Below are 57671 nucleotides of genomic sequence, written 5' to 3' on the forward strand. Positions count from 1 at the left end.
AACACTTATAGTTGAATTGAACGTTCATCATCACTAAACAGATCATCTAAACTGCTTAGTGTACCGTCTTCCTCCACTTGGTGTGTAGATATTTTGCCTTTTGACAGCGTCAGTTCAATAAAACAGCCCCAGCAATAATATTGATTGACCCCAATTTTTCCGATGTCTTTACATTTGCAATTTGGGCAAATGAGCATAATCAGCACCTCTTTACGTTCGGTTTAGAACAAGTGCTTCCTTTTGAACGTTCATCAAGGTTCCGGCAGCATGCAGCTGTTTTCGAATCCCTGATAGCTCTGTAAAGAAGCCGTCCGAGAGTTCATATGCTACGATTGTGCCCGAATTTGCGCAAAAGTATACATCTTCCAAAATACCTAAATTTTCACCATCAGCTGATTGCATCATTTTCTTTTTCAATTTCGAAAATAATAAGGATGGGGCAGAGGAATCCATTCCGACTCCCTCCTGGCAGCTCACATATAGACCTTTGTCTGTCAGCTTATCGCCAGCTGAGAATGGAATGAGTGCACAGTCTTTCTTTTTCCCCTCTAACACATATCCCCCGCAGCTGCCGCCGGCTAATAAGCAAATATCTTTGATGGCACCAAGTGAATGAGACTGCTCACCTGTATAGATCGACATTCCTTCAAGCTCTCGACATGTTCTCAAAATGTGCTCAACCACCTTTTGCGGAACAGTCTTATCGTGTGCGTTTGCTTCATGACTCATACGAAGAAATGGCTTCCATGAAGGAAGCCATTCAGATTGTGAACAAAAAGCTAAAATGATCTTTTTTAGCTTTTGTCTTCTTTTCAGCGTGATATGAAAACCCTTGAAGTCTAGGAAGTCCGAGTACTGGAGCGGAGCGAATTTGATATTCGTGAGCACCAGCACGCAGAACTGACAACGAATGCGAGGGTTTGTCTTCACGCTAAATGGCTTCCATGAAGGAAGCCATTTACTCTTGCATAAAATCAAACGGGGTGATTCCCTCCATGCCAATATTTGCGTCATGTACGCTAAACGGCAGCTCTTTCTGGAGCGCTGCAAGCTCCGCATCCATGACCTCTTCGGTTTGAACAAGGCGCATCGTTAAGGACGTTTGTCTAAGGGAATCCTCATTATTTTTCACGCCCCACTCCAGTGCTGATTCTTCGCCACACAGAATCAAAAACTTTTTGCTTCGTGTAATCGCTGTGTACAGCAGATTTCGCCGAAGCATTCGGTAATAGCTTCTTACGACTGGCAGGACAACGATGGGAAATTCACTGCCTTGTGATTTGTGAATGGAGCAGCAATAGGCATGGGTAAATTGATGAAAATCTTTTTTCGTAAAGGTGATTTCGTTCCCATCAAAGGAGATCACGGCCATGTCTTCTTTTTCTGTGTTTTCTTTCGCATAAAAAATCGAGACAATTTCGCCAATATCACCGTTAAAAATGTTGTTCTCCGGCTGATTCACAAGCTGAAGCACCTTATCTCCCGTCCGGTACACCACATCACCGAACGGGATTTCTCTGCCTTTTGGTTTTTTAGGATTCAAAATGTGCTGAAGCATTTTATTCAGTTCATTGATACCTGCTTTCCCTTTATACATGGGTGCCAGCACTTGAATATCTTTTGCTGAATAGCCTTTTTGAGCAGCGTTGCTGACAACTTTCTCAATGACTTCTTTCATTTGATCAGCTGAACATTGAATAAAGGACCGATCCTTTGAGCGTGCGGTAATATCTTTTGGCAGCACGCCATTTTTCATATCATGTGCAAGTTCAACAATGGTTGAGCCGTCTGCCTGCCGGTAAATATCTGTTAGGGTAACAGCTGGCACGGCCTGTGAGGCAAGTAAATCTCTTAACACTTGACCCGGTCCGACAGATGGAAGCTGATGTTCATCTCCTACCATAATGACTTGAATGTGATCAGGGATCGCTTTAAACAAATGATTCGCAAGCCAAATATCTAGCATACTCGATTCATCAATGATGACAAGCTTTCCTTCAATCGGCTGTTCATCATCATGTGAGAAGCCCTCTGATCCATTCCAGCCTAATAGGCGGTGAATTGTCACAGCTGGAAGCCCCGTTGATTCTGTCATCCGTTTAGCCGCCCGTCCAGTTGGCGCCGCAAGCACAAATGGAAAAGATTCATCTTTTTTATAATCACTCGGATCAAGAGATACACCGTGAAGATCGCTATAGAGCTCGACAATTCCTTTAATGACGGTTGTTTTCCCTGTCCCAGGCCCGCCTGTTAAGAGCAGCATCGGGGACATGAGTGCCTTTTGAATCGCTTCCTTTTGTGTCGGAGCATACTGCACACCTAGCCGTTCCTCTAGCTCACCAAGTGCAAGAAGGAATTCTGATTCGGGAAATTGATCTGCATATTCCGTTTGGGAGACGATTTTTTGAATACGTTTGGCGACACTTTGCTCCGCATAAAATAAGGACGGGTGATAGCAGCGGTCATCTTCAATGATCATCTCTTTTCCTTCGCCAAGTGCCATTACCTGATTGGCAACGTCCATTTCAGTCACTTTGTAATCATTGCTTGTTTGATTGAGCAGCTTACGGGTTTCAACGATCAGATCTTTCGTTTGTATGTACGTATGACCGTCCTGAAGGCTCGCTGACTCAACTGTATAAAGCAAGGCTGCCCGGATTCGCTCTGGGTCACTTCCTGATATCCCTGTTCTAGCACCGAGCTCATCTGCTTTAATAAATCCGATTCCCTCTACATCTTTGACGAGCTGATAGGGATTTTCCTCGATCTTCTGCAAGGTTTCACTCTCGTACACTTGATAAATCTTCATACTGAGCTGCGGACCAAAGCCATATTGATTCAGGCTGATCATAATTTGTTCCAGCCCTTGATGCTCCTGAAGCGCTGCAGCCAGCTTATCTGCTTTCTTTTTTGACAGGCGCGGAACATCATACAAAACAGACGGGTCACGCATAATTTTATGAAGCGTCTGATTGCCGAGCTGCCCCACTATTTCTTCTGCCGTCTTTTTCCCTATCCCTTCAAATAAATCACTTGAGAGATAATGAATGATTCCTTGCTTCGTTGTCGGCACTTCCTTTTGAAAATGAGTCGCCTGAAACTGTTCACCAAATTTCGGATGACTTGTGACTTTGCCATAAAAGGTGTAGGTTTCCTCTTCATGAAGTGCTGGGAAGTAGCCTGTGACAGATGCTGTTTTTTCCTCTAAGTTTTCAGATGTTTCAATGACTTTTACCTTTAACACCGAGTATAAATTACTTTCATTATGGAAAATAACAGCTTGAACCGTCCCTTTTAAAAACGGCTCGTCCTCAAGCTTCATTTGATCTGGATGTTCCTGCACAGGTCTTCCCTCCTTCCATCTATTCTGCCTCTTGAATCAGCTTTTGCGCATGTAGTGCAAGCATATGGTCAGGCTGCACGTCAATGGCTTTTCCTAGCATCTCAAGCGCTTCGTCCTTTTTCTCTAAATACGCATACGCAACCCCCAAATTATAAAAGGCATCTGCATGCTGCGGATCTCGCGTGACCACTTCGGTAAAGGTCGTTACCGCTTCTTCCAGCATGTGTTCATTGGCTAAACACATGCCAAATTGAAATCTTGCTTCATTATCTTCTTCATTTAGTTCAACCGCACGCTGTAGGTAAGGCATCGCAAGCTTGGGCTGCTCTAATTTGATGAGCGTCTGTCCTAACATATAAAACAAATCACTATTTTGCATTCCAGCTTTTAGTGCTTGTTCAAAATAGTCTTTCGCTTTCATAAAGTCTTCTTTTAATGTGTACACATTTCCTGCTCCATAATAGGCCGCAGCTGCCATGCTATCAAGTTCAATCGCTTTTTGAAAGAAGTTTAAAGCGCGGTCAAATTCATTGATACTTGAAAGTAAGTTCGCAAAGTTAATATATGGAACTGGGTCCTTTGGGCTTTCTTCGATGGCTTTTGTAAAAGCTTCAGCTGCCTTTTCGATGTTCCCTTGATTTAAGGCTTCTATGCCGATCTCGTTAAGGTTCATTTGCTCTCATCATCCTTTCATTAAAAAACCCCAACAGCGATCGTTGAGGTTGTTTAAAACATGTTACACATACGACAGCTTTTGACCGTCTTTAAAGACATCGTCAATTGTACCGCCGCCAAGACATTCGTCGCCATCATAAAAGACAACCGCTTGTCCTGGGGTGACAGCACGAACGGGTTCTTCAAAGATGACCATCGCTTCTTGCTCACCTGTCATTTTGACTTTCACATGATGATCTTCTTGACGGTATCTGAATTTTGCTGTACATGTTAATTCACCGTTTTCGCCGACAATATGAGGACGAGTCCAGCTAATATTAACGGCTGAAATACTTTCAGAATATAAAAGAGGGTTGTGGAAACCTTGTTCAACAAACAATACATTTTGCTCCAAGTCCTTCCCAACAACAAACCAAGGATCACCGCTTCCGCCAATGCCAAGTCCTTGGCGCTGACCGATCGTGTAATACATCAGTCCATCATGTTCACCTTTTACTTCTCCGTCCATCGTCTGCATCACGCCAGGCTGTGCAGGCAAATATTGGCTCAGGAACGTTTTGAAGTTTCTTTCCCCAATAAAGCAAATGCCCGTTGAATCTTTTTTCGTTGCTGTTGCGAGCTCTGCTTCTTTCGCTAGTTCACGAACCCTTTTTTTCTCTAAATCACCAATTGGGAACATCACTTTATCAAGTTGTTCTTGAGTCAGCTGATTTAAGAAATAGGTTTGATCTTTGTTTGCATCAAGACCTCTTAGCATTTTGACTTCCTCGCCAGTTCTGTCGACACGGGCATAGTGGCCTGTTGCCAAATAATCCGCACCTAGTGACAATGCATGCTCAAGAAAGGCTTTGAACTTAATTTCTTTGTTACACATGACATCTGGGTTTGGCGTTCTGCCCGCTTTATATTCATCAAGGAAATATTGAAACACTTTGTCCCAATATTGCTTCTCGAAATTCACTGCATAATAAGGGATTCCAATTTGGTTACAAACGCGAATGACATCCTCATAGTCCTCCGTTGCTGTACATACACCATTTTCATCTGTGTCATCCCAGTTTTTCATAAATATGCCGATTACATCATAGCCTTGCTCCTTTAACATAAGAGCAGCAACTGATGAATCGACTCCTCCGGACATACCGACCACAACTCTTGTGTCTTCTGGTCTTTTTGTCATCTTCATCAACTCCAATTTCAATGAAACAACGTACGCGTTTCGTTCTTCAGATGCCTGGCTGTTTCATTTTTCACACACGAACAAAAGGGGAGCATTTATTTGGCTAGACGTTTGACAACAGCCGCTATTTTGAGCGCCGCCTGCTTCACATGATCCTCTTCATTTCCAAGACCGAAGCTTATTCTGACTGAGGACGTCAGTTCTTTTGCTTCTTCACCATACATGGCGCTTAAAACGTGCGAAGGAAGGACAGATCCAGCCGTACATGCAGATCCGCTTGAAACAGCAATTCCTTCCATATCTAAATTCACAAGTAACGATTCAATGGAGACGCCTCGGAAATGAACATTTAAAATGTGCGGCAATGTCTCTTTCGAATGTCCATTGATAGAGAAATCTAGTGATTCCTCTTCGAATACTTGCAGCATGGCTTCTTTGAGCTTACCATAATGCATGGCTTTTTCTCTTCTATTTTGCTTTGTTAATTGAACAGCTTCTGCGAGGCCCACGATTCCCGCCACATTTTCAGTGCCAGCACGGCGTTTTCTTTCTTGTTCTCCTCCAAATAACTGCGGAGAAAGTTTCACGCGTTCATGGACATATAAAAAGCCTGTTCCCATCGGACCATTTAGCTTATGGCCAGAAGCAGATAAAAGGTCAATATGAAAATCTGTTACATCAATTGACATTGTGCCAAACGCCTGCACCGCATCAGTATGAAAATAAGCTGTATGATCATGCAAAAGTTCGCCAATGTCTTTGATCGGCTGAATGACACCTGTTTCGTTATTGCCGTACATGATGGTGACAAGAATCGTATCATCTCTGAGTGTTTGTTTTAATTGATCAAGATGAATCAATCCAGTTTCATCGACATCTAGATAAGTCACTTCAAATCCAAGCTTCTCTAAGCGTTCACATGTATGCAGCACCGCATGATGCTCTGTTTTCGCTGTGATGATATGTTTTCCTTCATGCTGCCTTGCCATTGCAACGCCAGTGATAGCTAAGTTGTCCGCTTCTGTTCCTCCACTTGTGAGGATGATCTCCTGCGGTTTACAGTGTAATTCTCCTGCAATGACTTCTCTTGCTTCATCGAGCCACTTTCTTGCCTCGCGCCCATATGAATGAATACTAGAGGGATTGCCAAATATCTCTGTAAAGTAAGGCATCATCTTGTCCACAATACGCTGATCCATAGGCGTTGTGGCCGCATGATCTAAATAGATTCGTTCCATTTCCGGTACACCTCTGATCTAAATATAGAACATATACGCCTCTTGATCCTCGTCATCTGTATAGCTTGCCAAGTCTTCAAGAGTTGTATTATCCAGTACGTCTTTTACTGCATCACGAATACGAATCCAAAGTGCACGCTTTGCTGGTTCTTCGTTTTCAATGACTTCGACAGGGCTAATAGGTCCTTCTAATACACGAATAATATCACCGGCTGTGATCTCGTTAGGTTCATGGGCAAGAACATAGCCCCCATATGCCCCGCGGATACTTTTCACAAGACGGGCATTGCGAAGCGGTGATACAAGCTGCTCTAAATAATGCTCAGACAAATTATTGTTTTGAGCGATTGATTTTAATGAAGTAGGGCCTTCGCCATGTTTTTTGGCTAATTCGATCATGATCGTCAGACCATATCTGCCTTTAGTTGAAATTTTCAAGTTAAACACCTCTGCGTTTTCTATTCTATGTCATCAATTATTTTTCTGATTTCATATACGCGATATATAGACCAAAAGCAATTATATCATACTTTCAGCCAACTTTCATTTGCGGGTTATGAGCGCTCGGGGAGGACGCATCCCTTTTCTATTTGAAGAAATTTCGGTACTCTATACAAACAAGACATTGCTTTAGGAGAGATAATCATGAAACCTTTAGCGTATCGGATGCGCCCAAGTCATATTGAAGACATTATTGGGCAGGAGCATCTCGTTGGAGAAGGTCAAATTATTAGAAGAATGGTCGAGGCGAAACATTTATCCTCAATGATATTATACGGACCGCCGGGCATCGGCAAAACATCGATTGCGACTGCGATAGCTGGAAGTACAAGCATTGCTTTTCGGACATTGAATGCGGTCATTCATAACAAAAAAGATATGGAAGCTGTCGCCGCTGAAGCAAAAATGAGCGGCCAGGTGATCCTCATTTTAGACGAAGTCCACAGGCTGGATAAAGGAAAGCAGGATTTCCTTCTTCCTTATTTAGAAAATGGCATGATTATTTTAATTGGCGCCACCACGGCCAACCCCTATCATGCGATCAATCCAGCTATCCGAAGCAGAACACAAATATTTGAGCTGAAGCCGCTTGAAACAGAGCAAATCAAAGCCGCATTAACAAGGGCATTACAGGATGAACATCGCGGGCTTGGCAGCTATTCGGTGACAGTCGATGATGAGGCGATGAATCATTTTGCTAGTGGATGCGGAGGAGATGTACGCTCTGCTTTAAACGCACTAGAACTCGCCGTCTTATCGACAAAAGCAGATGAAACTGGACACATCTTCATCACCCTTGCCGCAGCAGAAGAATGTTTACAAAAAAAGAGCTTCTCGCATGATAAAAACGGTGATGCTCATTATGATGTCCTGTCAGCTTTTCAAAAATCCATCAGAGGATCTGACGCAGATGCGGCACTGCATTACCTTGCCAGACTGATTGAAGCAGGAGACCTTGAAAGCATTTCAAGAAGATTACTCGTGATGGCTTACGAGGATATTGGCTTAGCCAGTCCACAGGCAGGTCCCCGCGTGTTAAGTGCTGTCCAAACAGCAGAGAGGATCGGTTTCCCGGAAGCGCGTATTCCGCTGGCCAATGCCGTCATCGAGCTATGCCTCTCTCCAAAATCAAACTCGGCTTATAAAGCGATTGATGCGGCGCTGCATGACATTCGTACAGGGAAAATCGGTGAAATCCCTGTTCATTTAAAAGATGCTCACTATAAAGGGGCAACAGCACTTGGGAGAGGCGTCGATTATTTATATCCACACGATTATGACAACGGCTGGGTGAAGCAGCAATATTTACCTAACCCGCTTAAAAACAAGCAATATTATGAACCGAAGCAAACTGGGAAATTTGAAGGTGCACTGAAGCAGGTCTATGAGAATTTAAAACGACAAAAATAAAAAAAGCCCCTGCAATAAGCAGGAGGCTTTTTATTTATCCTTTACACGTGTAATCGGAATATCTTTTAAAAGCTTCATAATGACATGCCCACCCATGATCAGCCCGGCAACAGACGGGACGAACGCATTGGATGATGGCGGCATTTGCGCCTTACGAATCTTCGCTTCATCATTTCCAACTTCTTTTCTGACATCTTCACGAATGACAATTGGACTTTCGTCAGAGAAAATGACTTCAATTCCTTTACGAATTCCTTCCTTGCGCAGACGTGTTCTAACAACTTTTGCAATAGGATCTGTATGTGTTTTTGAAATATCATCAATTTTGAAGCGTGTCGGATCTGTTTTGTTTGCAGCACCCATACTAGAAATGATGTTCACATTGCGTTTTAGACATTCTTTCATCAAATGAATTTTATAATGAATCGTGTCTGACGCATCGATGACATAATCAAGTGGATACTCAAAAAATTGCTCGTATGTTTCCTCTGTATAAAACATCTTTAAGGCAACAACTTCACATTCTGGGTTAATATCAGCGATTCTCGCCTGCATTAAGTCAACCTTTGGCTGACCAACCGTTGATAGCAATGCCGGAAGCTGACGATTCACATTTGTAATATCAATATCATCTTTATCAACAAGAACAATACGGCCAACGCCTGAACGAGCGAGTGCCTCTACTGCAAATGAACCAACGCCGCCCACTCCAAGCACTGCAACTGTACTGTTTTTTAATATATCTAAGCCTTCCTTGCCAATGGCAAGCTCGTTTCTTGAAAACTGATGTAACAAGTGCCTCACTCCACCTTTATTTAAAATGAATCGAAAGAATCATATCATATTCAGACTTCTCCGTCATCCTTCTCCAAAAGAAAAAAACACAAAAAAGTCCCGATAACGCCGCCAGCTTTTCCTTCGTTTTGAACCCCGCACCAAGCAGGTGGGTGCTTTCTTCCTCTCTTTATAAGTCCTCTAATGAGGCATTTATGCAGAAAGGAAAGGCAAGCTCCCGTATAAAAAAATGTTCGGTCAAAACTAGGTAACCACCGTACGTATCAGGACTTTATTTATTGATTGATGAAAGCATATCATAGGCATGTTCCTTTTTCAAGCGTTTACATGCCTATAAACATGCGCCTATTTTACTGTTTTACTTTTGTTTTAATGGCTAAACTCAGCTCATCAAGCTGCGCTTCGCTTACACGACCAGGAGCATCTGTGAGAACGCAGCTGGCACTTGCCGTTTTCGGGAACGCAATGGTATCTCTTAGGTTAGAGCGGCCGGCAAGCAGCATCACTAAGCGGTCAAGACCAAGCGCGATTCCGCCATGCGGAGGAACACCATGCTCAAACGCATCTAGAAGGAAGCCGAACTGATCATAAGCTTCTTCTTTCGAAAAGCCAAGTAAACCAAACATTTTTTCTTGAATGTCCTTTTCGAAAATACGAATAGAACCTCCGCCAAGCTCATAGCCATTGAGCACAAGATCGTAAGCCTGCGCCTTCATGTCTTCTGGGCTTGTTTCAATGAGTTCAAGGTCATCACGTACTGGCATTGTGAAAGGATGGTGGGCAGCATAGAAGCGGCCTTCTTCTTCATCTTTTTCAAGCAGCGGCCAGTCAACCACCCATAAGAAATTGAATAGAGACTCATCAATGAGTCCAAGCTCTTTCCCAAGTTTCAGGCGAAGTGCTCCAAGCGCATCATGAACAACAGATGTCTTATCCGCAACAAAGAGTAAAAGGTCGCCTTCTTCCACTTGCAGCTGATCCTTTAATTCTGCTTGCTTTGCTTCATCAAAGAATTTAGCAATCGGCCCTTTTAATTCTGTCCCTTCAGCTTTTAGCCAAGCTAGACCTTTTGCACCGTAGTTCGCTGCAAATGCACCAAGTGCATCAATGTCTTTTCTTGAGTAGTTCGCTGCAGCACCTTTTACATTAATGGCTTTAACAGCTCCGCCATTTTTCACAGCGCCACTGAAGACTTTGAATTCTGAGTCTTTTACCGTGTCTGAAATGTTCACAAGCTTCATTTCAAAACGCGTATCTGGCTTATCAGATCCATAAGAATTCATTGCTTCATCGTACGTCATACGTGGTAATGGCAATGTAAGCTCTACGCCTTTGACATCTTTCATAACCTTTGCCATCATCTCTTCAGCAAGCGTCATGATGTCCTCTTGACTCATAAAGGACATTTCAATATCGACTTGTGTGAATTCCGGCTGACGGTCAGCACGCAAGTCTTCATCTCTAAAGCAGCGAGCAATTTGATAATAACGATCCATCCCTGAGACCATCAGCAATTGTTTAAATAATTGCGGAGACTGAGGCAATGCATAGAACTCTCCTTCGTGTACACGGCTTGGAACAAGATAGTCACGTGCACCCTCTGGCGTACTCTTCGTTAAAATGGGTGTTTCAATATCTAGAAAGCCGTTGTCATCTAAGAAATGGCGGAATGCTTTTGTTACTTCATGTCGCATTTTCATCGTTTCAAACATTGCAGGACGGCGAAGATCTAGGTAACGGTATTTTAACCGCACATCTTCTGATACTTCGTCTGCTTGATCTGAAATAACAAATGGAGGGGTCTTCGCTTCGTTTAAAACTGTGACTGTGTCGACTTGAATTTCAATTTTACCAGTTTTTAAATTCGGGTTGATTGTTGCTTCCTCTCTTGCGACAACCGTTCCTTTAATATCAAGGACATATTCATTACGAATCGATTCTGCTGTCTCAAGCGCCTCTTTTGATAGGTCTGGATTGAAGACAACTTGTACAATGCCTGTACGGTCACGCAGATCAATAAAGATTAATCCGCCAAGGTCACGTCGTTTTTGGACCCATCCTTTTAATACAACGGTTTGACCGATTTGGTCTTCTGTTACTTCTCCACAATAAAAAGTTCTACCAAACACAAACATTCCACTCCTTCTTTACGCTTTCTGGTGGGCTTTCATCATTTGAATCAGCTCATCAAGCTTCACTTCAATTTGTTCACCCGTTGTCGTATCTTTCACATTCACAATTTGCTGCGCCAGTTCATCTTCACCAAGAACTGCAATAAATTTGGCTTTTAATCGATCAGCCGCTTTAAATTGTGCTTTTAGTTTCTTCCCGGTATAATCCATTTCACTTGAAATGCCTTCTTTTCTCAGGCGGTTCAATAATGAAACTGAATAATCTTTCGCTTGATCTCCTAGTGCAGCAATGTATAGATCAATGCCGTCTTGTAACGGCAGCTCAATATTTTCTGCATCAATGGCGGATAGGAAACGCTCAATACTCATCGCAAAACCAATACCTGGGGATTCAGGACCGCCAATTCCTTCAACAAGTCCATCATAACGGCCGCCGCCGGCTAATGTTGTAATCGCGCCAAAGCCTTCTGCATTACTCATGATCTCAAATGCTGTGTGATTGTAATAATCAAGACCGCGCACTAAGTTCGGATCGACGACATAGTCAATGCCTACATCTGTTAAGTATTGTTTAACTTTTTCAAAATAAGTCCGTGATTCTTCGTTTAAGTAATCTTGAATGGATGGTGCCGTTGCCATCAGCTCATGATCACGATCCTTTTTACAATCAAGAATACGCAATGGATTTTGATGTAAACGAATTTGGCAGTCATGACAGAATTCATCAATTCTTGGCTCAAAGTGCTCGACAAGTGCTTTGCGGTAATCTGCTCGGCTCTCTTTGTCACCAAGGCTGTTAATAACAAGCTTTAAGTTAGAAAGACCTGCTTTCTCATAGACACTCATTGCAAGTGAAATGACTTCTGCATCAATGGCAGGATCCTTTGAACCGATCGCTTCAATCCCAAATTGATAAAATTGACGATATCTTCCCGTTTGCGGCCGCTCATAGCGGAACATTGGTCCAATGTAATACAGCTTTGTTGGCTGCGCCGGCTGTGCAAATAGTTTATTTTCAACATAAGAACGTACTGTTGAAGCCGTTCCCTCTGGACGAAGTGTGATGCTGCGTCCTTTTTTGTCTTCAAATGTGTACATCTCTTTTTGAACGATATCGGTTGATTCGCCTACTCCTCTTGCAAACAGCTCCGTATGCTCAAAAATCGGTGTGCGAATTTCTTTGTATTGAAAGGCTGCACATGTATCTCTCGCAATTTGTTCAACGTACTGCCAGCGTTCTGACTCTCCAGGTAAAATATCCTGTGTGCCTCTTGGAATATTAAAACTCATTTTTCGTCCTCCTACGACCATCATTCATTTTTTATATGGACATATAAAAAACCCCCGCCTCTACTATGTGTATAGTAGGGACGAGAGTTATACCCGTGGTGCCACCCTAGTTGGAACATGATCTAGCCATGTTCCCGCTCAAATCCTTAACGCAGATTCACGTTCTCCGCCTAATGACTCATTTTTAGAGCGTTCAGCAGGAAACCTACAGAGTGTTCTTTCGTGATAAATGCCATGCGGATTCGCTTTCAGCCTAAGGCGATTCCTCTCTGCTCACGCAATTTATCCTACTATTCTCTATCATCAGTTCCACATTTTAAATTTTCAAGTGTGTTGATTTATATTATAATAAGGTCGGTGCTGCCACTCTGTCAACCCTTGCCGTGCCTCTTTTTCTTTTCCAGCTCTTCTTTTGACGTACATCCGTATTCAGATGCGGTCTCTTCAAGGAAGCCTGGTTGATCCATTTCGTCGTGCTGCCAGCGATCAATATCACGATGTCCATTATATTGCACTCGTCCTAATTTTCTGCTTAATCTCATGTTTGTACATCCTTTTATCACATTTTTATCTAGTATAAACAGATTGATTCATTTTTATTAGGGAAACTGCAAGGAATTAGTCCATTACATAACGAATTAACATTCATCGGTTTTACAAGGGAGGGGAAAACACCGTTTTGAATCTGAAAAAACACAATCAAATGATGATACTGCTCACTTGTTTTGTTCTCATCGCCAGTACTTGGCCTATCACACATGCTACTGCTCAAACAGATCAAGCTGTGGTTGCAACAGATGAAATCAATGTGAGGTCGGGTCCTGGTTTAAGCTATGGGATCGCAGCTGTTGTGAAACGCGGAGAAAGCTATCCCATTCTCACTGAACAAGGAGAATGGGTGCAGATCGGGCTGTCGAACGGACAAAAAGGCTGGGTCGTTTCATGGCTGATCACCACTTCATCTGACAAGCAAAAGACCGCTAAGCCAAAAACACAAGCTCAAAGCGCTGAAGGAAGCAGTTCGATCACATCGACAGCCTCCGATCTTCGTATCCGGACAGGCCCTGGTACTTCCTATCAAGTCATTGGGACTTTCCCGCAAGGTGCTTCCGCTAAAAGGTTAGAGACAAGCGGCGCATGGACAAAAATTTCGTATAAACAAGCGAAAGGCTGGGTCCACTCTGATTATATTTCCGGCGGACAAAAAGCCGCTCAATCAAGCTCAGGCGAGTCCTCTCGCTCTAAACAGACAGGCACAGTTGGCGTATCGAGCTTGAATGTAAGGCAATCGGCGGCACCAAATGCACAAGTCGTCGCTTCACTTGCTCGCAACACACAGATCACCATTTTGCGCGAGCAGAACGGCTGGTATGAAATTGAGGCAAAAGGCGTGAAAGGCTGGGCAGCAAGCTATTACATCGTCACAAGCAATGGAGCGAGTTCGGCTGGTGAAAAGAATCCATCTTCTTCGGCTTCCCAAAAGAAAGCGTATATTGTCTATGATGGCACCAACATTAGAAAAAGCGCCTCAACCTCTGCTGCAATTGCAGAAAGAGCAACAAAAGGAGCTGCTTATCAAATTGTTCGAACGCAAGGTGACTGGTATGAAGTGACACTATCAAATGGTGGAACAGGATATGTAGCGAGCTGGGTCGTTCAAACGAAGAAAAATAGCAGCGAAGCGCCAAGACCTCAGCAGGATTCATCGTCTGGAACTGGGTCGTTAAGAGGAAAAACAATAGTTCTTGATCCTGGTCATGGCGGAAAAGACAGCGGCACGATTGGCGCAGATGGTGCCTTTGAAAAGAATATCACCATTAAAACCGCCAATTTACTGGCAGGCAAACTAAGGGCTTCTGGTGCAAATGTCTATTTAACAAGAAGTGATGATACCTTTATCAGCCTTCAATCGAGGGTTGCAACATCTCATTACCGCAATGCAGATGCTTTCATTAGTCTTCATTATGATAGTTTTATGGATCCAAGTGTCAGAGGAAGTACAGCGTATTATTATCAAGCATCGAAGGATCAAAATCTGGCGACAAGCGTTCATACTGAAGTCGCAAAGCGATCACAAATTCCAGATAAGGGTGTCAAATTCGGAGATTATTTTGTTTTAAGAGAAAATAAACGCCCTTCCCTTTTATATGAACTCGGCTATTTAAGCAATCCTCAGGAGGAAGCGATCATTTATAGCGCCTCTTACCAAGAACGAGTCACAGAAGGAATGACAGAAGGATTAAAACAATATTTCCGTTAGTAAAAAAGAGGCCTCTGTGCCTCTTTTTTATGCCAAAAGAAAAAGACTCTAAACAAACTCACGCATGAGTTTATCTACAGTCTAGGGCAAGTCTATTCTTTGCTATCCATCCAGATGGTGACAGGCCCTGAATTGGTCAATGACACGTCCATCATCGCCCCAAAACGGCCAGTTTCTACATGGATGCCTTTTTCTCTAAGGGTTTCATTGAAGCATTCGTAAAGTGAGTTTGCCACGTCCGGCTTGGCGGCTTTCATAAAATTCGGCCGTCTTCCCTTTCTCGTATCACCATAAAGGGTAAATTGAGACACAGACAGAACGCTTCCTTTTACATCCAATAATGAACGATTCATTTTCCCGTTTTCATCTTCAAAAATACGTAAATGTGCAAGCTTTTCAGCTAAGTACAGCACATCTTCTTCTGTATCTTCATGTGTGACACCAACGAGCACCATATATCCTTCATTGATGGCACCTGTGATCTCATCTTCTACCTTCACAGATGCGCTCGTCACACGCTGCACAACAAGCCTCATAGACGATATACTTCCTTTCTAATTCATAAATCGGCGAACAGAGTAAATGTCTTTGATTTGTTTGATGCGTTCCACTACTTTATGCAAATGATTGATATTTTGGATAAAGATCGCCATATGAATCGTCGCCACTTTGTTACGATCAGACTTTCCAGAAACAGAGGAAATGTTTGTTTTCGTCTCATTGACTGCTTGAAGCACCTCATTGAGTAAGCCGCGTCTATCATATCCTAATATCTCGATTTCCACATTGTATTCTTTACGGTTTCGAGCAGGCTGTTCATGCTCCCACTCTACCGGAATTAACCGTTCTTGCGCTTCCCCTGTCTTCACGTTCGGACAGTCCTCACGGTGAACAGATACACCTCGGCCTTTTGTAATAAAACCAACAATGCTATCACCTGGAACAGGATTACAGCACTTCGATAAACGAACAAGCAGGTTATCAATCCCCTTGACTCTTACGCCGGCTTCACGTTTTTTCCCGTGATACGGCTTTGACTCCACCGTCACTTCTTGGACGGTTTTCTCTTGTTCTTCTTGATCTCTTTGTTTTCTTTCTTTTTCTGTTAAACGATTCGCTACCTGAAGTGCAGTAATACCGTTATATCCAACGGCCGCATACATGTCCTCTTCGTTTGAAAAATTAAATTTATCGGCTACTTTTTGCAGGTTTTCAGCTGTGAGAATCTCTTTGACATCAAACTCAAGGTTTTTGATTTCTTTTTCAATGAGCTCTCGGCCTTTTTCGACATTTTCTTCACGGCGCTGTTTTTTGAAAAACTGTCTGATCTTGTGCTTCGCTTGGGAGGTTTGGGCAAGTTTGACCCAATCCTGACTTGGTCCATAGCTATGCTTTGATGTCAGAATTTCAATAATGTCACCTGTTTTCAGTTTATGATCAAGCGTGACCATCTTGCCGTTGACTTTGGCGCCAATTGTTTTATTCCCAATTTCCGAGTGAATCCGGTAAGAGAAGTCAATTGGAACTGAACCAGACGGCAGTTCAATCACGTCTCCTTTCGGTGTAAATACAAACACCATATCAGAAAAGAGATCGATCTTTAACGATTCCATAAATTCTTCTGCATCTGTGGATTCATTTTGGAACTCAAGAATTTCTCTGAACCAAGACAGCTTCTTTTGGAATACGGCTTCTTCCGTTGATTCTGCTGACTCTTTTCCTTCTTTGTATGCCCAGTGTGCCGCAATCCCGTATTCTGCAATTTCATGCATTTCAAATGTCCGGATCTGGACTTCAAGCGGATCACCTTTTGGACCAATCACGGTTGTATGAAGGGATTGGTACATGTTCGGCTTTGGCATCGCAATATAGTCCTTAAATCTCCCTGGCATCGGCTTCCAGCATGTATGAATAATACCGAGAACTGCATAGCAGTCTTTAATACTGTCGACCAAAATACGAACTGCCAGCAAATCATAAATTTCATTAAACTGCTTATTTTGCATGACCATTTTGCGATAAATACTATAGATATGTTTTGGTCTGCCGGAAAATTCAGCCTTGATGTTCACTTCAGACACGCGGTCTTTTACTTCATTGACAACCTCGTCCAAGTATTCCTCACGTTCAGCTCTTTTTCGCTTCATAAGATTCACAATCCGGTAATATTGCTGCGGATTTAAATAGCGGAGTGCTGTATCTTCAAGCTCCCACTTAATCTTTGAAATCCCTAATCTGTGCGCAAGCGGTGCAAAGATTTCAAGTGTTTCATTTGAAATTCTTCGCTGCTTTTCCTGTGGGAGGTGTTTGAGCGTTCTCATATTGTGAAGACGGTCTGCCAGCTTAATCAAGATCACGCGAATATCCTGCGCCATTGCCACGAACATTTTTCGGTGGTTTTCGGCCTGCTGTTCTTCTTGTGATTTATACTTAATCTTCCCGAGCTTTGTTACACCATCAACAAGCATCGCCACTTCTTCGTTAAAATGCTCTTGTAAATCCTGTAATGTCACATCTGTATCCTCGACGACATCGTGCAGGAAGCCGCCCGCAATGGTCGATGGGTCCATTTCAAGGTCCACAAGAATACCCGCCACTTGAATTGGATGGATAATATAGGGCTCACCAGATTTCCGGTATTGCTCCTTGTGTGCATTCTCAGCATATTCATATGCTCGCTCTATAAATTGAATATGTTCAGCGGACAGGTATTCTCTTGCCTTATCAATGACCTGCTGCGCCGTTAAAACTTGTTCGTTCGCCATGGAATCACCTTTTTAAATGAAAACTGTATTGTAGTTTATTATCAAGAAAAAATCGATAGATGTAAAGAGAAGAAGTCCGCTAAAAGGTTTTTGATAGGAAAAAAGCACCCTTCTTACTGAGTGCTTTTTTCGTAAAACTCCATTAGTATTGCATTAACGTTAAGATATCGTAACCGTCAAGCTTCTTTCTGCCATCAAGATACGTCAGCTCAATTAAGAATGCAATCCCTGCCACAACGCCGCCTAATTCCTCTACAAGCTTAATGGACGCTTCAATCGTTCCACCAGTCGCAAGTAAGTCATCTGTAATCAGTACACGCTGACCAGGACGAATCGCATCTTTATGAATCGTTAATACATCTTTACCGTATTCTAAGCCGTAATCGACTTTAATGACTTCACGAGGAAGCTTCCCTTCTTTACGAACGGGTGCAAATCCTATACCAAGCGCGTATGCTACAGGACAGCCAATAATGAATCCACGCGCTTCAGGTCCAACAATGAGATCAATGTCTCTTTCCTTCGCGTATTCAACAATTTGATCCGTTGCATAACGGTACACTTCGCCTTTATCCATTAATGTTGTAATATCTTTAAATTGTACACCTTCCTTTGGGTAGTCAGGTACAACTGTCACATATTGTTTTAAATCCATCTTTTCCTTTTCCTCCTCGTACGTCAAAGCACCGGTGAGACTTCGCTCATCATGCTGTTCAGCCATTCCTTCAGCTCTTTGGCTGAGGAATATGTTAGTGTTTGATCGAGTTCCATCAATCGTTGTTTTGCTGTATAGGACGCTGATGCGGTTAAATCTTTTTTAGGGGCATCAACTACTATTGACAGCACACCATCCTCTATTTTAACAAAACCGAGTTCAAAAAACACCTTTGTCATAAAAATGATTGTATCTTTTGTCCAACCTCTATGCTTGGCAAGCTCCATCCCTCGTTCTTTGAGAGGAAAACTTTCCTGTTTTAACAAGAATCCATAAAACCATTTGAATTGGTCACGACTAGGGAAAGAAGACATAAAGTGATCTTCTTTTCTTTGAAAGACCGTATAAATTCTGGCTGGTTTTTGATTTTCTAAAAGCAGCTTAAGCAAGTGCTCATCTGCAGGAACATCTGCAAAAACCACATACTTATCTTGTACATCAAACGTTGAAATATTTTCTGCATGTACATGATGAACCGGGATATTCACTTCATCTTTTGTTTCTTCATCGAAACAGAAAACAAGATATTTTTCTGGATCAAGCGTCGAAATTTTCTTTTCCCAATCCTTTTTCCCGCGTAAATCAAACAGCTGCCATTCATCTACCCGGGCATCTTTTAGCATGAGCTGAGGCTTCTTCCGGTTATTCCATTCATTAATTGACATCTCACCAATCACGGAAATGCGGCTTCCCGGGACGACCTCTTCTTTTAATTTACCTTGGTGAAAACCGACACAGTCGAGTAACTTGTCTTCATCTTTCAGAGACATTTTAATGTGATGATGATTTGCCCCAATCGTTCGGATGTCTTCGAGCTTGGCATCTTCAATCATAATAAACGGCTTAGGATTGTGCATGCCAAATGGTGACAGCATCCCCACTTCCTCAATCGCTTGAACCGTAATTTCGTCTACTTTGCACACTGCATCGACCCGTTGAATCGGAATAAAATCTTCTTCTGTCAACGTTTCATTTGCATATTGATTCAATCTTTCCCTTAGTAAAGGAACATCATCCGCTTTAAGTGTCATACCTGCTGCCATAGGGTGCCCGCCGAAATGCGGCAGGATGTCGCGGCATTTGCTCAAATGGAAAAACAGATCAAAGCCTGGAATACTCCGTGCGGATCCTTTTGCCATTTGCGTGTCTTCATCTATCCCCAGCACAATTGCCGGACGAGAAAATGTGTCCGTCAATTTAGAGGCAACAATTCCGACAACGCCTGGGTTCCAGCCAGCCTTGGCGACAACGATCGCAGACTGGTCAACGTCCATCTCTTCGACCATTTGAATGGCTTCTTCCGTGATTGTACTTACGATTTTTTGTCGTTCTTTGTTGAGTTCTTGTACAAAACGAGCGAGCTCTTCTGCTTCCTCCATATCCTCTGTCATCAGAAGATGAACAGCCGGATCTGCCTGCTCAATTCGCCCTACAGCATTCAGCCTTGGAGCAATTTGAAAGCCGACCGTTTCCTCGTTTGCTTCTTCGAGAGTGGCTCCAGCTTCTTTCATTAACGCTTTTAGCCCCGGTCTTTTAGACTGGCGTAGCTGCATGAGCCCTTTTTTGGCGAGCCATCTATTTTCATCATGGAGCGGGACGAGATCCGCGATTGTACCAATTGCAGCAAGATCTAATAGCTGAACTGGCAGTTTACCAAGCAGTGCATGCGCTACCTTAAACGCAACACCAACACCGGCGAGTTCTTTAAATGGATACTCACAGCCCGGCTGCTTTGGATGGACGATCGCAAGCGCCTCAGGCAGCTCATCACCTGGTTCATGGTGATCTGTGATGATCAGGTCTAATCCTATTTCTTTTGCAATACGCGCTTCATTCACAGCAGCAATGCCTGTATCGACTGTGATGACAAGCGATGCTCCTTGCTCTTTGATATATCGAAAAGCCTGTTCGTTAGGCCCATAGCCTTCTTTAAATCGATCTGGAATATAAAAGTCTACCTTTGCAGATCGCTCTTTTAATGTATGTAAAAGCACAGAGGTACTTGTCACACCATCCGCATCATAATCTCCGAAGATCACAATCGATTCCTGTTCTTCGATCGCTTTGTTGATGCGCTCTACTGCTTCTTTCATTCCCTTTAATAAGAATGGATCATGAAATTCAGCTTTTTGATCAAATAAAAAAGACCTCGCTTCTTCTACTTCTTCAAGTCCTCTTTTTATAAGAAGTGATGCAGTCAGCGCTGAAATATTCAGATTTTCAGAGAGTGATTTCACTTTTTCTTCGCTTGGATGTTCATATTCCCAGCGCATTTTGGATAATAACATAAATTCACCCCTCAACCACACTATTATACTAGAGTGGCCTGAGGGGTTTCAATTTTTATTTTATGAAATTGTGCTGGAAGATTATTTTTCCTTCCGGTCAAAAGACGCTGGCTGTTCTTTTAAAGGCGTGACATTTGATTTCTTTTGAACGTCTTTGTCTACCTTTTTAGTAGAAACACTAGGTGCAGGCGTAACGGCTGCACGCTCAGCTTTTAATGCCTTTAGTTCTCGTTTCAGTTTCACGATTTGGAAAATTCCCGCAAACGCCACAATCAGTCCGCCCATGAGAACAGATCCAATAATGACAAGGATCAATGGCCATTCAGCCGTTCCAAATAAGTAGTCTACTTGCACAGGCCGCACATTGATCACGGCAAATACTGAGACAATTAATACGAAAATAAATGCGAGTATGATGGTCCATTGTTGTTTATTCATCTACATATCCCCCAAGCTTTTTCTTTTATTCTTCCCTCTTTCTTGTCCTTCTTAAACACAGAAAGAAAATAGCGGGAGAAAATCTATCAGCACGGGCACGATTAGCTGCTGAGTTTTTCTTTAATAAAGTTCTTTAATTCTTTTCTTTCTCCAGATATGACAAGGGTGTCCCCTTCTTCAATGACCGTATCTGACCCTGGATTTAAAATCTTCTCATGTGACTTTCTCACAATGGCGATGACTGTTACTTGATCATTTTGGCGAACATTGAGGTCTCCGATTGTCTGCTGAACAGCTGGTGCGTTCTTTTCAATCTTAAACCATTCAATCATCAGTTCATCAATTGCTACCTCAACTGTTTCAAGCGCTTTTGGCTTATATACCATGCCGCCCAAAATAGCCGCGATTTGTCTTGCTTCTTCATCGTTTAGCAAGATGCCAGAAATACATTCTTCATGGTCGTCCTCTTGAAAATGATACATTTCTCTTCTGCCGTCATCATGTGTAATGATGGCAAGCTTCTCGTTATTTCTTGTGATCATTTCGGCTTTGTGACCGATACCTGGCAGTTCAGTTTCCCGAACCTTCATAACAGCCCCTCCAATGAATAAAGCCAAATGCCTCATATGGACACTTGCTTTCTGTACTGATCTAAACGTATGTCATTATAGCAAAAGACCATTTCAAGATCAATGAAACTCGAAATGTTTTTCAAATCGTCTTATTCTTGTGAAATATACGGATGATGTATGAAAAAAAGACTGCCAAGAAGACAGTCTTTCTAGATTAAATATCTTGTTCTGTGTCTATTTTAGCCGGCTTTTTCAGCTCGCGGCCTTTCCACATAAGCCAAATTTGCGCCGCAATATAAAGAGATGAGTACACCCCTGTTAATAAGCCGACAAGTAAGGCGATGGAGAAGTTTGTAATAGACGCTGATCCAAAGATGAGCAGTGCGACAACAACAACAAGTACGGTAAGCACTGTGTTGACAGATCGTGTAAAGGTTTGCTGTAAACTTAAGTTCACAATATACGATAAATCTTCAATTGTTTTCGGTTTGCGTTTTTTCATTTGTTCACGAACCCTGTCGAAGGTCACGATCGTGTCATTGATCGAGTATCCGATGACCGTGAGTATCGCCGCAATGAAGGTGACATCTACCTCTAAACGCGTAATACTAAAGAAGGCCACAATAAAGAATGCGTCGTATAGCAGAGAGATAATCGCTGCAATCGCCATTTTATATTCAAAACGGACAGAGACATATAAAATGATTCCGATTGAAGCAATGATGACGGCGTATAATGCATTACGGGCAAGTTCTTTTCCGACAGTAGGAGACACGGTACTGACGTTTGGTTCTGTGCCATATTTATCTTTGAAGTAATCTTTCACTTCAGCGATCTTTTCTTTATTCGGCACGCCAACAAATCGAGCAGCTGCCTGATTTTCTTTTTGCCCTGATAACACGACACTGTCTGTCTCAAGATCTAACTTTTTAAAGTCTTGCTCCACTTGCTCAGTTGACAGCTTGTGATCGCTTTGGATATCTACTCTTGTACCACTTGCAAAATCAATACCCGCATTGAGTTTGAAAATAGAAAGTACAATGATACCAGCAATGGTGATCGTCGCTGAGAAAATCATAAAGCCTTTCCGTTTGCTGACGAAATCCCATTTATCAAAAGGCGTTTTTGGTTCGGTATTTTCTGTTGTTTCGTGAATATTCATGATGTCTTTTTCGCGGACACCAAACCAGCCTTTCTTACGGTCAAGGAAGCGGCTTTCAACAAGGAGTCCAAGAAGGAATCTTGATAGGAATACAGCCGTGATAAAGCTTGTTAGAATGGATAGGATCAGCATCGTTGCAAATCCTTTAACAGAGCTTGTCCCGAAGAAGAACAGAACCCCACCAGCAATAATACTCGTTAAGTTCGCATCAAAGATGGTCGCAAATGATCTGCGGTTCCCTGACCTGAAAGCAGAACGAACAGATTTACCGAGCTTAAGCTCCTCTTTGATCCGTTCATAAGTGATAATGTTGGCATCAACAGCCATCCCTACCCCAAGAATCAGTGCTGCAATTCCAGGTAGTGTCATAACCGCACCCATCCAGTCGAACACTTGCAAGGTAATATAGATATAGGCTGAAAGTGTAATGACAGCAATAAGACCAGGTATTCGGTAATAAAGCAGCATGAATAAGAAGATAAATGCGATTCCTACAATTCCTGCGAATACGGTTTCGTTCAGCGCTTGTTCACCAAACTGCGCACTCACAGATGTTGAATATTTTTCAGTTAATTTTACTGGCAATGCCCCGGCATTTAAAATGCTTGCGAGGTCCTTTGCCTCTTGGACAGTAAAGCTTCCTTCAATTTGTACGTCACTGCTGTTAATCTCTTGGTTTACATTCGGTGCAGACACATACTTGTGGTCTGATTTTGAGACTTCTTTTTTGAAAGAATCTCCTTTATTGTAATCAAGCCAAATGACAAGCTGGTTATTCGGTGCCATGGCCGCTACTTTTCTTGTCACGTCACCAAATTTTTTCGCATCCTTTAGTTTGACAGTGACAATCGGCTCATTCGTTTGATTGAATGTTTGTTTTGCACTGTTTTCTACAAGATCGGAGCCGTTTAGGAGCTCTTTATCATTCGTATCTCTGAAGGAAAGCTGCGCTTCAGTCGAAAGAATCTCCCTTGCCCTGTTTTGATCTTTTACCCCCGCAAGCTGCACGCGGATACGGTTGTTGCCTTCAATTGAGATGTTTGGCTCACTTACACCAAGCACGTTGGCTCTACGGTTTAAAGCCTCCACTGTACTGACGAGAACGCTATTTGTGATCTTGTCCTCTTTTTTCACTGGGTGTACATCATATAGGACTTCAAATCCACCCTGCAAGTCCAGCCCTAGCGTCATATCTTTTGCAACAGGCTTTGTCAATAAGCCCACAACAGTTCCAATTAACAGAACCACTAAGAAAAACGCAAGAATGCGCCCTTTTTTCATTATGTATTTCCTCCTTAAACACCTGAATCCATTTAGATGGCTTATTTCAACAGTTCATCTAGCATATTCTTGCCATCTTCACTGTCCAAAAAAGCAGACGTTTTAAACGACTGAACGGTTGCATAGTTCATAAATTCGCCAATTTTCACAGATAAAATATCTGCAACCATTTCATGAATCGGATACTCTTGTTTTTTCTTCCACTTCTTATTCTCTAAGTATGACCATAATTCCTCTAAATCTACATCTTTATAGCCCAAAACGATGAATTCTTCAAGCTTACTGAACAGAAAAGGCTTTAAATGGTCTTTGTATATAGCAGCCGGATGTTGTGTCAATGTGAGGCTCCCCCTTTTCAGTTTTTTATCGAGAGACTTGTCATGCTTGGACGATATACACGCATATCTTATTGTATATGATTCTATGTCGTTTGAGAAGGCAGGTGATCTTTGATTTGACGAAGCAAACGTTTTTAAAAGGGACAATTATTTTAATTTTAGCAGGTTTTATCACGAGAATATTGGGTTTTGTCAATCGAATTGTCATCGCACGGTTCATTGGTGAAGAAGGGGTCGGGCTTTATATGATGGCTGCACCTACCTTTTTTCTAGCTGTGACGCTGACACAATTCGGACTGCCTGTCGCCATCAGTAAGCTTGTCGCAGAAGCAGAAACCCGAGGTGACAAACAGAAAACAAAACGCATTCTGGTTATGTCCCTTGCGATAACAGGAACACTCAGCCTTATTTTCACACCGCTCTTTTTATGGTTTGCACCCATTATGGCGGAAAATATGCTGACAGATCCTAGAACGGTCTATCCACTGCTTGCCATTACACCAGTCGTACCAGTCATCGCCATCTCCAGTGTATTAAGAGGATATTTCCAAGGAAGACAGCAGATGAGTCCACTTGCGATATCTCAAGTGCTGGAACAGGTCGCAAGAATTTCTCTTGTGGCGGTATGTACAACGGCTTTCCTTCCTTATGGGATTGAATATGCGGCAGCCGGTGCCATGATTTCATCTGTTATTGGAGAGATGATTTCACTTGCTTACTTACTGATCGCCTTCCGTTATAAAAAAACCATCCGTATTCGAAAACGATTTTTCAAGGCGATTCATGACGGGAAGGACACATTTAAACAGCTAATGAGTATTGCCCTGCCAACGACAGGCAGCCGTTTCATCGGCAATATTTCGTGGTTTTTAGAGCCGATTGTTGTCGCGCAAAGCCTTGCCATTGCTGGATATGCAGCTGTTGAAGCGACAAGACAGTATGGTGAGTTGACCGGTCTTGCGCTGACCCTTTTGACACTACCTAGTTTTATTACGTATTCACTCTCCACCGCACTAGTCCCGGCGATTAGTGAAGGAATGGAGCAGAACAAACGCAAAACGGTGGAATACCGGCTGAAGCAGGCGATGCGCCTTTGTTTACTCAGCGGAGGAATTTCATGTATTATTCTTTTCGTTTATGCAGAAGATTTAACACTCTTCATGTATGGTTCATCGCATGCGGCCATCTATGTGAAATTCATGGCACCATTTTTTCTGCTATATTATTTTCAAGGTCCGCTTCAAGCTGTCCTTCAAGCATTGAATTTAGCTGGTGCAGCCATGACCAATAGCCTGATAGGTGCTGTTGTGAAAACAGGGATGATCTTCGTCCTTGCTTCCCAGCCGAGCTTTGGCATTATGGGCGCAGCACTTGCGATATTGATCGGCATCGTCCTTGTCACATTGCTCCATGCGGCAACTGTTGGAAAGGTTCTGCCTATTCATTTACCAATGAAGGAATATGGTATATGCGTCCTTGTGATCATAGGCACAGGAGCTGTCAGCTTATGGCTGAAGTCTCAAGTCACCGGACTCTTTTCTGCCCCACTTGAGCTTGTGATGCTGATCTTTGTCACATGCATCTTGTATGTCATTCTATTAATCTGTCTTGGGTTAGTGAAACGAGAAGAGCTGCGCCGCATCCCATTTATCGGGAAGCTGCTTTAGCTCATCTCTTCTTGATCACTTCATCTTTCAAATCAATATAAAAAGTCTTTTGGTTAAAGCTACAGTAGGAGATTTGGTCAAGGTCATGATAGCCTCTTTTGGCAAGCTCATCTTTCAGCCACTGTTCATTTTGATTAATTTGCTTTAGGTGGTCATGCTGCACAATACCGTCTGCAATAAGAGGAAGCTCAAGCGCGGCATGTGTGTCCTTATTTTCTTTTTCGACAACGGCAAGTTTTCCTGATGGCTCTAAGATGGCGTATGAGACATCCTGAATACTGTCGATGTTATTTTCTCTTAATTGAATAAGCAGATCATCAAAATTGTATCGCTGTTTTCTCATCGCACCCTCGTCTATTTTCCCATTGATGATGATCAAGGTTGGCTTGCCGTCGAGAAAGCGCCGAACCCCTTGAAACTTTAACGAGAGGTAGGCAAGTGTGATTTGAATGAAGGTTAACAGCAGGATCGGCCATACCGTATGTAACATATGATCCTCTACTTCTTCTATCGCCAGCACCGCAATTTCAGCGATCATCATAAAAATGACAAGATCTAAAATACTAAGTTCTCCAATCTCTCTCTTTCCCATTAAACGAAAGATAAACCAAATGAGGAAATATAAAATGACCGTTCTCATGGAGATGATTAAGATGTCCTGCATGTGATGCAAACCCTCCTTCTCCAACATAGCTTGTGTCAAAACACTTTATTTATGTAGAAAAGAAAGCCTCTGTTTTTATTGTGAGAAACATGTCTATTTTTTCTTCGTCGTGAATACATTTTAGTAAAAGACAAGCTTCGGTCAATTGGAGAGGAGACGAATCACATGCAGGAAACGAAACAAATAGGAAGAGGCATTTTATCTGGCTTAATTGCCATTTTTGTCGTGATGATTGTCACAAGCTTACTTGTATCACTCATGCTTACCTTTACAAGTATGCAGGAATCATCGTTTAAATGGATGATTATGATTTTGTCCTTCGTGGCATTTTTTTTAGGAGGGATCATTTCTGGGGGGAAAGCAAAGGAACGTGGCTGGCTTATTGGTGCTATCACTTCTTTTATCTTTTCTCTTACTGTATTCTTATTTCAGTATTTAGGGTTTGGGAAAACCTTTTCACCAGAGCAATTCATCTATCATGCTGCCTTTTTGGGGATATGTATGCTAGGGGGAATGATTGGGGTCAATCTCCGAGGCAAATAAAAAAAGAGCGATATGATTCGCTCTTTTTTTATGGCTATGTATTGGAGGATTAGCCTTTGTCAGCTAATTCTCTAATAGCACGACGGTCGAAAGTTAAACGGTTGTTTTCGCTTGTTTTGATGACCACTTTTGATTCATCAATTGAGTCGATTTCACCGTGTAAACCACCGATTGTAACGATTTTATCGCCTTTTGATAAAGATTGCTGCATCTGACGCACAGCTTTTTGTTGCTTTTGCTGTGGACGGATTAACAAGAAGTAAAGCACAGCAAACATGACAACAATCATAATGATTGAACCCATACCACCATCCATTCTATCTCACCCCTTTCTAAATGATTGTAAAGCCTTTCGTTTATGCGTTAAAAGTTTTTCGCATTCGGTTTGTTAAAGCCATAACGCTCAAAAAACTCTTCTTTAAAATCACCTAAACGATCCTCACGGATAGCTTCTCTCACTTGCTCCATTAATTTTAACAGAAAATGAAGATTATGATAAGTTGTTAATCGAATTCCGAACGTTTCATTTGTACGGATTAAATGTCTTATATAGGCGCGTGTGTAGTTTTTACATGTGTAGCAGTCACAGTTTTCATCGATTGGTCTGAAATCACGCTCATATTTTGCATTTTTCACAACAAGACGTCCTTCACTTGTCATCAAGGTGCCGTTTCTCGCAATTCTCGTTGGCAGTACGCAATCAAACATATCTACACCGCGAATGGCGCCATCAATTAATGAATCTGGTGAGCCGACCCCCATTAAGTACCTTGGCTTGTCTGCCGGTAAAAATGGTGTTGTGAACTCCAGCACACGGTTCATCACATCTTTTGGTTCACCAACAGATAAACCTCCAATGGCGTATCCTGGGAAATCAAGTGAAACAAGATCTTTTGCACTTTGTTTACGAAGCTCTTCGTATTCTCCACCTTGGACAATCCCAAACAGACCTTGATCCTCTGGACGCTGGTGTGCCGTTAAGCAGCGCTCTGCCCATCTGCTTGTCCGCTCCACAGAACGTTTCATGTAATCGTACTCTGCTGGATATGGAGGGCATTCATCAAATGCCATCATAATATCAGAGCCGAGCGCATTTTGGATCTCCATGGCTTTTTCAGGAGAAAGGAACAGCTTGTCTCCGTTTAAGTGATTACGGAAGTGAACGCCTTCTTCTTCAATTTTTCTAAATTCACTCAAAGAAAATACTTGGAAGCCACCTGAATCAGTTAGAATAGCTCGATCCCAGTTCATAAATTTGTGCAAGCCGCCCGCTTCTTTCACAATGTCATGACCCGGACGGAGCCATAGATGGTACGTATTGCTTAAGATGATGCCTGCATCCATTGCTTTTAATTCTTCAGGCGCCATTGTTTTCACTGTAGCCAGTGTACCTACTGGCATAAATACAGGCGTTTCAAACGACCCGTGCGGTGTATGAACGCGGCCAAGACGTGCACCTGTTTGTTTGCATGATTTAATGAACTCATAACGTATCGGTAATTGCGACAAAAATGAGCCCTCCTGTCTTTGTTGTATGTTCTTATTGAATCAGCATGGCATCGCCAAAGCTGAAGAATCGGTATTCCTCTTTTACTGCCTCGTTGTACGCTTTCAGTACGTGTTCTCGTCCAGCTAATGCGCTGACGAGCATAATTAACGAGGATTTTGGCAGATGGAAGTTCGTGATCATTCCATCAATTGCCTTGAATGTGTAGCCAGGGTAAATAAAGATCGACGTCCAGCCACTTGACGCTTGGAATTTGCCATCATGTGCACTTGCAATGGTTTCAAGCGTTCGTGTTGATGTTGTGCCAACTGAAATAATCCGCCCGCCTTCTTGGCGCACGCGATTAAGCTCTGCAGCCGTTTCTTCATTCATTTCGTAAAACTCTGCGTGCATTTCATGTTCTTCAATACGCTCCGCACTGACCGGACGAAAAGTGCCAAGCCCCACGTGCAAGGTAATAAAAGCAATATGCACACCTTTCGCTTTCAGCGCATCCAGCAGTTCGGTTGTAAAGTGCAGACCGGCAGTAGGAGCGGCAGCTGAACCAACTTCTTTCGAATACACGGTTTGATACCGCTCACGATCATCAAGCTGCTCTTTAATATATGGAGGCAGCGGCATTTCTCCAAGGGATTCAAGCACTTCATAAAAAATGCCTGTATACCGAAACTCGACTTTTCTCCCGCCATGTTCCAGTTCCTCTGTACATACCGCTTGGAGCCGTCCATCACCAAATGTGATAACCGTTCCTTTTTTCACACGTTTTGCTGGTTTTACGAGTGTTTCCCAATTGTCTCCTTCTTCTTGTTTCAATAGAAGAAGTTCAACTTTTGCCCCTGTATCCTCTTTCATGCCAAACAGACGTGCAGGCAGAACACGCGTATTATTTAAAACGAGACAATCACCCTTTTGAAAATAATCCGTGATTTGTGAGAATGTATCATGTGTGATCGCACCCGTTTGTTTATTTAAGACCATCAGTCTTGATGCATCTCGTTTTTCAAGTGGAACTTGTGCAATCAATCTTTCTGGTAAATCAAAATCAAATAGTTCTAGCTTCATTTCCTTCACCTATTCTGTAGTTAACTAGTTAACGTTATTTCATCCGTCCAAAGATATTGAGTAAAATGGTTAGTACGATGCTAATGACAATGCACGTAATAACGGGGAAAAAGAACGTCACATTTCCTTTTTTCACAAAAATATCACCTGGAAGCTTACCAACCAATTGAAACAATAAGCCTGCGGCAAAAAGGACACCACCTAAAATCATCAATATTTTAGGGAATTCAGTCACGAATCGGAACCTCCATATGAAAATGTTCATACGCTTCTCTTGTGACGATCCGGCCTCTTGGCGTTCTTTGCAGAAAACCAATTTGTAGTAAATACGGTTCGTACACATCTTCAATCGTATGTGATTCTTCTCCAATTGTCGCTGATATCGTATCAAGTCCAACAGGACCGCCTCTAAATTTTTCAATCATACTTAAAAGCAGCTTGTGGTCTATATGATCCAGTCCCAGCCTGTCGACTTGGAGACGCTCAAGGGCATCTTCGGCTATGTCCTGTGTAATGGCATGATTCCCAAGCACCTGCGCAAAATCTCTTACTCTCCTGAGTAAACGATTGGCGACCCTCGGCGTTCCACGAGAACGTCTCGCTATCTCTTCAGCTGAGCGAACATCGATCCCAATCTCGAACAGCTCGGCTGTTCTTGCTACAATGTGAGCCAAATCTCTTTGCTCATAGTATTCCAATCTTGCATGTACCCCAAACCTATCACGAAGCGGCGCTGTTAAAAGCCCAACACGGGTCGTAGCACCAACAAGTGTAAATGGCGGTAAATCAAGCCGTACAGAGCGCGCTGTATCTCCTTTTCCAATGACGATATCTAGACAAAAATCCTCCATCGCCGGATATAGCACTTCCTCAATTGAGCGCTGCAAGCGATGAATTTCATCAATAAACAAAACATCGCCAGGTTCAAGAGATGTCAAGATAGCCGCCAAATCTCCAGGACGCTCAATCGCTGGTCCAGACGTTGTACGCAGCTGAACATTCATTTCATTGGCAATGATCGACGCAAGCGTTGTTTTCCCTAGTCCAGGCGGTCCATATAAAAGGACGTGATCAAGCGTTTCCTGCCTCATCCTGGCAGCTTCAATAAACACGCTGAGATTATCCTTTACTTTTCGCTGACCAATATATTGGCTAAGCGTCTGAGGCCGCAGACTTTGCTCAATGGCTGATTCATGGTTGTCTGCTTCAGTTGAGACGAGCCGTTCATCCATGAGACATCACCCTATTTCAACATTTTTTGTAAAGCTTTTTTCACATATTGATCGGTTGTGAGATTCTTCTCTTCTTTTAATAATGGAAGAACCTTTTTGATTTCACGATCACCATATCCAAGAACATTTAAGGCTTCAAGCGCTTCATCTAAAGCGGTTTGCTGCGTTTCGACCTGAATATGATCCTCGTGATTAAATAAGTTGCCAATCATTTCTGGCACCACATCTGCAAGCTTTCCTTTTAGATCAAGAATGATCTGACGGGCTGTTTTTTTGCCAACGCCAGGGAATTTAATAAGGAATGCTTCATCCTCACGTTCTATCGCTGAAATGACAGCGCCAGGATCACCGGAAGCAAGGATCGCAAGTGCGCCCTTTGGTCCAATCCCTGTGACATTTAACAGTTTTGTGAACAACGCTTTTTCTTCTCGTGTTTGAAATCCATATAACGAAAACGCGTCTTCCTTTATGTAATGATACGTATAAATCGTTTCTTGTTTATTTACTTGATAGATAAACGGGTTTGGGGTATAGACTTGATATCCCACTCCGCCGTTTTCAATGACAACATATTGCGGGCACACATAATCAATGGTCCCTTTCACAAACTCTATCACCGTTTTCACCTCTTTGACTGTTCTTCATTGTAACATAAATCGAAGAGAAAACCGCAATAAAAGTTAACATACGTTCGCTCAATCCATTTTTACGGTGCAACCATGAAAAACAGCTTGCGGTCTTCACACCAGCAAGCTGTCACACGCTTTTAAAACGATATTTCATTTCGGTAAGGTTTCATGACTTCAAGCACATGCTCAAATTCATCTTTTGTTCGAAAAGGAATGCCTTGTTCAAGCTGCTCCTCCACATGACTTTCTAAACGGGACGTATCAATTTGAAAGAAGAGGTGAATAGGCTCCGCCCAGTCGCCTGGCCTTCCATGAAACGTAGAAATGACACCGTCCTCTGATAATCCGATATATCCATTTGCTTTACTTAATGGAGAGATATCATCAATTTGTTTTCTAAAAAGGGCAAAATCCTCTTGTTGTTCCACGAGCGTCCAGCCTTTATACTGCGTCCAAAATGTGTCTTTGTCTTCTAATGATGCCCGGTGTCTTTCAATACTCACATCGCCGTCTAGATAGACTTTTTCAAGCTGCACGTTGATGGTGCTTGACTGCTTTTGCAAGTGTTCTTTTCCTTCCATATCCGCAGCGGAAAAAAGAACACTTGTCATGATAAGTCCTGTAACGAAACGTTTCATCTTCACTTTCACTATTTACACCTCTTTAGAACATAAGATCGATGCATGACATATGTAGTTTGACCCTTTTTTCTAAACATTAACCAAACCGATTACATGGACTCGTTTTAAGAGTCTTTCATTGTATCCTTCATTCGTAAATGTTATGTTTTATACAATCCATTGCTTTATCGAATGAAACGGTTTTTTCATCATTCGTTTTTCAGCCGCATAAACTGAAACCAAAGAAGGTGAAGTCAATGTCAGATGTCAAAAGATTAGCCGAATCGATTCAGTATCATGAAGAAAAACGTTTTAATAAGCTCGCCTTAAAACCGGCAGAGCTTGAGCTGTGCGGCAAAGGAAGAAGTGCTTATGTATTTTCATATAAAAAAGACGGCAAGAAAATGGCGTTAAAAGTCTTTTTTCCCTCTTATCAACACATTGCCCGCAAAGAGGCAGCAATATATGAAAAACTTTCCGGTTCGTCTTACTACCCTGAGATTTATGAGTCTGGGGATCAGTATATTTTAATGGAATATATAAAAGGTCACACATTCTATGAATGCCTGACAAAGGGGATTCCGATCAAGAAACAAATGATTGAACAAGTAGATGAGGCGCTAGAAGAAGCACGTGATAAAGGGTTAAACCCTTCAGATATCCATCTGCGCAACCTGATCTTAACAAAGGAAGGGCTCGTGAAGGTAATCGACGTTGCCCGCTTCACCCAAACGAAAACATGTCATCAATGGGATGATTTAAAAGCTGCTTATGTCTATTACCAAAAACCTTTTTTCCCTAAAAAAGCGCCGCGTCTGTGGCTTGAAGTGATTGCCTATTTGTATAAAAAGAACTGGTTCTCCCGCGGCCAGCTTAACAACCGAAATGATTTCTCTGCATAATGAAAGCCGCTCTCCTTCCGAGCGGCTTTTCTGTTTTATTCTGTTTCTACATGGATACTATTGACATTTAATAGGTTAATGATTTCATTATTCAGCTTAAACCATTGATTGGATTCCTCAATTTTTTTATACACATCGTAGGTAGCTGGACGTTTTAGCTCGAAATCAAGCACTTCCCCATTGTTCATATGAAATGTTACCTTGAATACTTTCATCATAAGATCACCTTCCACTCTTTCTTGTTCGCTAACTGGTAAGGTCAGCTCTTTTCATTCATTCTCTATTCAACTCGTTTCCCCTCCTTCTTTCCTTCCAAACGCAAGAAGTTTAAATTTTGTTTAAATTCACACAACATCTCTATCTCTCTAATCTGTAAAGAAGTATATTGTTTAGAAAGGAGGCTGTCTTCATGAAACAGAAAAAGAAACGAACATCTCCAGAGAGACAAACTGTCTTGTTTCATTTAACAGATGCCCTGATTCCGAGTATGGAAATCATGGCGATTGCAGTAAGAGCATTTTTCCATCTCGTGAGAAAAGCCTTTTCAGCCGTTTTATAAAAACCCCGCACAAGAGAAGTGCGAGGTTCTTTTTTAGGACTGATAGATTTGACTTCCTTGGCTGACAAACTCTTTTGCCTTCTTCTCCATCTCTTTTTCCACTTCTTCTGATTGATTGCGGATATCATGAGAAATTTTCATACTGCAAAACTTCGGTCCACACATGGAGCAAAAGTGAGCGGTCTTTGCACCTTCAGCTGGCAATGTTTCATCGTGGAACGCCAAAGCTCTTTCTGGATCAAGTGACAGGTGGAATTGATCCCGCCATCTAAATTCAAATCTCGCTTTCGATAATGCATCATCGCGCTTTTGAGCAGCAGGATGTCCTTTTGCGAGATCAGCTGCATGTGCGGCAATTTTATAAGCGATGACGCCTTCTCTCACATCTTCTTTATTTGGCAGACCTAAATGCTCTTTTGGTGTCACATAACACAGCATGGCTGTTCCATACCAGCCGATCATGGCAGCGCCGATAGCGGATGTAATGTGATCATATCCCGGGGCAATATCAGTTGTAAGAGGTCCTAACGTGTAAAATGGTGCCTCTTTGCAAATCTCCATCTGCTTATCGACATTTTCTTTGATTTTATCCATCGGGACATGTCCAGGTCCTTCAATCATCACCTGTACATCATGTTTCCAGGCGATCTCTGTCAATTCGCCTAACGTTTTCAGTTCTGCAAACTGCGCCTCATCATTTGCATCAGCGATCGAACCTGGTCTGAGTCCATCTCCAAGAGAAAAGGCAATATCATAGGTTTTCATAATTTCACAAATATCTTCGAAATGGGTATAAAGAAAGTTTTCTTGATGATGAGCGAGACACCATCTTGCCATAATCGCTCCGCCTCTTGACACAATTCCCGTTACTCGATCGACTGTAAGCGGAATATACCTTAATAGCACGCCCGCATGAATCGTGAAGTAGTCTACACCTTGTTCAGCTTGTTCAATTAATGTGTCTCGGTACACTTCCCACGTCAAATCTTCTGCCACTCCATTCACTTTTTCAAGTGCCTGATAAATGGGAACGGTTCCTACTGGGACTGGGCAATTTCGAATGATCCATTCTCTCGTTGTATGAATGTCCTTTCCAGTGGACAGGTCCATCATTGTGTCTGCCCCCCACCTGATCGCCCACGTCATCTTCTCTACCTCTTCATCGATGGATGACGTCACAGCTGAATTGCCAATATTCGCATTGATTTTGACGTGAAAATGCTTTCCAATAATCATCGGCTCACTTTCTGGATGGTTAATATTCGCTGGGATGACTGCTCTTCCGCTGGCTACTTCCTCTCTAACAAACTCAGGGCTTAGCTGTTCTCTCAAAGCGATAAATTCCATTTCAGGTGTGATGATGCCTTTTTTTGCATAATGCATTTGTGTCACACAGGCGCCATGTTTCGCGCGAAGCGGCACATGATGAAAATCAGTATGAACATGATGAAAGGGCTCTTTCCCCTTTGAACGATACCCGTTATCTTCCGGTTTCACATGACGCCCTTCGTAGCTTTCTGTATCTTCTCTTTCTTTAATCCACGCCGCTCTAAGACGATTTAAACCCTTTGTAACATCAATATGGGCATTCTCATCTGTGTACGGTCCACTTGTATCGTACACACGGATCGGGTCATTTTGAATGTCTCCCGCCTGTGTCACAGTATTTGAGAGCATAATTTCCCTTTTTGGCACCAAGATGTCAGGTCTTGAGCCCTGCTCATACACCTTTCGACTTCCGTCAAAGCTTGATAGTAAAGATTGAGTTGATGGGACATTTTTATTTTCTTTCATTTGCTGTTCTCTCCTTCTCTTTTTGTCATCGGACAGGATGGAATCAGCACCAGCAAAAAACCAGGCTCTATGTTGAGAACCTGGTTTCGTCGTCAGAAAAAAACATGAATGTCATTCTTATGACACATGTATCATCTTCAACTTCCCCACGCTGGTACGAGCCAGATCAGGTCCAAAGGGTTAAGAAGCTTAAGCTTCTCTCTCAGCCCACTTAGCGGGCACCCCTAGTCACTCTTATTGATTTCCACATCAGTTTATCATAGAGGCGATATGAAAAAAAGAAGATTCAGGAAAATAGTTCCTTTCCCCTACAAGCTACACCGATGAGCAGGATATGCAAACTTCTATACAACAGCTCTACCCTTTAATTCGATCAAATCAGAAATAATCATTGATCCTTTTATCCTATTATGTATAATTAATCTAAACGGAGAATTTTTATACAAACTATTTGTTCAAAGGAAGTTCTAGTCGATTGCAAACATTTCTAACATTTATCGTCGTAGGATTCTCAATTGCTCTACCTGTTGGAGCGATCACGGTTGAAATGACAAAGCAGGGGTTAAAAAACGGCTTCTTTCATGGCTTAACAGTTGGAGCCGGCGGCATGACAATAGATATCTTGCTCATCTTGGCTTTATATGCAGGATTCGCACAGTTTTTATCATTGCCGTTTGTCCAAATTCCGCTTTGGCTGATCGGGGCCGTATTCTTAATGATTCTTGCATACGATTCCATTAAAAATGCGAACCAAGACATCCATTTAGCAGGAGAAAAAGTCAACAAATCATTCGCAAAAACATACCGAAACGGCTTGCTTGTGGCAGTATCTCCTGGAAACCTTGTGTTCTGGGTATCGGTGTTTGGTGCTGTACTGGCAGATGCTTATACTAAAACAGATTCATCTGAATTTATGTTGGCTGCCAGCGGTATTTTGGCAGGGATTCTTCTTCATGACCTCGGTCTTCTCACAATTGTATCTTTGACAAGAAAAGTGATGAATCGGACAATGATAAAGTGGACATCCATTATTGCTGGTATTTTATTACTTGGATTTGGCTGTTATTTCTTTTACGAATTTTATATAGGCATCAAGGTATATTTTTAAGAAAAGGCTAGAGTTCGTAATGAACTTTAGCCTTTTTTATTTTATTCAACTATCGGGTCATGCCTGTTTGGCCTGTTTCAAATTGCGTTTTTCTCATATCTCTGAAGCGTGTGAATGCTCCTTCGTCTTTGATGACTTGGACAGCTCTTCCATCTGCATAACGAGTCGCTGCTTCTTCTATTTGTGTTACGCCTTCTGCCGTCAGGCGTCCATCTGATTTAATCGCAATATACACATTTTCATCAGTGACCATCACTTGTGAGTCTGCTACGTGGTTCATTTTATTCACACGGTTCGCAATTTTTCGTGAACGCTGTACGTTCTCTTGTTTATCGTAGCCAGAGAACGACATTTGGTTATGATAATTCATATCTCCATGACTATAGCGTCCATCTCCGCCAGTAAGCGGCATTCTCACTTGATCCTCCGTAGGACGTGAACGATAATCAACATTCGTTGTATTTCCGTTCATCCCTTCCATAAGCTCAGAAATTGGGCCTTGGTGATCTTGGTTGTTGTCTGTCGCCCGTTGATTCGAATGATAACCAACCGGCTGGCCTGATTGATTGTGACGAGTATCTACACCCGCGTTGTCATTTGTACCACATGCAGTTAAACCAATAGGAAGAAGCACTAATGCGATTGTTTTTTGCCATTTTTGTCTCAAACGAAAAACCCCCTGTACAAATTCAATCTCATGAGCGCGAAAACAGGCTCTGTTTTAGCATGTACAGTTCAGGGAAAAATCAAGCTGTCAGTTATAAACAAAAAAAGGAACGATTGAGATCGTCCCTTCCGTCGTTAATCTTCTTCGTCTTCTTCTGGTCTTGCAAAAACCGATTGACTTGGATATTGCTGCATGTATGGCTGAGCGGGATAACCACCCATTTGACCATACGGAACAGGATTTGGATAATGTCCAGGCCATGGCTGATGATGATGCTTCATGCCATCATCACATCCGCAGTCTTCCTTGCCATATGCTTCATTTGAGGCGTTTGGATAAAAGCCTTGATTAGCATTTGCGTTTGCGTTTGCATTTGCATTTGCATTTGGATGCATGTGGTGGTGCCAGTGATGTCCATCGTTTGCATGATGCTCATAATTTTCCCCATAGTAAGCTGGCGCTTGATAGGCTGGATAATATGGCTGAGCAGGGTAAGGATACGGCATCATATGGTGGTGATAATACGGCTGGACCGGATAACAAAGACCTGATCCTGGTAAAATAGGTGAAGCCGGTACCATTTGCTGCGGATATGGATACATCGCAGGCATGTAATGACCATGACCATAATAAGGATCATATGATTCATGATGATGGTGATGATGCTCTTTATTTTCAGCCATTCCTCCTACTGCTGCTCCTCCAACATTCGGCATTTGTGGGAAGTTAGGAAGGTTTGGGTAATTGCTATGCTCCATCTCTTTTCCCTCCTCTTTTTGATGCGGAATATGAATAAATGGATCATATCCCTTTGCCACTTCATCTTTGTGATGATCCTTATTTTCATAATGAAGATGGTCCTTATGATCTTTATGGTCCTTATTTTCATGATGAAAATGATCCTTGTGATCTTTATGGTCTTTCTTCTCATGAACATGATCTTTCTTTTCATGAAAGTGATCTTTTTTCTCATGATGTTCTTTTTGAGGAGGAGGCGTAAATGGCTGGTAGAGATTGGTCTGATAATAGTTCACATCAACTTGTGGAAAAACTGGCTGCTCGATCTTTGGCACTGGCGGTACATAAGGGACCGGTTCATTTGGCTTTTCCTTCGGTTTCGTATCTTGCACTTGCACGACGTCCTTTGGCTTTTCTTTCACATACGGATGTTCTTTAGGTTTTGGCATTTCTTTCACTTTTTGATGATCTGTTTTCACAGGAACACCACTAGATGGAATCTTGATCTTCATACCCGGCATGATCAAATCTGGATTACTGAGCTGTGAATTTAGTTTTTTCAATTCTTGAAAGTCGACTCCGTATTTCTTTGAAATTTTCCAAAGGGAGTCTCCTTTTTGCACAATATGAATTTTCAACGTTTTCCCCTCCTATGCAAAACGTGAACGTAGCGGTTATGTCAGAAGTACAATATGTTTCAACATAAATTTATGCCTATTTACAAGCCAATATGATAAAAACTTGTTTTCTGATAGGAGGGGCTGATTCATTATTTAATGGTGAGCATTTTATTTAATGCAAGCAAAGCCTCTTTTGTAATCTCTTCATTGACCTGAATCAAACCGACTGGCTCACCCTTTTCAATGCTTTCAAGTGACCACAACAAATGAGGCAGATCAATACGGTTCATTGTCAAACATGGACACATATCTGGGTTAAGGGATTCAATTTGTTTATCCGGGTGCTGATCTATGATGCGTTTAACTAAATTCATCTCTGTTCCGATCGCCCACTTGCTTCCTGCTGGTGCCTGCTTGATCGTATCAATAATAAATTTCGTTGAACCAGCTAGATCAGAAGCTCTTACCACCTCATGTGTGCACTCTGGATGCACAAGGATTTGAATGTCACGATCTCTTTTTCTCGTTTGTTCAATATTCTGAACGGTAAACTTCTCATGTACAGAACAATGCCCTTTCCATAAAATCATTTTGATGCGATTGAGCGGTTGATCGGTGATGAGCTTTTCTTCTACTTGATCCCAGACAGCCATTTCTTCTAGCGGGATACCTAAATCAAAGGCTGTATTACGCCCTAAATGCTGATCAGGGAGAAACAAAATCCGCTCTTTTTGTGTAAGCGCCCACTCCAGTACTTTCTTAGCGTTTGAAGATGTGACGGTCGCCCCGCCATGCTTGCCGACAAATGCTTTAATATCAGCTGTTGAGTTGACATAAGTGAGCGGGAGTATCGTATCTCCAAATAGAGCAGTGAGCTGTTCCCAGGCTCTGTCCGTTTGTTTCATGTTCGCCATATCTGCCATTGAACAGCCTGCTCTCATATCTGGCAACAGGACGTGTTGATTCTTTTTTGACAGCATATCTGCCGTTTCTGCCATGAAGTGAACACCGCAGAACACAATGTATTCTGCCTCCTGATTGTCAGCTGCTATTTGCGCTAGCTGCAATGAATCACCTGTTGCATCTGCAAATTGGATGACCTCATCTTTTTGATAATGATGGCCTGGTATAAAAAGCTTTGATCCAAAAGCTCGTTTAATGTCTAAAACACGCTGCTTCATCTCTTCATAAGAGCGGTGTTTATATTCATCTGGCATCATGGCCGAATGTTGATTCGCTAGAACATCAAGCATGGACATGAGTCGTTCCCCCTTTATAGCTGAATTCCATATTCATACTAAAATCAAATGATGGAGCGGAATGTGTCAGAAAACCAAGTGAAATGAGATCGACACCTGTCCCCCGGTAGCTTGGTAATGTCTCTAACGTGATGCCTCCTGATGCCTCTGTCAGGATCGTCTCTGGTGTCATTTGTTTAAAACGTTTCACTTCATCCGGAGAGCAGTTGTCAAACATGATGACATCCGCTTTTGCTTCAATGGCTTCCATGAGCTGTGCTTCTGATTCAATTTCCACTTCAATTTTCACCATATGACCGGCGTATGCTCTTGCTTTTTCTACCGCTTCACGGATAGAACCACATGCGGCAATATGGTTATCTTTAATCATCACACCATCCGATAAGCCGAAACGATGATTCTTTCCGCCTCCTACTTTCACTGCATATTTCTCTAACATGCGCAAGCCAGGTGTCGTTTTTCTCGTATCACAGATCATAATAGACGGATCAGCTAATCGTTGTACTGCTTCATGTGTTAGGGTGGCGATTCCTGTCATGCGCTGTAATATATTCAGAATGACCCGTTCTCCTTTTAGCAAGTCGTTAACTGGGCCTCTTATTTGAGCCATTACAGCGCCTGAATGAATCCAATCGCCCTCTTTGAAAAACAGCTCAGTTTGAATCTGTTCATTCAGCAGGCCATACCCCATTTCAACGATTCGTGATCCTGCCAATACGCCCGATTGTTTTGCGATGATGTAAGCTGTTCCTTTCTTGTCTTCAAAAATGGCATCAGCTGATACGTCTCCAAAGCCAATATCTTCTTTTAAAAAATGAGTAAGCATTTGTTTTAACTGTAAACGTTCCATTCGGCACCGATCCTTTCATTTTTCATGATGTGAATGTGGCCCTTTTCATGTACAATCTGTTTTCCTCGCCACAAAGCATCATTCCGCTTTAGATAATCCATTCGATAATGGCCGCCCCTGCTTTCTGTACGGAGTAATGCAGACTTAACAAGGCAAATCGCTAATGCCCATTGATTGCTTAATTCAATCTGTTCATTTGTGATATCCTTCACATTGATTTGCTGAAAAGAGACTTGTTCTAATTCATCGAGCAAGGTCTGCAAGCCTTTTTTATCTCTGACAATTGCGGCATATGCTGTCATCTTTTTTCTAATCTGAGCCTCTGAAATAGTTGGGACAGCCCATACTTCTTTTATAGAAAGAGATGGGATTGTTTTTTGCAGTTTTGGCAATTGCTCAATACGCCTAGCCGCTTTTCTTCCTAAAACGAGACCTTCCAGAAGAGAATTACTCGCCAATCGATTGGCGCCGTGTAGCCCTGTACAAGCTGCTTCACCGATGGCAAAAAGCGATTGAACGCTCGTTTCTCCATGTTCATTGACCTTGATTCCGCCCATTAAAAAATGCATACCAGGAGAAACTGGCAATCGGCCGCTTGCCATATCGACTCCAGCTCGCTGACACATCGCATCAATCGCTGGAAAACGAACAGAAAAATGCGGAATATCATGGATGTTGAGATACAGATGATGACCTAATTGCTGCTCATGAAAAATAGCTCTAGCGACCACATCTCTAGGAGCTAAATCGGCCTGTGGATGAATCCCTTTCATGATCCGCCTGCCTGTTTCATCTTCTAAATATGCTCCCTCTCCTCGCACTGCCTCTGAAACAAGACCGACTGCTTTTCCAGCGATCGTCAAAAGAGTCGGATGAAATTGAACAAATTCGAGATCCACTAATTGTGCTCCAGCTCGATGGGCCATCATCAGCCCGTCTCCTGTTACAGAAGGATCATTTGTGTTTGTCTCATATAGGGATCCGCAGCCCCCAGTGGATAAAACAACTGCATCTGCGGTCATGGTATGTACGTGTCCTTTCTCGTCTTTCCACACAATACCGACACATTTCCCTTCATGAACTAATAGATCAATGACATGATGATATTCGTATAGATGAATATGTGAGCCAAGCTGACTTTTTAAAAACTGCACGAGGGTTTTACCTGTTTGATCTCCTCCTGCATGCAAAATGCGATTAGAGGTGTGAGCTCCCTCTTTACCTAACTGCGGCATTCCCGCTTCATTCCGATCAAATGGACAGCCTTCTGCTACGAGCTGCTCTACAAGGTGTTTTCCAAGACCCACTATCTCCTGTACGGTCTTGTCATCATTATGATCACAGCCGGCAGCTAGCGTGTCTTGCACATGCTGAGCAACTGAATCATGTGCTGAAAAGGCCGCAGCGATTCCCCCTTGTGCAAGCATGGAATTACTAGAGGAAAATTGTTTTTTTGTCATCATGATGACTTGGCAGTTTTCTGATATGGTTTTTGCAAAGGAAAGCGCTGCTATGCCTGATCCCACCACAATGACTTTTTTGATTGATGACACAATCGCCCCTCCTGTCATTTACACCTGTCTTGACACATATCATTACACAACACTACAATAAATACAAGAAAAAATTTTCATACAGGAGATGGATGGTTTGGTCTATTTAGATTACGCAGCTTCTACACCCGTTTCTGAGGAAGCTCTACATGTATTCCAACAGCTGAGCAAAGATTGCTACGGGAATGCAAGCAGCCTTCATGATGCAGGGGGAAGAGCTAATGACATATTGACTTATAGCAGACAATCACTCGCTACGATTCTTGAGGGCGAACCAGACGGCATCTACTTTACAAGTGGCGGAACTGAATCCAATATCCTTGCGATTCAATCGATCATGAATGGGCTGCCCGCACATAAACAGCATGTCATCACCACATCAGTTGAACATCCTTCCGTTCATCACGCGCTCGATGCCTTGCACCGTCTTGGTGTGAAGGTCACAATCATTGAACCGAATCAAAACGGGATCATCACAGAGGATATTCTTAAAAAAGCTTTATTGCCTGAAACAGGATTAGTGTCCATTCAGCACGCAAACTCAGAAACAGGTATTATCCAGCCATTGGCTCAATTAGCACCTCTTTTAAAAGAAAGACAAATTCTTTTTCATACAGATGCCGTGCAAACATTCGGAAAGATTCGTGTGTCTATCAAGGAGCTTGGGGTCGATGCCATGTCCATCTCCAGTCATAAAGTGTATGCACCTAAGGGCGCTGGCGCTGTCTATATGGGCGCGCATGTCCCTTGGAGGCCTTTATATACAGGTGCAGTGCAGGAAAACGGCTTACGTCCAGGAACTGTGAACGTTCCGTGCATCGGTGCTTTTGTTGCGGTGAGTGAACAAATGCTGCTTAAGCTAGATGAGCAGCATCAACTGGATGAGCAGCTTCGTGATTATTTTCTTCAGCAGATAAAAAAACGTCAGCTGCCTGTCCGTACGCTTCAGGACAATGACAAGCGCCGCATGCTGCCTCATATTATTGGTTGTTTTTTTGAAGGGTTTGAAGGACAATATGTAATGTTAGCATGTAACCGGCATGGGATTTGTATATCGACTGGAAGTGCATGTGCATCTGGTTATCATCATCCTTCCCCTGCTGTGAAGGCATTGCATGTATCAGATCGTGATGCCCTTCAGTTCATTCGAATATCATTTGGACGACTATCATCAAAAGATGACATCGATCAGCTTTTGCATACATTTGAGAACTTGCAAAAGGAGAAGAAAGGAGCATAAGACGTGGTTGAAGAGAGGAAACTCATTGGCGAAGACAGAAGAAATGCCATATTACAGTGGCTGAAAGAAACAGATACACCGCTCACTGGAAGCTTTTTAGCTAAAAAGGCCGCTGTATCACGACAAGTTATTGTACAAGATATATCATTATTAAAAGCAAAAAACGAACCCATTATCGCCACAAGCCAAGGCTATGTGTATATGGCGCCGCTGCATGCGCCAGAAACGGAAATTGAACAAATTATCGCCTGCAAGCATGATCCTCTTCGTACAGAAGAGGAACTGACACTGATTGTAGATTTTGGTGTGACGGTGAAAGACGTGATCATAGAACACCCAGTGTACGGAGAGCTGACTGCCTCTATTCGCGTCAGCACACGTAAACAAGTAGCTGACTTCGTTCATCACATTTCTAATACGGGCGCCTCCTACTTGTCAGAGCTAACAGATGGCGTACACTTACATACACTCACTTCCTACAGCCAAAAGCAGCTTGACCAAGCCATTCAAGCGCTAGATGACGCTGGATTTCTGATAACAGACTAAAAAAATAGTGTCCTACACAGGACACTATTTTTCATTCGTTAATTCATATGTTTGGTAGCTGCCGAGCAGTTTGACCTCACAGCCAATCGCTTCTAATTCTTGAATCGCACCAGGGACAAGCACATCATCCATTTCTTTTTCGATATCAATGATAAATAAATAATGTCCAAGACCTGTTTTTGTCGGACGAGATTCAATTTTTGACAAGTTAAGATTTCGCCAAGAAAAAGCAGATAGTACGCGATGTAATGCGCCTGATTGATCATCCTTTGGCAGACTGACAACAATGGTCGTTTTTGGCTTTGAAGAAAAACCAGAATTCATTGGGAACGATGCCTTAGGATCTTTATGTAAAATAACAAAGCGTGTGTGATTGTGCGGATAATCATGAATGTCTTTTTTTACAATCGTCAATCCGTACGTTTTTGCAGCAATCTCATTGGCAATCGCACCAACAGCTTCATCTGGATGCTCACTGATGTATTTCGCTGCATAGCCTGTTGATTCCACTGGCCGGTGCGGAATATCGGGGTAATGCTTTTTTAGAAATTGATGACACTGGGCAATCGCATGCGGATGTGACTGAATCACATCTAATGTTTCCCAACTCTCCGCTCTTGATGGATGGACAAGCAAATGCTGCCGAATCGGCGCTGTCATTTCACCAACAATGGATAGTGCTTCTTCATGAATTAAATAATCAATCGTTAAGTTCACAGATCCTTCGAGTGCATTTTCAAGTGGAACGACCGCCAAATCTACTTCGCCCTTGGAAACAGCATCCATACATTGCGGAATCGTTGCATAGGCCCGCTGCACTGCATCTTTTGGAAAGCAAGAGCATACGGCCAAATGAGTAAATGTTGCCTCTGGTCCAAAATAACCTACAGTTAATTGCTTCATCTGCTATGATCTCTCCTTTTACGCCCCAGAACCTAGAATTTCAACTTTTTCGACAAATTCAAGTTTTCTTAATTGATTCATGACTGTATTGATATCATCTGCCATGCCAGCCGTACTGATCGATAGGGTGACATTCGCTCTTCCTTGCAGCGGAATGGTTTGGTGAATGGATAACACATTACAGCCAGAGTCAGCCACAATTTGGAGCAGCCTTGACAGAGCTCCAGACCGGTCCTCAAGATGGAAAAACAATGTGATGATCTGCTCTTTGACCATCGTATAAAACGGAAAAACAGCATCTCGATATTTATAAAATGCACTGCGGCTTAAGTCCGCTTTTTGAACAGCATCGGCAACTGAATCCGCTTTTTTGCGATCAAGCAGCTTTTTGACTTCAAGCGTTTTTCGCATCGCATCTGGAAGTACATCCTCTCTCACTAAATAGAACGTTTCTTCTTTCACCTGTTTTCTCCCCTTTTAAAAACGGGAGAGCCCATGGACTGGACCCTCCTTGTGATCAATCAATAAATTCAAATTCAAACTCAAGCAGACGAATGATATCGCCATCTTTCGCACCGCGCTCACGTAAGGCATCATCGACACCCATTCCGCGCAATTGTCTAGAGAATCGTTTAACGGACTCATCTCTTGAGAAATCTGTCATCTTAAACAGTCGCTCAAGTGCTTTACCAGTTAAGACAAACGTACCATCAGGATCTCTCGCGATCTCAAATGCTGCATCTCCCTCATCAAACTTGTACATCACACGGTTATCAGACAGCTCTTCTTCATTATAAAGCGGGAATTCCGGTGTCGTTTCAAGCTGATTGGCGATTTCAAATAAGAGCTCACGAAGCCCTTCTCTTGTAATCGCACTAATTGGGAACACTTTATAGTCATCTGTTAGTTTTTCTTTAAATGCGGCTAGATTGTCAGCTGCATCTGGCATGTCCATTTTGTTGGCCACAATGATTTGCGGACGCTCTGTCAATCTCATATTGTATTGCTCAAGCTCTTCATTAATCGTCACGTAGTCTTCGTATGGGTCACGCCCTTCAAGTCCAGACATATCAATGACATGGACAATCACACGTGTACGCTCAATATGACGTAAAAATTGATGACCTAAGCCCACGCCTTCGTGCGCTCCTTCGATAAGTCCTGGCAGATCCGCCATGACAAAGCTTCGGCTATCGTCTGTTTCGACAACTCCTAGGTTTGGCACAAGCGTTGTAAAATGATAATCTGCAATTTTCGGTTTAGCGGAAGAGACAATCGAAAGTAGCGTCGACTTCCCGACACTTGGGAAACCAACGAGTCCAACATCCGCAAGCACTTTTAATTCTAAGATGACATCACGTTCTTTACCTGGCTCACCGTTTTCAGAAAGCTGTGGTGCAGGGTTTGCCGGTGTTGCGAAGCGTGAATTTCCACGTCCGCCTCGTCCGCCTTTTGCAATCACTGCACGCTGCCCATGCTCTGTTAAGTCAGCTAGTACTTGTTCCGTCTCTGCATCTGTGACAACCGTGCCCGGTGGAACTTTGACGACCATTTCTTCAGCATTTCGTCCATGCTGGTTTTTACTCATCCCGTGCTCGCCGCGATCAGCCTTGAAATGGCGCTTATAACGAAAGTCCATCAACGTTCTGAGGCCTTCGTCTACTTCAAATACAACATCTGCACCATTTCCGCCGTCGCCGCCTGCTGGGCCGCCTTTTGGCACATATTTTTCACGACGGAACGCCACCATACCGTTTCCGCCGTCACCGCCTTTAACATACACTTTAACCTGATCTACAAACATAACTTCCTCCGTTTCTCTGCATCACATATCTCGTTCTTGCCTCAAACAAAGCTCAATCATGGACTCATGAGATGTCACATGAAATTGCGTTATACTCATACATGGATAGTTTGCGTCATGAAACGCATTTAACGCATCCAAACTTGTTAATTTTCCTTTGAAATCAAAATATAAGATCACATCATTCTCTTCATGATCTGTTTGGAACGTGACCGTTAAATGATTTTCAGTTTTTTGGCAAACTGATTGATCGAATATCGAAAACAACTCCCGTGATACCGTTAGCAGCTGCGATTCATATGCTGATAAGTCTCGGGCTTCACCAAGCACTTCATATTCTAGGGTGATAAAATGCGACTCCCAATTAAATGTTAGAAAGTAATAGGCCAATTGGGGAATTTTTAAATTTGAGAGTTTGGATTCATGCTGTGCTTCAATGACCATTTCTTCTATAATTTCAAACACTCGGTCATATTTTTCTAATGTCAAGTTGCCTTTAATCAGCTGCAATTTATTCATCCAGTCATGTCTTGAACGACTGAGCAGATAGATCAATTCATTTGTTAATGCAACGTGAGTTAATTTTTCATTTTGTTTACTTGATATCTCTTCCATTATCGCACTCCCAATCGTTTGGTCTCTCTTTTAGGAGTCTTATCATCAATATGTCTCCCTGAATTATAACAGAGAAGACAGCATAGAAAAACACTAGTTATGTGAGGAAAGGTTGTTTTTTCTGATCGTATAGGAGAAAATGAGGCAAAGTCAGCAAACGTTCTTTGATATTTATGGAGTGCATCTTCTTTTATCATCTTCGGTACCAATTATAAAAAGCGCAAAAGCTCCCTGAATAGTGAAAAAAACTCCAGTCAATGACCGGAGTTTTTAGCAATTATTGTGCCGCAGGATATACGCTCACTTTTTTACGGTCACGACCGAAACGTTCGAATTTAACAGTTCCGTCGATTTTAGCGAAAAGAGTGTCGTCGCCTCCGCGTCCAACGTTTTCACCTGGATAGATTTTCGTTCCACGTTGACGATAAAGGATAGAACCACCAGTTACGAATTGACCATCAGCACGTTTAGCGCCTAAACGTTTAGACTCAGAGTCACGTCCGTTCTTTGTAGAACCTACCCCTTTTTTAGATGCGAAAAATTGAAGATCTAATCTAAGCATGAAGTTCACCTCCTATTTTTTTGTCGATATTCTCACATAATCGTGATAATCTCGTTCGATTGTCTCTAAGGAAACGACCATGCCTTCTAAAAGCAGCTGAGCTTTTTCAAAGGATACTGGATCTGTATCAGTCGGTAATTCAAAAGTGAAATAGCCGCCTTCTTCTCCAATATCGAGCAGTGGATCAATTCCTGTCAGTGCAATAATTGAATTGACTGAGCCGAAAACAACTGCAGATACACCTGCACAAACGAGATCCTGACCTTTTTCAGCAAACTCGGCATGTCCAGTCATCTTAAAAGACGTAATGCTTTCATCTGCCGCTGACCGAGTAATGGTTGCTTTGATCATATCACTCACACGCCTTAAGCGTTGATTTTTTCGATAACAACTTTAGTGTAAGGTTGACGATGACCTTGTTTTTTGTGGTTGTTTTTCTTCGCTTTGTACTTGAACACAGTAATTTTCTTACCGCGACCTTGTTTTTCAACTTTAGCCGTTACTGTTGCTCCAGCAACTGAAGGGTTACCCACTTTGACAGTGTCTCCGCCGACAAACAATACGTTTTCGAAAGTTACTGTTTCGCCTGCTTCAGCAGCTAGTTTTTCAACATAAACAGTTTGACCTTCTTCAACTTTAACTTGTTTACCACCAGTTTCGATAATTGCGTACATCTCTGCACCTCCTAATAAACTCAGACTCGCCGAATACAGGGGGCCATAGGCACTTTACACCTGCTCCGCGCGGTTGTAGCACGGGTGCTACATATCCATAACATTAAAAAATATATCAAATTAGACGCAGAATGTCAATGTATTTTCACCATTAGTAAGGTAAAAGAAGATCCTCCATTGAAGAGGTGGTTCTTCGGTCTGAAAAATAAGCATGGAGCAGTTCATTTTCATCAAGCTGACTCATTTTCATGCCATCCCTTTCGATAATGATCGGGTGCTTACAGCCCTTTTGAAATCGAGCCAGCACTTCGTATACTTTTTCTTCAGCACTTGCTCTAAGCGGAATGAGCTTCTCTACCTTTTGCTCTTTTTTACCGTAATACCGTTCTAGTAAAAAGCGGACCCTGACGTAATGCCTCTGCCGGTGTTCCATCACAAGTGAATAGGCTAAAAATGTGAGCAACACCCAGCCATTGAATTGCATCGGAGCAAAACAGAGTAACCCTGCTGTCAAAAGACTAAAAAAGACAAGTGAGCCTTTTATCGCAAGGGCATGTGCACGTTGAAAAGGGTAAAAAGCAGATAAGAGCAAAAAGAATAATTTTCCGCCATCAAGCGGCCAAATGGGCAAAAGATTTACAAGAAAAATCGCCATATTATAAAAGGTAAATATCGTAAAGTTGTCGTGCGAGATAAAAGAAGCTTCCATGAGAAACCATGCCATGAGCTGGAGCGGCACATGCTGAAGCGGTCCGCATAAAATGACCGCCAGCTCTTCTTTTAGCGGGCGGTTCCCATGCTCTTCTACTTCTACCGCTCCGCCAAATGGCAGTAAAAAAATCCGCCGAATGCGCCAATGATAATAGCAAGCAGCCGCTGCATGTCCAAGCTCATGGACACAGACGATAATGAGCAGACAAAGCAGCGGCTTAATTTGACCTGAAAGAATCGCAAATGCCATCACAATCCAAAGAAGTGGGTGAATGTGAATTTTCGTCAGCATGAGCAGCCATCTATTCAAAGGTCATCACCTGAATAGGGTCGATAAATTGTTCATTTTGCTTAATGGCAAAGTAATACGTGCCCTTCCCTTGATCATCAAGCGAAATTTGACCAATTTTTTCACCCTTATCGACAAAATCGTATAAGGCCACATCGGCTTCCTTTAATTGACCGTACCAGCTATAGCTGTTATCCGCATGCTGCACAACCACTGTAAGCCCTGTGTCTCTTTTCTTTTTCACCTCTACAACATAGCCTTCTTTCATACTATCAATGGCTTCTGCCGATGTTTCAACTTTGACACCTGCACCATTTTGGGTAAATGATTCTTGCACTTTTCCAGAAGCAGGTACAACCAGTTCATTATTGGCTTGTACGTCTTTTCGGTCTGCCTTTTTCTCAGTTAAAAAGGCAAGCGGGTTCCCAACTGTTTTCTCAAACCAGCGGTTGGCAGCAGCAAATTGAAAATCTTGCTCAAAGGTTTGACTAATCATCGGCTTCAGCTGCTGAAACGGACCTGCCTGGCCTTTAAACGAAATGGCTGCAATCAACACAAGGGACGCAGATAGTAAACATTTAAGCACAAAGGTATTAGGGTTAAATAACGGATGCCGATACTTCTTCGGCTGATGAGACATCGACTCATAGGAAGACGATCCAGAATGCTTTTCTTCCTCTGTCAACATGACCCATGGCGGGATATCGTCTTTTTTCTTGAAAGCCGCCTTCTTAGGGGCAGCAGCTGGCTGCTTTGTTTTACGGCGCTGCGCGATTTTCTTTCGGTACTCGTCCACTCTTTTCATGAGATCACCCTTTACATACAAACAGTTTGTACATTTTATGTGGCGACTTCATGTGATATGCAACAAAAAAGACCGATTCTCATCGAATCGGTCTGATCTCACGTGAATGGTTATGCTCTAACACCAAAAAATGCTTTGAGCTTTGCAAACATCCCTTTGTTTTCGTCTTCAAATGATTGCAGTGGAACAGATTCACCTAGTACGCGGCGAGCAATATTGCGATACGCAATTGATACTTTGTTTTTAGCATCCATCACAATAGGTTCACCATTGTTTGAAGCCTTAATCACATCATCATCATCTGCTACAATGCCAAGAAGATCAATCGATAAATGATGTACAACTTCATCCACATCCATTGAATCGCCATTTTTCGCCATGTGTGTACGAATACGGTTGACAATTAAACGAGGCGGTTCGATATCTTCTTGTTCTAATAAGCCGATGATTCGGTCCGCATCTCTTACAGCTGAGATCTCAGGCGTCGTGACGACAATTGCCTTGTCCGCACCTGATACAGCATTTTTAAAGCCTTGCTCAATTCCAGCAGGGCAATCAATGACAACATAATCAAAGTCTTGTTTCAATGATTGAATCAATTCTTTGATCTGCTCCGGCTCTACAGCCGTTTTATCGCTTGTTTGAGCAGCAGGTAAAAGGTACAAAAGATCTTCGAAACGCTTATCTTTTACAAGCGCTTGATGGATTTTGCATCTTCCTTCTACTACATCAACTAGATCATAAATAATGCGGTTTTCAAGCCCCATCACGACATCCAGATTTCGAAGACCAATGTCGGTATCAACTAGACACACTTTTTTCCCTTGAATTGCTAGTGCTGTGCCTAAGTTTGCAGATGTTGTTGTTTTGCCAACGCCGCCTTTTCCTGAGGTAATCACAATAGCCTCGCCCAATTTCACATTCCTCCCTCAAGCCTTGTCAGATTAGGTCTTATATGAGCCAATTGCTGCAGGCGTTCAATGATCATATTGCCATCTATATCTAAATAAGCACATTCCATTTCATTTCCATCTTCTTTTTGATCTGGTGCACGGTTAAACACTTGTGAGATGCGAAGCTGTGTTGGAATCATATGAGATGCCGCAATGACAGCTTGTTTGTTTCCATTGCATCCAGCATGCGCCACGCCTTTTAATGCACCGAGTACAAAAATATTTCCCCCTGCACGAATGGTTCCGCCAGGATTGACATCTCCTATTAATAAGAGATCGCCTTCTACATGAAGCACCTGTCCAGAGCGTACAATTTTCGCTACAGAGGTGATTTCAGCCTCTGCTTTTAATCGTCTCGCCTCTTCAGTTGACATGACGTCACTTTCAATGGAGTGAATGACGAGATGTTCATTTTCAGACACCGCTTCAGTCAAACGCTTCTCCTGATCCTCTGTTAAATACCGAAAACCAAGTTTAATATGCACATTGACCTTATGCCCTTCCCTTCCATCTGTATATTGCTCAAGCAAAAGAACCTCTCGCAAGCCAGAAAGAAGGTCATCAAACGAACAGTCATCATTTAACTGTAATGTTAATCCGTTTTTCGTACCTTTTATTGTCACATATTGCTGTTTTTGAGTTTTCAAGATGCTCACCTCAACAACATACTCATTTCGCCGTAATTGGACAAACTCCTGCTTTTATTCGTCGATCAGTCCTTGTTTCACATTGATGAAAAAGAGCCTAAGCGGCACAACAAGTATGAGAGACGCAGCAGTATTTAAAAGAATCGTTGGAATAAAGCGTTCGATGACATACGTATTAAAAGGCATAATCCCTGGTTGAATCGTCGCTTGAACGCCGTACACATAAAACTCCATCACGGAAACAGCAATAATCGACAGAAAGACGACCACTAAAATATTCGTCTGAAGGACTTTGAAAGCTTTTGCTAACAAATAGCAAAGCGCCCCAAAGCCAAACATATGGACACCAAGAATGCCTGTATACGAAATATCATATAAAAGTCCAAAGATAAATCCGTAAATCACACCATATTTTTGATTCACAAAAGCAGTCATAAATACAAGTGCAAGTAAGATGAAATGAGGTGCTAAAATTTGATTCTCTGAAACAAATGGGAGCTTCACTAAATCGACAAAAATGCTGTCAAATACGAAGATAAACAACATGACGAAAGCAAGAAGGACACGTTTCACGAGCCTTCCTCCTTCGTCAATTGAGATGCATCTGCCGTACTTGTGCTGCGATTCACAACAATCACGCGGTCTAAATTATTGAGTTCAGCAGCTGGTTCTACATAAATGATTTTTGTCAGTCCGTAATGGTCTGGCTCGATTTCACTCACCTTACCAATCGTTAAGCCTTGCGGGAATACGCCCCCTGCTCCAGATGTTTCAACAAGATCTCCTTTTTTGACATCCCCATCAGCATCGGATTTTAGAATATTCATTGTCAGCATTTTTTTCTTGCTGTCATAACCGTTAATAATTCCATTGAGTTCTTCTTTGCCCTTTTTCGCAAAAATTTTCGTTGAAATTCTATTATTTTGGTCTGTAGAGCTTAGCAACCTTACAGTCGAAGTGAAATTGTTGAGCTTATCACTTTCGATTTTTCCAATTAACGCACCACTCTCATTTGTGACCGCCATATCTTTGTCAACGCCTTGTTTTTTCCCTTTATCAATCATCACAAAACTATCCCAAAGGGACGGGTTTCTCGCGATAACAGTTGATAGGATTGGCGTATAATCACGAATAGAGTTCACATATCCAAGCTGCTTGCGAAGCTTTTTGTTTTCATCTTCTAGCTCTTGAAGTTTCGCCTCATACTGGGTTTGTCCATCAAGTTTTTTTCGAAGACGCTCGTTTTCATCATATGTGTTCTTTAAATCTTGTACGTTCCCATAAATACCGGCAATAAATTGTGATGGTTTATGAAAGACACCTTGAAAAAAGCCTGTCGTATCCCCCACTAATTTTTCCGGCCATGAAGCACCTCTGCCGCTTTTCACTGAAAAACCAATCATGGCCACCAGTACGATGACACAGACAAGGAGCAACATTAATCTTTTATTCATAAAAAACTGCGGCATGTCTTACACCTCTTTATTTACGCCCGATTATCTTTTGATTTTCCTTTGAACAAGTGAATATGTTCTAGTGCTTTCCCTGTTCCGATTGCCACACAGTCAAGTGGGTCCTCAGCAATAATGACTGGCATTTTCGTTTCATCGCTAATGACTTTGTCAAGATTACGCAGCAATGCACCGCCGCCTGTTAAAACGATTCCGCGATCCATAATATCTGCTGCCAGCTCAGGTGGCGTTTTTTCAAGAGTGGCTTTCACCGCATCAACAATTGTTTCCACCGTATCGCGAAGCGCTTTTGCAATCTCTTCTGCTGTAATAGAGATCGTTTTTGGCAGACCTGTTAAAAGGTCACGTCCGCGAATGTCCATCTCATCATGCACGTCTGGCTGTGCAGAACCGATTTCCATTTTAATCGCTTCTGAAGTACGGTCACCGATCATCAGATTATACGTTTTACGAATATAACTGCTGATCGCATCATCCATTTCATCACCTGCAACACGGATCGATTGAGAAGTCACAATGCCGCCAAGTGAAATAATGGCCACTTCTGTTGTACCGCCGCCAATATCCACAACCATACTTCCTGTTGGCTCCCATACAGGCAGGTTAGCACCGATTGCCGCAGCAAATGGCTCTTCAATAGGGTATGCGTCACGTGCACCAGCTTGTCTTGTTGCATCAATGACTGCTCGCTCTTCTACAGCTGTAATACCAGATGGTACACATACCATCACGTAGGGTTTACGAGCAAATAGCCCTTTGTTTCTCAGTGCTTGATTAATGTAATATTTCATCATTTTTGCTGTCGTCTCGTAATCTGCAATGACTCCATCTTTCATTGGGCGAAGTGCCACAACATTACCAGGTGTACGACCAATCATGTTTCTAGCGTCATTTCCGACCGCCACTATAGACTTCGTATCAGTTTCCAAAGCTACGACCGAAGGTTCTCTCACAACAATTCCTTTTCCTTTAATAAAAACAAGCGTATTCGCTGTGCCAAGATCTATTCCAAGGTCTTTTGTACCAATTCCAAACATATGTATGTATCTTCCTTTCTTAAACCAAAATTCCCTTTAGGGAAAAACTCATAAACTCTATTATATCGTAAAACATTGAAAAAAAAAGTGTTACAAATACCCTTTTTCCTTCAAACTCACAAATTTTTGATCACCTATGACAAGATGATCAAGCAGTTGTATTCCAATCAGCTTTCCACATTCAAAAAGTCGCTTTGTGACTTCAATATCTTCCCTGCTAGGCGTCGGATCTCCAGATGGATGGTTGTGCACACATATAAATGAAGCAGCCGAACGTTTAAAAGCCTCTTTGAAAATTTCGCGCGGGTGAACAATTGATGAGTTCAGACTTCCAATAAACACGGTATGTTTATGAAGAACCTGGTTTTTTGTATTGAGATAAAGACAAACGAAATTTTCCTGCGTCAAAAATCTCATATCTTCCATCACAAAGTTCGCCCCATCCTCTGGTGTGCGGATGACGTAACGGTTGTCCGTCGTTTGATGGTGTAATCTAGTGCCGAGTTCTAACGCAGCTAAAAGAGAGATCGCCTTCGCTTTTCCAACTCCTCGAATCGTCGACAGTTCTTCAATAGAAGCTTCCTTCACAGAACGAAGACCGCCAAATGTTTGCAGAAGTCTTGCGGAAATTTGAAGAACAGATTCCTTTTTTGTGCCTGTCCTAAAAAGGATCGCGACAAGTTCATGGTTTGATAAACTGCTTGGACCATATTTGATAAATCGTTCTCGCGGCTTTTCATCATGAGGGAAATGCTTAAGCAACATAGGGAAATGGTTAATGATGAACACTCCTTTTAGAATTCCTTCCCGTCATCAAAAAGGGGTGATTCCAAATGTTTCAAGCACTCTAACTGTTTTGGCAATAGGGAGACCTACAACGGAAAAATAATCACCGTCTATTTTTTGAACAAGCAGTGCGCCTTTCCCTTGAATGCCATAGCTACCCGCTTTATCAAGCGGTTCGCCCGTTTTAATATAGCGGTTGATTTCATTTTGCGTAAGCGTCCAAAATGTCACTTCTGTTTGTTCATAAAATGTTTCTTTTCTATTCTCTGACTGAATCGTGACACCCGTCAAGACTTGATGTGTCTTTCCTGACAATAATTGAAGCATTGAGGCCGCTTCTTCCTTGTCTTTTGGTTTCCCAAGACATTTGCCATCAATTGCAACAATCGTATCTGCACCAATGATCACAGCTTTGGGATGTATTTTTTGAATATCATTTGCTTTTTGTTCTGCCAACCATTGGACGTTCTCAGCAGGTGAAAGGTTTCGATTTATTTCTTCTTTTAAGTGACTTGCTTGAATCTCATAAGAAAACCCTGCTAAATCAAGCAATTCTTTTCTTCTAGGTGATTGAGATGCGAGAATTAATTGGTTCATGTTCGTTCATCCTTTCAGGGTTTAGCCTAAGAAGTAAGATACGCATTCATCCTATCAAATGTACATCTTACCGACAATTTACGAAAATTCATTTTTCATGTTCCTTCATCATTATGTTGGATGCAAAAGAAAAAAACTAGTCATTTTTTGACTAGTTTGGTTTCTTAAAATATGATTTTACGTATTTAATTGATCAAGCAGTGCCTGCTGAGATTTCCACCCGTTTTCAGCAGTAGGTTCATTTAACAGCTGCACCGCTTTCAGCAAACTGCTTTTAGCTGGTGCGTCCATTGTTTTGGCACTTTCAAGCTCAGAGATCAGCTGCGTAACGTCCTTTTGATCCACATCATCCCCTGCAATGACCTTAGAGGATAAAACAGATGCCTTTTCTATTAAACTAGTCAGCTCCTCCGGTACTTGAAATGAGAGCTCCTTGCCTCCCCATGCTTCAAAGTGTTGATCAATTAGCTTCTTCCCAACAGCACTTGTCATGCCTTGTTCTGTGGCAAGCCCAGCAATTACATAATATCCATCATCCATTGAGACCTTTTTCCCTGCATATCCTGCATCTTTTAAACTGGTAACCAAGTCATCTGCTCCTTTTTCAGAGGAAAACTTTCCAGCCTGTACGACAAAGGTTGAAAAACTGCCAGAGACACTTTTTTCTTCTTTGGTCTCTTTTGATTCATCAGTATTACCCGCTGGCGGCGCATCCCCTCCGGCTTTCATCGAAGATTGGTTTCCGGATGCTGAGACACTGACATGGTCACCACCTGACGGATTTGCTGTACCGTCTTTACTTAAGCTTAGTGCAAACACGCCGAGGCCTGTCCCAAGAACCACTGCAAATACAATCGTTGTCATCACTCTCTTGAAGGGACCGCGGTTTTTACTGAACTTCTGATCAAATGAGCCTTTTTTCTTTTGATAAGGCGTGACGACCTTTGGATCAGAGTGGTAAATGTGATCAGCTGCATCGTCCCACTGGAAATCTTCTTCTTTTGGTTTAGACGGATCTTCCTGAGAAGCAGCTGTCTCCTGTTCCGATTGCCTCTTTTCCTCCCAATTCGAAAACGTCACATGATCCTCTTGCTGTTTTTTTGGCTGATGATCTTCTTCATGAAGCATTTCTTCCTTGCCATTAATATTGACCTTTAGCCCTTGTTTTTTTGCCTGCCTTTTTTTCATTGTCATTCCCCGCTTTCTGACATTGTTTGTAAGAAAGACCTTTTTGTCCAATGAATCAGTGCGAATTTAACCCGTCCTTCTTTCTGTTTCACACTTTAACATAGCAGATAAAAAAAAGAACAAGACTTTTGTCGGCAGGTTAAAAAAGTGTTCGCCAATTTTTTCACCAATTCATCCGCTGAATGGAATGAAGACATGAGCACCAAAAAGATAAATCCAAAAAGAAAAAGCGATCGCAGGAACAAAGGGAAATGGCTCGTCTAATTGAAAGGAAAAGACCTTCGCATAGACCATTCCGCCGATAGATGAGAGAAAAAGAATGATAAGGAATGCCTTTAAACCAAAGCAAAATGCAAGCACACCGAACAGCTTCATATCAGCCCCGCCCATGCTGTTTGGTTTAAAACAAACTAAACTATAAAATAAGAGAAAACAAAAAAGCAGAGAAGCCGCCCCTTCCCACCAAATAAAAAATGGTTCTAGCG

The 57671-nt window shown here is 42.3% G+C and carries 61 protein-coding genes, 1 other RNA gene, 1 riboswitch and 2 other annotated features (1 of these 65 cut by a window edge); of the genes, 9 read left to right on the forward strand and 53 right to left on the reverse strand.

The annotated features are described in order from the left end of the window. Positions 1 to 5: 5 nt before the first annotated feature. From C6W18_RS03745 to cymR, 7 genes are all read right to left on the reverse strand, one after another. Positions 6 to 197, reverse strand: a complete 192-nt coding sequence (locus C6W18_RS03745) for a hypothetical protein (RefSeq protein WP_003216308.1) — start codon at positions 195 to 197, stop codon at positions 6 to 8. Between the two features lie 13 nt (positions 198 to 210). Next, a complete protein-coding gene (locus C6W18_RS03750; protein WP_223251617.1) occupies positions 211 to 930 on the reverse strand; it encodes a PRC-barrel domain-containing protein in 720 nt (239 codons plus the stop codon). A 28-nt stretch (positions 931 to 958) separates the two neighbouring features. Beyond that, positions 959 to 3343, reverse strand: coding sequence for an SF1B family DNA helicase RecD2 (gene recD2 / locus C6W18_RS03755; RefSeq protein WP_105926035.1), 2385 nt, complete (start codon positions 3341 to 3343; stop codon positions 959 to 961). 19 nt (positions 3344 to 3362) lie between these two features. Continuing rightward, on the reverse strand, positions 3363 to 4016 hold the full coding sequence (locus C6W18_RS03760; RefSeq protein ID WP_105926037.1) for a tetratricopeptide repeat protein: 654 nt from the start codon (positions 4014 to 4016) through the stop codon (positions 3363 to 3365). A 63-nt stretch (positions 4017 to 4079) separates the two neighbouring features. Next, positions 4080 to 5198, reverse strand: a complete 1119-nt coding sequence (gene mnmA / locus C6W18_RS03765) for a tRNA 2-thiouridine(34) synthase MnmA (protein ID WP_105926040.1) — start codon at positions 5196 to 5198, stop codon at positions 4080 to 4082. 95 nt (positions 5199 to 5293) lie between these two features. Continuing rightward, positions 5294 to 6436, reverse strand: a complete 1143-nt coding sequence (locus C6W18_RS03770) for a cysteine desulfurase family protein (protein WP_105926042.1) — start codon at positions 6434 to 6436, stop codon at positions 5294 to 5296. Between the two features lie 18 nt (positions 6437 to 6454). After that, a complete protein-coding gene (cymR, locus tag C6W18_RS03775; protein ID WP_034321357.1) occupies positions 6455 to 6874 on the reverse strand; it encodes a cysteine metabolism transcriptional regulator CymR in 420 nt (139 codons plus the stop codon). Between the two features lie 207 nt (positions 6875 to 7081). Between cymR and C6W18_RS03780 the strand changes: the two genes are divergently transcribed. Next, the gene (locus tag C6W18_RS03780; RefSeq protein WP_105926045.1) at positions 7082 to 8347 is read left to right on the forward strand and encodes a replication-associated recombination protein A; all 1266 of its coding nucleotides are present in this window, start codon (positions 7082 to 7084) and stop codon (positions 8345 to 8347) included. A 30-nt stretch (positions 8348 to 8377) separates the two neighbouring features. On the opposite strand, the gene C6W18_RS03785 is transcribed toward C6W18_RS03780, so the two are convergent. From C6W18_RS03785 to C6W18_RS19930, 5 genes are all read right to left on the reverse strand, one after another. Next, on the reverse strand, positions 8378 to 9142 hold the full coding sequence (locus C6W18_RS03785) for a tRNA threonylcarbamoyladenosine dehydratase (RefSeq protein ID WP_034321354.1): 765 nt from the start codon (positions 9140 to 9142) through the stop codon (positions 8378 to 8380). A 92-nt stretch (positions 9143 to 9234) separates the two neighbouring features. Beyond that, a non-coding RNA gene (gene ssrS, locus C6W18_RS03790) (6S RNA) lies at positions 9235 to 9415 on the reverse strand. A 77-nt stretch (positions 9416 to 9492) separates the two neighbouring features. Then, positions 9493 to 11271: an aspartate--tRNA ligase gene (gene aspS, locus C6W18_RS03795; protein ID WP_105926383.1), complete on the reverse strand. Its 1779-nt coding sequence runs from the start codon at positions 11269 to 11271 to the stop codon at positions 9493 to 9495. An 18-nt stretch (positions 11272 to 11289) separates the two neighbouring features. Then, positions 11290 to 12564, reverse strand: a complete 1275-nt coding sequence (hisS, locus tag C6W18_RS03800) for a histidine--tRNA ligase (RefSeq protein WP_105926047.1) — start codon at positions 12562 to 12564, stop codon at positions 11290 to 11292. A gap of 73 nt (positions 12565 to 12637) precedes the next feature. After that, positions 12638 to 12877 (reverse strand) — a binding site (T-box leader). A gap of 58 nt (positions 12878 to 12935) precedes the next feature. Further along, the gene (locus C6W18_RS19930; protein ID WP_003216250.1) at positions 12936 to 13106 is read right to left on the reverse strand and encodes a YrzK family protein; all 171 of its coding nucleotides are present in this window, start codon (positions 13104 to 13106) and stop codon (positions 12936 to 12938) included. A 137-nt stretch (positions 13107 to 13243) separates the two neighbouring features. Here C6W18_RS19930 and C6W18_RS03805 point away from each other — a divergent pair, with 137 nt between their 5' ends. Further along, the gene (locus C6W18_RS03805; protein ID WP_105926049.1) at positions 13244 to 14824 is read left to right on the forward strand and encodes an N-acetylmuramoyl-L-alanine amidase family protein; all 1581 of its coding nucleotides are present in this window, start codon (positions 13244 to 13246) and stop codon (positions 14822 to 14824) included. Positions 14825 to 14916: 92 nt separating this feature from the next. Here C6W18_RS03805 and dtd read toward each other — a convergent pair whose 3' ends face one another. The 8 genes from dtd to C6W18_RS03845 all read right to left on the reverse strand — a co-directional run bounded on the left by dtd (position 14917) and on the right by C6W18_RS03845 (position 24383). After that, positions 14917 to 15360, reverse strand: a complete 444-nt coding sequence (gene dtd / locus C6W18_RS03810) for a D-aminoacyl-tRNA deacylase (protein ID WP_034321342.1) — start codon at positions 15358 to 15360, stop codon at positions 14917 to 14919. 18 nt (positions 15361 to 15378) lie between these two features. Next, positions 15379 to 17589 carry a RelA/SpoT family protein gene (locus C6W18_RS03815; protein ID WP_034321339.1) on the reverse strand — a complete coding sequence of 737 codons (2211 nt, stop codon included), beginning with the start codon at positions 17587 to 17589 and terminating at the stop codon, positions 15379 to 15381. A 142-nt stretch (positions 17590 to 17731) separates the two neighbouring features. Next, the gene (locus C6W18_RS03820) at positions 17732 to 18244 is read right to left on the reverse strand and encodes an adenine phosphoribosyltransferase (protein WP_034321337.1); all 513 of its coding nucleotides are present in this window, start codon (positions 18242 to 18244) and stop codon (positions 17732 to 17734) included. A 23-nt stretch (positions 18245 to 18267) separates the two neighbouring features. Further along, positions 18268 to 20592 carry a single-stranded-DNA-specific exonuclease RecJ gene (recJ, locus tag C6W18_RS03825; RefSeq protein ID WP_105926051.1) on the reverse strand — a complete coding sequence of 775 codons (2325 nt, stop codon included), beginning with the start codon at positions 20590 to 20592 and terminating at the stop codon, positions 18268 to 18270. Between the two features lie 81 nt (positions 20593 to 20673). Beyond that, the gene (locus tag C6W18_RS03830) at positions 20674 to 21030 is read right to left on the reverse strand and encodes a LapA family protein (RefSeq protein ID WP_105926053.1); all 357 of its coding nucleotides are present in this window, start codon (positions 21028 to 21030) and stop codon (positions 20674 to 20676) included. Positions 21031 to 21131: 101 nt separating this feature from the next. Beyond that, entirely contained in the window at positions 21132 to 21620 is a 489-nt protein-coding gene (locus C6W18_RS03835) for a cation:proton antiporter regulatory subunit (protein WP_105926055.1), read from the reverse strand. A 196-nt stretch (positions 21621 to 21816) separates the two neighbouring features. Then, positions 21817 to 24045, reverse strand: a complete 2229-nt coding sequence (secDF, locus tag C6W18_RS03840) for a protein translocase subunit SecDF (RefSeq protein ID WP_105926057.1) — start codon at positions 24043 to 24045, stop codon at positions 21817 to 21819. Positions 24046 to 24086: 41 nt separating this feature from the next. Next, positions 24087 to 24383, reverse strand: coding sequence for a post-transcriptional regulator (locus C6W18_RS03845; RefSeq protein ID WP_003216788.1), 297 nt, complete (start codon positions 24381 to 24383; stop codon positions 24087 to 24089). 116 nt (positions 24384 to 24499) lie between these two features. Here C6W18_RS03845 and spoVB point away from each other — a divergent pair, with 116 nt between their 5' ends. Then, positions 24500 to 26050 (forward strand): stage V sporulation protein B, encoded by a 1551-nt coding sequence (gene spoVB, locus C6W18_RS03850; protein ID WP_105926059.1) that lies wholly within the window; start codon positions 24500 to 24502, stop codon positions 26048 to 26050. Position 26051: 1 nt separating this feature from the next. Here the strand turns inward: spoVB and C6W18_RS03855 are convergent, their stop codons facing one another. Continuing rightward, positions 26052 to 26714 (reverse strand): DUF421 domain-containing protein, encoded by a 663-nt coding sequence (locus C6W18_RS03855; RefSeq protein WP_034321323.1) that lies wholly within the window; start codon positions 26712 to 26714, stop codon positions 26052 to 26054. A gap of 165 nt (positions 26715 to 26879) precedes the next feature. Here C6W18_RS03855 and C6W18_RS03860 point away from each other — a divergent pair, with 165 nt between their 5' ends. Then, positions 26880 to 27257, forward strand: a complete 378-nt coding sequence (locus C6W18_RS03860) for a TIGR04086 family membrane protein (RefSeq protein WP_034321320.1) — start codon at positions 26880 to 26882, stop codon at positions 27255 to 27257. A 49-nt stretch (positions 27258 to 27306) separates the two neighbouring features. Here the strand turns inward: C6W18_RS03860 and yajC are convergent, their stop codons facing one another. From yajC to C6W18_RS03895, 7 genes are all read right to left on the reverse strand, one after another. Beyond that, entirely contained in the window at positions 27307 to 27573 is a 267-nt protein-coding gene (yajC, locus tag C6W18_RS03865) for a preprotein translocase subunit YajC (RefSeq protein ID WP_008360993.1), read from the reverse strand. A gap of 47 nt (positions 27574 to 27620) precedes the next feature. Then, on the reverse strand, positions 27621 to 28766 hold the full coding sequence (gene tgt, locus C6W18_RS03870) for a tRNA guanosine(34) transglycosylase Tgt (protein ID WP_034321314.1): 1146 nt from the start codon (positions 28764 to 28766) through the stop codon (positions 27621 to 27623). Between the two features lie 31 nt (positions 28767 to 28797). Beyond that, positions 28798 to 29826 (reverse strand): tRNA preQ1(34) S-adenosylmethionine ribosyltransferase-isomerase QueA, encoded by a 1029-nt coding sequence (queA, locus tag C6W18_RS03875; protein WP_105926061.1) that lies wholly within the window; start codon positions 29824 to 29826, stop codon positions 28798 to 28800. A gap of 34 nt (positions 29827 to 29860) precedes the next feature. Next, positions 29861 to 30061, reverse strand: coding sequence for a DUF2905 domain-containing protein (locus tag C6W18_RS03880; RefSeq protein WP_105926063.1), 201 nt, complete (start codon positions 30059 to 30061; stop codon positions 29861 to 29863). Further along, entirely contained in the window at positions 30054 to 31058 is a 1005-nt protein-coding gene (ruvB, locus tag C6W18_RS03885) for a Holliday junction branch migration DNA helicase RuvB (RefSeq protein WP_105926065.1), read from the reverse strand. The genes C6W18_RS03880 and ruvB overlap by 8 nt, the downstream gene beginning before the upstream one ends. Before the next feature lie 11 nt (positions 31059 to 31069). After that, positions 31070 to 31675 carry a Holliday junction branch migration protein RuvA gene (gene ruvA / locus C6W18_RS03890; RefSeq protein ID WP_034321303.1) on the reverse strand — a complete coding sequence of 202 codons (606 nt, stop codon included), beginning with the start codon at positions 31673 to 31675 and terminating at the stop codon, positions 31070 to 31072. Between the two features lie 149 nt (positions 31676 to 31824). Beyond that, on the reverse strand, positions 31825 to 32325 hold the full coding sequence (locus C6W18_RS03895; protein WP_189318038.1) for an intercompartmental signaling factor BofC: 501 nt from the start codon (positions 32323 to 32325) through the stop codon (positions 31825 to 31827). Between the two features lie 239 nt (positions 32326 to 32564). Here C6W18_RS03895 and C6W18_RS03900 point away from each other — a divergent pair, with 239 nt between their 5' ends. Continuing rightward, complete coding sequence (locus C6W18_RS03900) at positions 32565 to 33209, forward strand: protein kinase family protein (protein WP_105926069.1); 645 nt, start codon at positions 32565 to 32567, stop codon at positions 33207 to 33209. A gap of 35 nt (positions 33210 to 33244) precedes the next feature. Here C6W18_RS03900 and C6W18_RS03905 read toward each other — a convergent pair whose 3' ends face one another. Continuing rightward, a complete protein-coding gene (locus C6W18_RS03905; protein ID WP_078061691.1) occupies positions 33245 to 33427 on the reverse strand; it encodes a hypothetical protein in 183 nt (60 codons plus the stop codon). Between the two features lie 191 nt (positions 33428 to 33618). Between C6W18_RS03905 and C6W18_RS19935 the strand changes: the two genes are divergently transcribed. Next, positions 33619 to 33768 (forward strand): hypothetical protein, encoded by a 150-nt coding sequence (locus C6W18_RS19935; protein ID WP_167331432.1) that lies wholly within the window; start codon positions 33619 to 33621, stop codon positions 33766 to 33768. A gap of 33 nt (positions 33769 to 33801) precedes the next feature. On the opposite strand, the gene thiC is transcribed toward C6W18_RS19935, so the two are convergent. Continuing rightward, positions 33802 to 35562, reverse strand: a complete 1761-nt coding sequence (gene thiC, locus C6W18_RS03910; protein ID WP_105926071.1) for a phosphomethylpyrimidine synthase ThiC — start codon at positions 35560 to 35562, stop codon at positions 33802 to 33804. A gap of 126 nt (positions 35563 to 35688) precedes the next feature. Next, positions 35689 to 35798: riboswitch (TPP riboswitch) on the reverse strand. A gap of 239 nt (positions 35799 to 36037) precedes the next feature. On the opposite strand from thiC, the gene C6W18_RS03915 reads away from it, so the two are divergent. Then, entirely contained in the window at positions 36038 to 36670 is a 633-nt protein-coding gene (locus C6W18_RS03915; protein WP_105926074.1) for a LysE family transporter, read from the forward strand. 49 nt (positions 36671 to 36719) lie between these two features. Here the strand turns inward: C6W18_RS03915 and C6W18_RS03920 are convergent, their stop codons facing one another. The 5 genes from C6W18_RS03920 to nadB all read right to left on the reverse strand — a co-directional run bounded on the left by C6W18_RS03920 (position 36720) and on the right by nadB (position 42357). Then, entirely contained in the window at positions 36720 to 37337 is a 618-nt protein-coding gene (locus tag C6W18_RS03920; RefSeq protein ID WP_034321290.1) for a YhcN/YlaJ family sporulation lipoprotein, read from the reverse strand. A gap of 134 nt (positions 37338 to 37471) precedes the next feature. Beyond that, complete coding sequence (safA, locus tag C6W18_RS03925) at positions 37472 to 38713, reverse strand: SafA/ExsA family spore coat assembly protein (protein WP_105926076.1); 1242 nt, start codon at positions 38711 to 38713, stop codon at positions 37472 to 37474. Between the two features lie 131 nt (positions 38714 to 38844). Continuing rightward, entirely contained in the window at positions 38845 to 39954 is a 1110-nt protein-coding gene (gene nadA / locus C6W18_RS03930; RefSeq protein ID WP_105926078.1) for a quinolinate synthase NadA, read from the reverse strand. Further along, positions 39941 to 40804 (reverse strand): carboxylating nicotinate-nucleotide diphosphorylase, encoded by an 864-nt coding sequence (gene nadC / locus C6W18_RS03935; RefSeq protein ID WP_105926080.1) that lies wholly within the window; start codon positions 40802 to 40804, stop codon positions 39941 to 39943. Before nadC ends, nadA begins: the two co-directional genes overlap by 14 nt. Beyond that, positions 40786 to 42357: an L-aspartate oxidase gene (gene nadB / locus C6W18_RS03940; protein WP_105926082.1), complete on the reverse strand. Its 1572-nt coding sequence runs from the start codon at positions 42355 to 42357 to the stop codon at positions 40786 to 40788. Before nadB ends, nadC begins: the two co-directional genes overlap by 19 nt. Positions 42358 to 42454: 97 nt before the next feature. Between nadB and C6W18_RS03945 the strand changes: the two genes are divergently transcribed. Both C6W18_RS03945 and C6W18_RS03950 read left to right on the forward strand, forming a co-directional pair. After that, a complete protein-coding gene (locus C6W18_RS03945; RefSeq protein ID WP_189318023.1) occupies positions 42455 to 43597 on the forward strand; it encodes an IscS subfamily cysteine desulfurase in 1143 nt (380 codons plus the stop codon). Positions 43598 to 43600: 3 nt separating this feature from the next. Continuing rightward, entirely contained in the window at positions 43601 to 44143 is a 543-nt protein-coding gene (locus C6W18_RS03950; protein WP_034321279.1) for a transcription repressor NadR, read from the forward strand. A gap of 24 nt (positions 44144 to 44167) precedes the next feature. On the opposite strand, the gene pheA is transcribed toward C6W18_RS03950, so the two are convergent. From pheA to C6W18_RS04040, 18 genes are all read right to left on the reverse strand, one after another. Next, a complete protein-coding gene (gene pheA / locus C6W18_RS03955) occupies positions 44168 to 45046 on the reverse strand; it encodes a prephenate dehydratase (RefSeq protein WP_105926086.1) in 879 nt (292 codons plus the stop codon). Positions 45047 to 45064: 18 nt separating this feature from the next. Further along, positions 45065 to 45508 carry an ACT domain-containing protein gene (locus C6W18_RS03960; RefSeq protein WP_008342790.1) on the reverse strand — a complete coding sequence of 148 codons (444 nt, stop codon included), beginning with the start codon at positions 45506 to 45508 and terminating at the stop codon, positions 45065 to 45067. Positions 45509 to 45563: 55 nt separating this feature from the next. Further along, the gene (gene obgE / locus C6W18_RS03965; protein WP_105926088.1) at positions 45564 to 46850 is read right to left on the reverse strand and encodes a GTPase ObgE; all 1287 of its coding nucleotides are present in this window, start codon (positions 46848 to 46850) and stop codon (positions 45564 to 45566) included. A 21-nt stretch (positions 46851 to 46871) separates the two neighbouring features. Next, positions 46872 to 47465, reverse strand: a complete 594-nt coding sequence (locus C6W18_RS03970; RefSeq protein WP_034321270.1) for a sporulation initiation phosphotransferase B — start codon at positions 47463 to 47465, stop codon at positions 46872 to 46874. Positions 47466 to 47742: 277 nt separating this feature from the next. After that, complete coding sequence (rpmA, locus tag C6W18_RS03975) at positions 47743 to 48027, reverse strand: 50S ribosomal protein L27 (RefSeq protein ID WP_003216586.1); 285 nt, start codon at positions 48025 to 48027, stop codon at positions 47743 to 47745. Positions 48028 to 48039: 12 nt separating this feature from the next. After that, the gene (locus C6W18_RS03980; RefSeq protein ID WP_105926090.1) at positions 48040 to 48378 is read right to left on the reverse strand and encodes a ribosomal-processing cysteine protease Prp; all 339 of its coding nucleotides are present in this window, start codon (positions 48376 to 48378) and stop codon (positions 48040 to 48042) included. Positions 48379 to 48392: 14 nt separating this feature from the next. Next, a complete protein-coding gene (rplU, locus tag C6W18_RS03985) occupies positions 48393 to 48701 on the reverse strand; it encodes a 50S ribosomal protein L21 (RefSeq protein WP_034321264.1) in 309 nt (102 codons plus the stop codon). Between the two features lie 12 nt (positions 48702 to 48713). Next, positions 48714 to 48786, reverse strand: a sequence feature (ribosomal protein L21 leader region). 66 nt (positions 48787 to 48852) lie between these two features. Beyond that, complete coding sequence (locus tag C6W18_RS03990; protein WP_034321261.1) at positions 48853 to 49722, reverse strand: M50 family metallopeptidase; 870 nt, start codon at positions 49720 to 49722, stop codon at positions 48853 to 48855. Continuing rightward, on the reverse strand, positions 49715 to 50506 hold the full coding sequence (locus C6W18_RS03995; RefSeq protein WP_105926092.1) for a M23 family metallopeptidase: 792 nt from the start codon (positions 50504 to 50506) through the stop codon (positions 49715 to 49717). The genes C6W18_RS03990 and C6W18_RS03995 overlap by 8 nt, the downstream gene beginning before the upstream one ends. A gap of 110 nt (positions 50507 to 50616) precedes the next feature. After that, positions 50617 to 51420 (reverse strand): septum site-determining protein MinD, encoded by an 804-nt coding sequence (gene minD, locus C6W18_RS04000; RefSeq protein ID WP_007501531.1) that lies wholly within the window; start codon positions 51418 to 51420, stop codon positions 50617 to 50619. A gap of 2 nt (positions 51421 to 51422) precedes the next feature. Further along, positions 51423 to 52106, reverse strand: a complete 684-nt coding sequence (gene minC, locus C6W18_RS04005) for a septum site-determining protein MinC (RefSeq protein WP_034321255.1) — start codon at positions 52104 to 52106, stop codon at positions 51423 to 51425. A gap of 54 nt (positions 52107 to 52160) precedes the next feature. Beyond that, positions 52161 to 52679, reverse strand: coding sequence for a rod shape-determining protein MreD (mreD, locus tag C6W18_RS04010; RefSeq protein ID WP_034321253.1), 519 nt, complete (start codon positions 52677 to 52679; stop codon positions 52161 to 52163). Then, complete coding sequence (gene mreC, locus C6W18_RS04015) at positions 52676 to 53575, reverse strand: rod shape-determining protein MreC (protein ID WP_034321250.1); 900 nt, start codon at positions 53573 to 53575, stop codon at positions 52676 to 52678. Before mreC ends, mreD begins: the two co-directional genes overlap by 4 nt. 17 nt (positions 53576 to 53592) lie before the next feature. Beyond that, positions 53593 to 54615, reverse strand: a complete 1023-nt coding sequence (locus C6W18_RS04020) for a rod shape-determining protein (protein WP_034321249.1) — start codon at positions 54613 to 54615, stop codon at positions 53593 to 53595. Between the two features lie 90 nt (positions 54616 to 54705). Continuing rightward, positions 54706 to 55380 (reverse strand): RadC family protein, encoded by a 675-nt coding sequence (radC, locus tag C6W18_RS04025; RefSeq protein ID WP_034321246.1) that lies wholly within the window; start codon positions 55378 to 55380, stop codon positions 54706 to 54708. A gap of 48 nt (positions 55381 to 55428) precedes the next feature. Next, positions 55429 to 55998 carry a Maf family protein gene (locus tag C6W18_RS04030; protein ID WP_034321243.1) on the reverse strand — a complete coding sequence of 190 codons (570 nt, stop codon included), beginning with the start codon at positions 55996 to 55998 and terminating at the stop codon, positions 55429 to 55431. Positions 55999 to 56175: 177 nt separating this feature from the next. Then, positions 56176 to 57186 (reverse strand): SPOR domain-containing protein, encoded by a 1011-nt coding sequence (locus C6W18_RS04035; RefSeq protein WP_223251618.1) that lies wholly within the window; start codon positions 57184 to 57186, stop codon positions 56176 to 56178. A gap of 171 nt (positions 57187 to 57357) precedes the next feature. Next, positions 57358 to 57671: the end of a prepilin peptidase gene (locus C6W18_RS04040; protein WP_105926095.1), read on the reverse strand. 409 nt of this gene lie beyond the right edge of the window; 314 of the gene's 723 nt are visible here — the last part of the coding sequence; the start codon falls outside the window, past its right edge; it ends in the stop codon at positions 57358 to 57360.

Source organism: Bacillus sp. LLTC93 (assembly GCF_002993125.1).
Taxonomy (GTDB): domain Bacteria; phylum Bacillota; class Bacilli; order Bacillales; family Bacillaceae; genus Bacillus; species Bacillus zhangzhouensis.

Coding starts and splice junctions, on each gene's coding strand:
- radC (WP_034321246.1), bottom strand. CDS start 55,380: ATGTTGCTTAAGCATTTCCCTCATGATGAAAAGCCGCGAGAACGATTT.
- C6W18_RS03980 (WP_105926090.1), bottom strand. CDS start 48,378: ATGATCAAAGCAACCATTACTCGGTCAGCGGCAGATGAAAGCATTACG.
- nadC (WP_105926080.1), bottom strand. CDS start 40,804: ATGGAACGTTTACAGTTAAAACAAATGCTTACTCATTTTTTAAAAGAA.
- dtd (WP_034321342.1), bottom strand. CDS start 15,360: ATGAGGCTTGTTGTGCAGCGTGTGACGAGCGCATCTGTGAAGGTAGAA.
- C6W18_RS03860 (WP_034321320.1), top strand. CDS start 26,880: ATGCAGGAAACGAAACAAATAGGAAGAGGCATTTTATCTGGCTTAATT.
- C6W18_RS03815 (WP_034321339.1), bottom strand. CDS start 17,589: ATGGCGAACGAACAAGTTTTAACGGCGCAGCAGGTCATTGATAAGGCA.
- C6W18_RS03905 (WP_078061691.1), bottom strand. CDS start 33,427: ATGATGAAAGTATTCAAGGTAACATTTCATATGAACAATGGGGAAGTG.
- rplU (WP_034321264.1), bottom strand. CDS start 48,701: ATGTACGCAATTATCGAAACTGGTGGTAAACAAGTTAAAGTTGAAGAA.
- C6W18_RS03835 (WP_105926055.1), bottom strand. CDS start 21,620: ATGAAGGTTCGGGAAACTGAACTGCCAGGTATCGGTCACAAAGCCGAA.
- C6W18_RS03970 (WP_034321270.1), bottom strand. CDS start 47,465: ATGGAAGAGATATCAAGTAAACAAAATGAAAAATTAACTCACGTTGCA.
- C6W18_RS04020 (WP_034321249.1), bottom strand. CDS start 54,615: ATGTTTGGAATTGGTACAAAAGACCTTGGAATAGATCTTGGCACAGCG.
- pheA (WP_105926086.1), bottom strand. CDS start 45,046: ATGAAGCAATTAACTGTAGGTTATTTTGGACCAGAGGCAACATTTACT.
- obgE (WP_105926088.1), bottom strand. CDS start 46,850: ATGTTTGTAGATCAGGTTAAAGTGTATGTTAAAGGCGGTGACGGCGGA.
- C6W18_RS03820 (WP_034321337.1), bottom strand. CDS start 18,244: ATGGATTTAAAACAATATGTGACAGTTGTACCTGACTACCCAAAGGAA.
- yajC (WP_008360993.1), bottom strand. CDS start 27,573: ATGGATGGTGGTATGGGTTCAATCATTATGATTGTTGTCATGTTTGCT.
- mnmA (WP_105926040.1), bottom strand. CDS start 5,198: ATGACAAAAAGACCAGAAGACACAAGAGTTGTGGTCGGTATGTCCGGA.
- hisS (WP_105926047.1), bottom strand. CDS start 12,564: ATGAGTTTTAATATTCCAAGAGGCACACAGGATATTTTACCTGGAGAG.
- C6W18_RS03855 (WP_034321323.1), bottom strand. CDS start 26,714: ATGCAGGACATCTTAATCATCTCCATGAGAACGGTCATTTTATATTTC.
- C6W18_RS19930 (WP_003216250.1), bottom strand. CDS start 13,106: ATGAGATTAAGCAGAAAATTAGGACGAGTGCAATATAATGGACATCGT.
- C6W18_RS03895 (WP_189318038.1), bottom strand. CDS start 32,325: ATGAAACGTTTCGTTACAGGACTTATCATGACAAGTGTTCTTTTTTCC.
- ruvB (WP_105926065.1), bottom strand. CDS start 31,058: ATGGATGAACGGCTCGTCTCAACTGAAGCAGACAACCATGAATCAGCC.
- C6W18_RS03830 (WP_105926053.1), bottom strand. CDS start 21,030: ATGAATAAACAACAATGGACCATCATACTCGCATTTATTTTCGTATTA.
- C6W18_RS03900 (WP_105926069.1), top strand. CDS start 32,565: ATGTCAGATGTCAAAAGATTAGCCGAATCGATTCAGTATCATGAAGAA.
- rpmA (WP_003216586.1), bottom strand. CDS start 48,027: ATGCTTAGATTAGATCTTCAATTTTTCGCATCTAAAAAAGGGGTAGGT.
- queA (WP_105926061.1), bottom strand. CDS start 29,826: ATGAAGCTAGAACTATTTGATTTTGATTTACCAGAAAGATTGATTGCA.
- C6W18_RS03745 (WP_003216308.1), bottom strand. CDS start 197: ATGCTCATTTGCCCAAATTGCAAATGTAAAGACATCGGAAAAATTGGG.
- recJ (WP_105926051.1), bottom strand. CDS start 20,592: ATGTTATTATCCAAAATGCGCTGGGAATATGAACATCCAAGCGAAGAA.
- thiC (WP_105926071.1), bottom strand. CDS start 35,562: ATGAAAGAAAATAAAAATGTCCCATCAACTCAATCTTTACTATCAAGC.
- C6W18_RS04030 (WP_034321243.1), bottom strand. CDS start 55,998: ATGAACCAATTAATTCTCGCATCTCAATCACCTAGAAGAAAAGAATTG.
- C6W18_RS03770 (WP_105926042.1), bottom strand. CDS start 6,436: ATGGAACGAATCTATTTAGATCATGCGGCCACAACGCCTATGGATCAG.
- C6W18_RS04035 (WP_223251618.1), bottom strand. CDS start 57,186: ATGAAAAAAAGGCAGGCAAAAAAACAAGGGCTAAAGGTCAATATTAAT.
- C6W18_RS03780 (WP_105926045.1), top strand. CDS start 7,082: ATGAAACCTTTAGCGTATCGGATGCGCCCAAGTCATATTGAAGACATT.
- C6W18_RS19935 (WP_167331432.1), top strand. CDS start 33,619: ATGAAACAGAAAAAGAAACGAACATCTCCAGAGAGACAAACTGTCTTG.
- C6W18_RS03760 (WP_105926037.1), bottom strand. CDS start 4,016: ATGAACCTTAACGAGATCGGCATAGAAGCCTTAAATCAAGGGAACATC.
- nadA (WP_105926078.1), bottom strand. CDS start 39,954: ATGTCCATGCTTGATGTTCTAGCGAATCAACATTCGGCCATGATGCCA.
- C6W18_RS03995 (WP_105926092.1), bottom strand. CDS start 50,506: ATGAAAAGAGTGGACGAGTACCGAAAGAAAATCGCGCAGCGCCGTAAA.
- secDF (WP_105926057.1), bottom strand. CDS start 24,045: ATGAAAAAAGGGCGCATTCTTGCGTTTTTCTTAGTGGTTCTGTTAATT.
- mreC (WP_034321250.1), bottom strand. CDS start 53,575: ATGCCGCAGTTTTTTATGAATAAAAGATTAATGTTGCTCCTTGTCTGT.